Source organism: Paenibacillus sp. LHD-117 (assembly GCF_030929555.1).
GTDB lineage: Bacteria > Bacillota > Bacilli > Paenibacillales > Paenibacillaceae > Pristimantibacillus.
In genome coordinates this window covers 57,672-115,342 of sequence record NZ_JAVFVT010000002.1, presented here as the reverse complement: position 1 = coordinate 115,342, position 57,671 = coordinate 57,672, and the positions used below count along the sequence as shown (strand labels likewise).

General features: G+C 54.3%; 52 protein-coding genes (2 of these 52 cut by a window edge). 47 read left to right on the top strand and 5 right to left on the bottom strand.

From position 1 onward, the window contains the following. The 14 genes from RB620_RS01570 to glnA form a co-directional block, all read left to right on the top strand. A protein-coding gene (locus RB620_RS01570) for a putative amidoligase domain-containing protein (RefSeq protein WP_308091750.1) crosses the window boundary here: on the top strand, positions 1-245 show its end. 1,087 nt of this gene lie to the left of the window's left edge; the window shows 245 of its 1,332 coding nt (coding positions 1,088-1,332); the start codon falls outside the window, past its left edge; it ends in the stop codon at positions 243-245. Positions 246-791: 546 nt separating this feature from the next. Continuing rightward, positions 792-3,494 carry a DNA mismatch repair protein MutS gene (gene mutS, locus RB620_RS01565; RefSeq protein WP_308091749.1) on the top strand — a complete coding sequence of 901 codons (2,703 nt, stop codon included), beginning with the start codon at positions 792-794 and terminating at the stop codon, positions 3,492-3,494. A gap of 43 nt (positions 3,495-3,537) precedes the next feature. Beyond that, positions 3,538-5,748: a DNA mismatch repair endonuclease MutL gene (mutL, locus tag RB620_RS01560; RefSeq protein ID WP_308091748.1), complete on the top strand. Its 2,211-nt coding sequence runs from the start codon at positions 3,538-3,540 to the stop codon at positions 5,746-5,748. Further along, the gene (locus tag RB620_RS01555) at positions 5,745-6,524 is read left to right on the top strand and encodes a class I SAM-dependent methyltransferase (protein WP_308091747.1); all 780 of its coding nucleotides are present in this window, start codon (positions 5,745-5,747) and stop codon (positions 6,522-6,524) included. The genes mutL and RB620_RS01555 overlap by 4 nt, the downstream gene beginning before the upstream one ends. Beyond that, on the top strand, positions 6,517-7,551 hold the full coding sequence (gene miaA, locus RB620_RS01550) for a tRNA (adenosine(37)-N6)-dimethylallyltransferase MiaA (RefSeq protein WP_308091746.1): 1,035 nt from the start codon (positions 6,517-6,519) through the stop codon (positions 7,549-7,551). Before RB620_RS01555 ends, miaA begins: the two co-directional genes overlap by 8 nt. Further along, complete coding sequence (gene hfq, locus RB620_RS01545) at positions 7,548-7,793, top strand: RNA chaperone Hfq (protein WP_087569310.1); 246 nt, start codon at positions 7,548-7,550, stop codon at positions 7,791-7,793. The genes miaA and hfq overlap by 4 nt, the downstream gene beginning before the upstream one ends. Positions 7,794-7,942: 149 nt before the next feature. Next, positions 7,943-10,393: a transglycosylase domain-containing protein gene (locus tag RB620_RS01540; protein WP_308091745.1), complete on the top strand. Its 2,451-nt coding sequence runs from the start codon at positions 7,943-7,945 to the stop codon at positions 10,391-10,393. Positions 10,394-10,429: 36 nt separating this feature from the next. Further along, the gene (locus RB620_RS01535) at positions 10,430-11,071 is read left to right on the top strand and encodes a peptidylprolyl isomerase (protein WP_308091744.1); all 642 of its coding nucleotides are present in this window, start codon (positions 10,430-10,432) and stop codon (positions 11,069-11,071) included. Between the two features lie 199 nt (positions 11,072-11,270). Further along, positions 11,271-11,828: a ribonuclease FAU-1 family protein gene (locus RB620_RS01530; protein WP_308091743.1), complete on the top strand. Its 558-nt coding sequence runs from the start codon at positions 11,271-11,273 to the stop codon at positions 11,826-11,828. Beyond that, the gene (locus RB620_RS01525; protein ID WP_308091742.1) at positions 11,825-12,505 is read left to right on the top strand and encodes a YdcF family protein; all 681 of its coding nucleotides are present in this window, start codon (positions 11,825-11,827) and stop codon (positions 12,503-12,505) included. Before RB620_RS01530 ends, RB620_RS01525 begins: the two co-directional genes overlap by 4 nt. A gap of 165 nt (positions 12,506-12,670) precedes the next feature. Further along, positions 12,671-13,642 (top strand): AAA family ATPase, encoded by a 972-nt coding sequence (locus RB620_RS01520; RefSeq protein ID WP_308091741.1) that lies wholly within the window; start codon positions 12,671-12,673, stop codon positions 13,640-13,642. A 49-nt stretch (positions 13,643-13,691) separates the two neighbouring features. Beyond that, complete coding sequence (locus RB620_RS01515) at positions 13,692-14,984, top strand: methionine gamma-lyase family protein (RefSeq protein ID WP_308091740.1); 1,293 nt, start codon at positions 13,692-13,694, stop codon at positions 14,982-14,984. A 61-nt stretch (positions 14,985-15,045) separates the two neighbouring features. After that, positions 15,046-15,456 carry a MerR family transcriptional regulator gene (locus tag RB620_RS01510; RefSeq protein ID WP_308091739.1) on the top strand — a complete coding sequence of 137 codons (411 nt, stop codon included), beginning with the start codon at positions 15,046-15,048 and terminating at the stop codon, positions 15,454-15,456. Between the two features lie 26 nt (positions 15,457-15,482). Continuing rightward, positions 15,483-16,811, top strand: a complete 1,329-nt coding sequence (gene glnA, locus RB620_RS01505; protein WP_308091738.1) for a type I glutamate--ammonia ligase — start codon at positions 15,483-15,485, stop codon at positions 16,809-16,811. A gap of 160 nt (positions 16,812-16,971) precedes the next feature. On the opposite strand, the gene lexA is transcribed toward glnA, so the two are convergent. Next, complete coding sequence (gene lexA, locus RB620_RS01500) at positions 16,972-17,595, bottom strand: transcriptional repressor LexA (protein WP_308091737.1); 624 nt, start codon at positions 17,593-17,595, stop codon at positions 16,972-16,974. Positions 17,596-17,852: 257 nt separating this feature from the next. On the opposite strand from lexA, the gene yneA reads away from it, so the two are divergent. The 4 genes from yneA (at position 17,853) to RB620_RS01480 (ending at position 19,887) form a co-directional block, all read left to right on the top strand. Next, entirely contained in the window at positions 17,853-18,125 is a 273-nt protein-coding gene (yneA, locus tag RB620_RS01495) for a cell division suppressor protein YneA (protein WP_308091736.1), read from the top strand. Positions 18,126-18,299: 174 nt separating this feature from the next. Further along, positions 18,300-18,506 carry a DUF896 domain-containing protein gene (locus RB620_RS01490; protein ID WP_308091735.1) on the top strand — a complete coding sequence of 69 codons (207 nt, stop codon included), beginning with the start codon at positions 18,300-18,302 and terminating at the stop codon, positions 18,504-18,506. Positions 18,507-18,568: 62 nt separating this feature from the next. Then, positions 18,569-19,075 (top strand): hypothetical protein, encoded by a 507-nt coding sequence (locus RB620_RS01485; RefSeq protein ID WP_308091734.1) that lies wholly within the window; start codon positions 18,569-18,571, stop codon positions 19,073-19,075. Between the two features lie 23 nt (positions 19,076-19,098). Further along, positions 19,099-19,887: an HAD-IA family hydrolase gene (locus RB620_RS01480; protein ID WP_308091928.1), complete on the top strand. Its 789-nt coding sequence runs from the start codon at positions 19,099-19,101 to the stop codon at positions 19,885-19,887. Between the two features lie 118 nt (positions 19,888-20,005). On the opposite strand, the gene RB620_RS01475 is transcribed toward RB620_RS01480, so the two are convergent. Next, a complete protein-coding gene (locus RB620_RS01475; protein ID WP_308091733.1) occupies positions 20,006-20,548 on the bottom strand; it encodes a 1,2-dihydroxy-3-keto-5-methylthiopentene dioxygenase in 543 nt (180 codons plus the stop codon). Between the two features lie 202 nt (positions 20,549-20,750). On the opposite strand from RB620_RS01475, the gene metH reads away from it, so the two are divergent. The 17 genes from metH to RB620_RS01390 all read left to right on the top strand — a co-directional run bounded on the left by metH (position 20,751) and on the right by RB620_RS01390 (position 41,160). Beyond that, complete coding sequence (metH, locus tag RB620_RS01470; protein WP_374121348.1) at positions 20,751-24,131, top strand: methionine synthase; 3,381 nt, start codon at positions 20,751-20,753, stop codon at positions 24,129-24,131. Between the two features lie 117 nt (positions 24,132-24,248). Then, on the top strand, positions 24,249-25,214 hold the full coding sequence (rnz, locus tag RB620_RS01465; RefSeq protein WP_308091731.1) for a ribonuclease Z: 966 nt from the start codon (positions 24,249-24,251) through the stop codon (positions 25,212-25,214). 260 nt (positions 25,215-25,474) lie between these two features. Continuing rightward, entirely contained in the window at positions 25,475-26,137 is a 663-nt protein-coding gene (locus RB620_RS01460) for a FadR/GntR family transcriptional regulator (RefSeq protein ID WP_308091730.1), read from the top strand. Further along, on the top strand, positions 26,121-27,317 hold the full coding sequence (locus RB620_RS01455; protein WP_308091729.1) for an MFS transporter: 1,197 nt from the start codon (positions 26,121-26,123) through the stop codon (positions 27,315-27,317). Before RB620_RS01460 ends, RB620_RS01455 begins: the two co-directional genes overlap by 17 nt. A 98-nt stretch (positions 27,318-27,415) precedes the next feature. Then, entirely contained in the window at positions 27,416-29,665 is a 2,250-nt protein-coding gene (locus RB620_RS01450) for a DEAD/DEAH box helicase (RefSeq protein ID WP_308091728.1), read from the top strand. Positions 29,666-29,756: 91 nt separating this feature from the next. After that, complete coding sequence (locus RB620_RS01445) at positions 29,757-31,112, top strand: ribonuclease H-like domain-containing protein (RefSeq protein ID WP_308091727.1); 1,356 nt, start codon at positions 29,757-29,759, stop codon at positions 31,110-31,112. After that, entirely contained in the window at positions 31,109-31,936 is an 828-nt protein-coding gene (locus RB620_RS01440; RefSeq protein ID WP_308091726.1) for a TIGR01457 family HAD-type hydrolase, read from the top strand. Before RB620_RS01445 ends, RB620_RS01440 begins: the two co-directional genes overlap by 4 nt. Before the next feature lie 63 nt (positions 31,937-31,999). Next, a complete protein-coding gene (locus tag RB620_RS01435) occupies positions 32,000-32,806 on the top strand; it encodes an Fpg/Nei family DNA glycosylase (protein WP_308091725.1) in 807 nt (268 codons plus the stop codon). A 55-nt stretch (positions 32,807-32,861) separates the two neighbouring features. After that, on the top strand, positions 32,862-33,194 hold the full coding sequence (locus RB620_RS01430) for a cyclic-phosphate processing receiver domain-containing protein (protein ID WP_308091724.1): 333 nt from the start codon (positions 32,862-32,864) through the stop codon (positions 33,192-33,194). A gap of 53 nt (positions 33,195-33,247) precedes the next feature. Beyond that, positions 33,248-34,264 (top strand): SAM-dependent methyltransferase, encoded by a 1,017-nt coding sequence (locus RB620_RS01425; protein ID WP_308091723.1) that lies wholly within the window; start codon positions 33,248-33,250, stop codon positions 34,262-34,264. A gap of 128 nt (positions 34,265-34,392) precedes the next feature. After that, the gene (locus RB620_RS01420; protein ID WP_308091722.1) at positions 34,393-35,979 is read left to right on the top strand and encodes a protein kinase domain-containing protein; all 1,587 of its coding nucleotides are present in this window, start codon (positions 34,393-34,395) and stop codon (positions 35,977-35,979) included. Between the two features lie 85 nt (positions 35,980-36,064). Then, positions 36,065-36,763 (top strand): response regulator transcription factor, encoded by a 699-nt coding sequence (locus tag RB620_RS01415; RefSeq protein ID WP_308091721.1) that lies wholly within the window; start codon positions 36,065-36,067, stop codon positions 36,761-36,763. After that, a complete protein-coding gene (locus tag RB620_RS01410; protein ID WP_308091720.1) occupies positions 36,760-38,115 on the top strand; it encodes a HAMP domain-containing sensor histidine kinase in 1,356 nt (451 codons plus the stop codon). Before RB620_RS01415 ends, RB620_RS01410 begins: the two co-directional genes overlap by 4 nt. A gap of 19 nt (positions 38,116-38,134) precedes the next feature. Further along, entirely contained in the window at positions 38,135-39,001 is an 867-nt protein-coding gene (locus RB620_RS01405) for a carbon-nitrogen hydrolase family protein (protein WP_308091719.1), read from the top strand. Next, positions 38,998-39,660, top strand: coding sequence for a GNAT family N-acetyltransferase (locus RB620_RS01400; RefSeq protein WP_308091718.1), 663 nt, complete (start codon positions 38,998-39,000; stop codon positions 39,658-39,660). The genes RB620_RS01405 and RB620_RS01400 overlap by 4 nt, the downstream gene beginning before the upstream one ends. 55 nt (positions 39,661-39,715) lie before the next feature. Then, a complete protein-coding gene (locus RB620_RS01395; protein ID WP_308091927.1) occupies positions 39,716-40,387 on the top strand; it encodes a GNAT family N-acetyltransferase in 672 nt (223 codons plus the stop codon). After that, positions 40,384-41,160, top strand: a complete 777-nt coding sequence (locus tag RB620_RS01390) for an MBL fold metallo-hydrolase (RefSeq protein WP_308091926.1) — start codon at positions 40,384-40,386, stop codon at positions 41,158-41,160. Before RB620_RS01395 ends, RB620_RS01390 begins: the two co-directional genes overlap by 4 nt. A 61-nt stretch (positions 41,161-41,221) precedes the next feature. Here the strand turns inward: RB620_RS01390 and RB620_RS01385 are convergent, their stop codons facing one another. Further along, on the bottom strand, positions 41,222-42,892 hold the full coding sequence (locus RB620_RS01385; protein ID WP_308091717.1) for a PucR family transcriptional regulator: 1,671 nt from the start codon (positions 42,890-42,892) through the stop codon (positions 41,222-41,224). A gap of 188 nt (positions 42,893-43,080) precedes the next feature. On the opposite strand from RB620_RS01385, the gene RB620_RS01380 reads away from it, so the two are divergent. Both RB620_RS01380 and RB620_RS01375 read left to right on the top strand, forming a co-directional pair. After that, positions 43,081-44,301 carry an amidohydrolase family protein gene (locus tag RB620_RS01380; protein WP_308091716.1) on the top strand — a complete coding sequence of 407 codons (1,221 nt, stop codon included), beginning with the start codon at positions 43,081-43,083 and terminating at the stop codon, positions 44,299-44,301. Positions 44,302-44,740: 439 nt separating this feature from the next. After that, on the top strand, positions 44,741-46,747 hold the full coding sequence (locus RB620_RS01375) for an endonuclease MutS2 (RefSeq protein WP_308091715.1): 2,007 nt from the start codon (positions 44,741-44,743) through the stop codon (positions 46,745-46,747). On the opposite strand, the gene RB620_RS01370 is transcribed toward RB620_RS01375, so the two are convergent. Continuing rightward, a complete protein-coding gene (locus RB620_RS01370; RefSeq protein WP_308091714.1) occupies positions 46,744-47,382 on the bottom strand; it encodes a thiamine diphosphokinase in 639 nt (212 codons plus the stop codon). The two genes, RB620_RS01375 and RB620_RS01370, sit on opposite strands and share 4 nt — an antisense overlap. 217 nt (positions 47,383-47,599) lie before the next feature. Between RB620_RS01370 and RB620_RS01365 the strand changes: the two genes are divergently transcribed. Together RB620_RS01365 and RB620_RS01360 are read left to right on the top strand one after the other, a co-directional pair. Then, entirely contained in the window at positions 47,600-48,268 is a 669-nt protein-coding gene (locus RB620_RS01365) for a trimeric intracellular cation channel family protein (protein WP_308091713.1), read from the top strand. A gap of 2 nt (positions 48,269-48,270) precedes the next feature. Then, a complete protein-coding gene (locus tag RB620_RS01360; protein WP_308091712.1) occupies positions 48,271-48,750 on the top strand; it encodes a low molecular weight protein-tyrosine-phosphatase in 480 nt (159 codons plus the stop codon). Between the two features lie 333 nt (positions 48,751-49,083). On the opposite strand, the gene RB620_RS01355 is transcribed toward RB620_RS01360, so the two are convergent. Beyond that, positions 49,084-49,821, bottom strand: coding sequence for an alpha/beta hydrolase (locus tag RB620_RS01355; protein ID WP_308091711.1), 738 nt, complete (start codon positions 49,819-49,821; stop codon positions 49,084-49,086). Between the two features lie 282 nt (positions 49,822-50,103). Between RB620_RS01355 and pdhA the strand changes: the two genes are divergently transcribed. The 8 genes from pdhA to RB620_RS01315 all read left to right on the top strand — a co-directional run. Continuing rightward, complete coding sequence (gene pdhA, locus RB620_RS01350) at positions 50,104-51,171, top strand: pyruvate dehydrogenase (acetyl-transferring) E1 component subunit alpha (RefSeq protein WP_308091710.1); 1,068 nt, start codon at positions 50,104-50,106, stop codon at positions 51,169-51,171. Positions 51,172-51,191: 20 nt separating this feature from the next. Next, entirely contained in the window at positions 51,192-52,169 is a 978-nt protein-coding gene (locus RB620_RS01345; protein ID WP_308091709.1) for an alpha-ketoacid dehydrogenase subunit beta, read from the top strand. Positions 52,170-52,223: 54 nt separating this feature from the next. Further along, on the top strand, positions 52,224-53,516 hold the full coding sequence (locus RB620_RS01340; protein WP_308091708.1) for a dihydrolipoamide acetyltransferase family protein: 1,293 nt from the start codon (positions 52,224-52,226) through the stop codon (positions 53,514-53,516). Positions 53,517-53,519: 3 nt separating this feature from the next. After that, entirely contained in the window at positions 53,520-54,935 is a 1,416-nt protein-coding gene (gene lpdA, locus RB620_RS01335; RefSeq protein ID WP_308091707.1) for a dihydrolipoyl dehydrogenase, read from the top strand. A 181-nt stretch (positions 54,936-55,116) separates the two neighbouring features. After that, on the top strand, positions 55,117-55,563 hold the full coding sequence (locus RB620_RS01330) for an acyl-CoA thioesterase (RefSeq protein WP_308091925.1): 447 nt from the start codon (positions 55,117-55,119) through the stop codon (positions 55,561-55,563). A gap of 38 nt (positions 55,564-55,601) precedes the next feature. Continuing rightward, the gene (locus tag RB620_RS01325; protein ID WP_374121344.1) at positions 55,602-56,555 is read left to right on the top strand and encodes a thymidylate synthase; all 954 of its coding nucleotides are present in this window, start codon (positions 55,602-55,604) and stop codon (positions 56,553-56,555) included. A 30-nt stretch (positions 56,556-56,585) separates the two neighbouring features. Then, positions 56,586-57,077 (top strand): dihydrofolate reductase, encoded by a 492-nt coding sequence (locus tag RB620_RS01320; protein WP_308091705.1) that lies wholly within the window; start codon positions 56,586-56,588, stop codon positions 57,075-57,077. 239 nt (positions 57,078-57,316) lie between these two features. Beyond that, positions 57,317-57,671, top strand: partial view of a glutamate synthase subunit beta gene (locus RB620_RS01315; protein WP_308091704.1) — the 5' portion only. It continues 1,133 nt past the right edge of the window; only the first 355 of its 1,488 coding nucleotides appear in the window; the start codon lies at positions 57,317-57,319; its stop codon lies beyond the right edge, outside the window.

Here is a 57,671-nt window from a genome sequence, read left to right as displayed (position 1 = left end):
CGCGCGAGGCGATGGCGATGCCTCGCGTTCCCGCTTCGCACGAGCGCTACGCGGAGGCGTATTACGCCGGCGACCGGACGGAGCTTGCCGGCTGTCTCGACGACGTCGCGTCGGCGATCGCCGCGACGGACAGCTACCGCGGCCTCGCCCCGTACATCGAGCCGCTCTTCGACGCCGCGCGCCGCGGCAAAACATGGGACGAGAGCGTCGACATTCGCGCAAAGTGGCGGATCCCCTTACGATAGGCGCACACGACTAATCGATTGGCTCTTACCTATTAGATCCGCCTCGCGTACCTAAATCCGCCAAATAGGCGCCTTGAGGTTTATTAGATCCGCCTCGCGTACCTAAATCCGCCAAATAGGCGTCTTGAGGTCAATTAGATCCGCCTCGCGTACCTACTTTCTCCAACCGGAGGGTCACGAGGTTTTTTGTTTTGTCCCGGGCATTTTAAATGAGCTAACTCCAGATAGCTGGCCGATTGCGATCTTTTTTTGCCGCCGGATGCTATCAAACTGCCATCTACATCTCCAACTTGATTTCGATAGCTCCATCCAGGCTCATCCGTCATCCTCAATCCCGCAAACTCTATCCTTCGCCACAGACTTTCACCGCCAACCCATCCTCACACCCCTTCGTCACTGGCTCTCGCCACCAACCCATCCTTCCGCCAAGGTTATAGCGCACATCTGTTCCGCTTGGTATAATAGAGGTCTGGTGTTTTGCATAACGACGAGAATGGGCCGTACGAGCCGGCGCATTCATCCCTTACATAGCAGGAGGCGAAGGCGGTGTCTGGTTACACGCCGATGATTCAGCAATACTTGGCGGTGAAAGAAGAGGCGAAGGACGCTTTTCTTTTTTTCCGTTTGGGCGATTTCTACGAAATGTTTTTCGACGACGCGATCAACGCATCGCGAGAGCTGGAGATTACGTTAACAGGACGGGAAGGCGGCGGCGCGTCCAAAATTCCGATGTGCGGCGTTCCCTACCATTCTGCGGACAACTATATCAACCGGTTGATCGAAAAAGGCTACAAAGTCGCGATCTGCGAGCAGGTGGAGGATCCGGCGGCGGCGAAAGGCGTCGTCCGGCGCGAGATCGTCCGGATCGTGACGCCGGGAACGGTCATGGAATCGAAGCAGCTGGAAGGCTCCTCGAACAATTTCATTGCCGCCATCGTAAGCGCCGGCGGCGTTCTTGGACTCGCGGCATGCGACTTGTCCACGGGCGAGCTGTATGTGACGTCCTTCCCGGAAAACCTCGAGGTGCTAGTCGACGAGCTTAACGTCTACGTTCCGGCCGAAGTGGTCGGCGACGGCAGGCTGCTGTCGAAGCTCGGCGAATCCGCCGCCTGGACGCGTAACGTTCCGCTAACGGAGCGCAGTCCAATGTCTCGCGAAGGCCTTACGGAGCAATTCGGGGAAGAGGAGCTAAGCCGCGTGACCGCGTCCGCCGCGAGGATCGCGGCGCTCGGCGTGTTGACCGGCTATCTCGGCGAGACGCAAAAACGTTCCTTGTCGCACGTCAGACATATCCGCTCCTATGAGCCGAACCAATATATGATTCTCGACCACTACACCCGTCGCAACCTGGAGCTGACGGAGACGGTGCGCGACAGGAGCAAACGAGGCTCCTTGCTGTGGCTGCTGGACCGTACGGGCACTTCGATGGGCGCGCGCCTGCTGCGCCGATGGATCGACAAGCCGCTGCTGAGCAGCTCGGCGATCGGCAAGCGGCTGGACGCGGTCGAGACCTTGTACCGCGACTTGATTCTTCGCGAAGACATTCGTGCCGAGCTGCAGCCGATTTACGATTTGGAACGACTCGTAGGACGGGTAGCTTACGGCAACGCGAACGGCCGCGACCTGATCGCGCTGAAGTCGTCGCTGCGCCGCATCCCGAGCCTTACGAACCTGTGCCTCGCATCCGGATCGCCGGTGCTGGAGGAGCTGGTGGCCGGCTCTGACGATTGCTCGGATTTGGCCGACATGATCGACACCGTGCTCGTGGACGAGCCTCCCGTTTCGATACGGGAAGGCGGCCTGATCCGCGGCGGTTACGACGATTATTTGGACAGCTTGCGGGAAGCGAGCACGAACGGGAAACGCTGGCTGGCGGAGCTGGAGCGGCAGGAGCGAGAAGCGACCGGCATCAAATCGCTGAAGATCGGATTCAACAAAGTGTTCGGCTACTACCTCGAGGTGTCCAAAGCGAATTTGGTTTCACTGCCCGAGGGAAGGTACGAGCGCAAGCAGACGCTCGCCAACGCCGAGCGGTTCGTCACGCCCGAGCTCAAGGAGAAGGAACGTCTCATTCTGGAAGCCGAGGACAAAATGGTCGATCTCGAATATGCCCGCTTCATCGAGCTGCGCGACCATCTGGCGCTTCATCTGCATCGCTTGCAGCGCGCGGCCGAAATCATCGCCGAGCTTGACGTTTACCAGTCCATGGCCACGGTCAGCGCCGAACGCAGATACACGCGTCCGAACGTATCCGAATCGTACGACCTGCGCATCGAAGAAGGACGGCATCCCGTCGTGGAAGCGATGATGGACGGAACGCCGTTTATTAGCAACGATACCAGGCTGCAGCTTGACGACCAGTGGATTCTGTTGATCACGGGACCGAACATGGCAGGCAAAAGCACGTATATGCGCCAAGCGGCGCTCATCTGCATCATGGCGCAGATTGGCTGCTTCGTGCCCGCGAAGTCGGCGGAGATTCCGCTGATCGACCGCATCTTCACGCGGATCGGCGCGGCGGATGACCTGATCGGCGGACAAAGCACGTTCATGGTCGAGATGAAAGACATTCAGATCATGACGGAGAAGGCGACCGCGAGCAGCTTGGTCATCATCGACGAACTTGGCCGCGGCACTTCCACCGCCGAGGGAATGGCGATCGCGCAGGCGGTTATCGAATACGTTCACCATCATATCGGATGCAAGGCGCTCGTATCGACGCATTTCCACGAGCTTGCCCATTTGGAAGAATCGCTGCCTGCGCTCGGGAACGCGAGAATGGCCGTCGAAGAAAGCGGCGACGACGTTACCTTCCTCCGCAAGCTCGTCGCCGGCGCGGCCAGCACCAGCTACGGGATTTATTGCGCCCAGCTCGCCGGATTGCCCGAAACGATTATCGGACGCGCTTATGAGCTGCTAGACGACACGGCGGAAGGAGAATTCCGCCGCGCGGCAACGGCTAACGCCAGATCAACAGCGGCAGGAGTCGAATACTCGGCAGCGGCTGCCGCAAGGGAATTGCATGTTGCGGAAGAGACGAAGGTTCTAAAGGTACGGGAGAACGGATCGATCGTTCAGCTGTCCATGTTCGAGGAGCCGGCGGCCGCATCGGAGACCTCGACGAAACGAAAAGCTTCTCCGAAAGCCGAGCAGCTGGCCGAAGAATTGCGCAAGCTGGATCTGTTTAATTTGACGCCGATGCAGGCGATGCAGTGGCTGAACGACATGAAAGGCAAGCTCAGGGAGTAAGGGCGGCGACGCCGATCGGAACCATGAAAGGAGGCGCCATGGAATGGCTAGAATCAAAGTGCTGGACGAGCAGCTAGCGAACCAAATTGCGGCGGGCGAAGTCGTGGAACGTCCGTCTTCCGTCGTCAAGGAATTGGTCGAGAACGCGGTAGACGCCGGAAGCACGGTAATCGACGTGACGATCGAGGAGGGTGGCCTGTCGCTCATCCGGGTCGTGGACAATGGAGGGGGCATCGACGCGGACGATCTGCCGACCGCGTTCCAGCGGCACGCGACTAGCAAAATCGCCACGAGCAGCGATTTGTTCCGCATCGCCAGCCTCGGATTCCGGGGCGAAGCGTTGCCCAGCATCGCGGCCGTGTCGCGAATGACCTGCATGTCCGCGAACAGCGGCAGCGGGCTGGCTAGGCGCCTCGTTATCGAAGGCGGGACAACAACCGCCGTCGAACCCGCGAACGCGCCGCAAGGCACGGACATGTCGGTGCGGGATTTGTTTTACAACACGCCCGCGCGGCTCAAATACATGAAGTCGATTCAGACGGAGCTCGGCCATATATCCGATTACATGAATCGGGTAGCGCTAGCGCATCCGGGAATCGCAATCACGCTGAAGCACAATGGAAGTGTGCTGCTGCGCACGCTCGGCACCGGCGACAGGCTGCAGGTCATTGCCGCCGTCTACGGAACGAGCGCGGCCAAGGCAATGCTGCCGGTCTCGGCGTCGGATACCGATTACGAGCTGACGGCATACGTCTCGAAGCCGGAGTTGACGCGAGCGAATCGGAACGGCATCACCGTCGTCGTGAACGGTCGCTACATCCGCAGCCACGCGGTCAATCAATCGCTTCTGCAAGCGTATCACACGCTGCTGCCGATCAACCGGTTCCCGCTTGCCGTCGTGGAGCTTGGCATGCATCCCGGATTGCTCGACGTAAACGTGCATCCGTCGAAGATGGAGGTGCGTTTCAGCAAGGAGGCTGAACTGCGGTCGCTTATCGAGCGCGCGGTTAAAGCTGCGTTAAGCGCTCAACGCCATATCCCGGGTCCCGCATCCGGCGGGAAGCAGGAGCGCTCCAAACCGCTTTATGTACAGGATGCGATTTCCTTCCATATCGCGGAACGACTTGAGGAGTCCGCAGGTGAGCAGGGAGCCGGTCCGGCTCTATCCGACGCAGATGGCGCCGAGCAAACCCTCGAGTCTCGGCCAGCGCCTACCACGTACTCCAATCTGCGGCAACCGCCGCATTCTGGCGCTAACGACCAGCAGCAACCGCAGTATTCCGACCATCACGATCAGCGGCAACAGCTGGATTCTGATCGCTCTCAACGTCCGCAGTTCCCGGTTGCACCGGCTCGCTCAGCGAGTCCGCAGGCTGGTCCGCGTACCGCTGGGGTATCGCAGCAAAACACGTGGAGCGATAGGGAATCGGCATACGTGCCAAGAGACGCTGCCGAGAGGCTATATGCCAGACCGGCCAGCGGAACCGATCATTCGGCAACGCTTCGCGAGACCGCTGCCGCAAGCCAATCTTCGTTCGCGGAAACCCGACAGACGAATGATTCAGAATCCGAATCGGCTTATCCGGAAGCGGCAACACCTGCTAGCAGGCTGGACGACGTCAAGCAGGAGCTTGCGAATCCGCCAAGAAGAGCCGCAGGGACCCCGGCCTTTCCCGAACTGCATTGGATCGGGCAGCATCACGGGACGTATATCGTAGCGCAGGCAGACGACGGTCTTTATTTGATCGACCAGCATGCCGCCCACGAGAGAATCAACTATGAATATTACCTTCATAAATTTGGGAATCCTGTAGCTGCAAGCCAAGGGCTTATCGTGCCGCTCACGCTGGAATTTACAGCCGGCGAAGCCGCACAACTGAAGGAATGTATCGGACTGTTCGCGGAGGCAGGCGTCGAGATCGAGCCGTTCGGTTCGCAGACGTTCCTTGTTCGCGCCTATCCGGAGTGGTTCCCTCAAGGCGACGAACAATCGCTCCTGGAGGAGATGGCCGAGCTGCTCATCCAGGAACGCAAATCCATCAGCATCATGAAGCTGCGCGAGAAAGCCGCGATCATGTGCTCTTGCAAAGCTTCGATTAAGGCGAACGACAGGTTGTCCCGCGAAGAGGGCGATGCGCTTCTCGCGCGACTGTCGCGCTGCGATCAGCCGTATACTTGCCCGCACGGACGACCCATCATCGTGCATCTCTCAACCTATCAGCTGGAAAAAATGTTCAAGAGGGTGATGTCATGATCGTCACGACGGCGCCCGTCCCGACGATGCGGACGATCGAGCAGTCGAAGCGCCTGGCGGTCGAGCTGTCCGCCCAGCATGTTCCGCGGCGCGGAGCTTCCGTGCGCAAGCTGCTGGAACGCAGCGGAGACGGACGAGCTATCGTCGTTACGGATCGGGAAATCCGGTTCTACGACGGGGATGAAGCACCGCCGCTGTACTTCCATCCAAGCATGGCTTTCATACGCGTGAAGCGGCTTCGCAAAGGCGAGACGGATCTGCTTATCGAGCTGTCGGGATGCCTCCCTGGAGACCGCGTCATCGATTGCACAGCCGGCATGGCGGCTGATGCGCTCGTCTTTTCGTATGCTGTGGGAGAGTCCGGCAGCGTCGTCGCCTTGGAGAGCGAACCGATTCTTTGCGCGGTCGTGCGCGAAGGATTGGCGGCCTACGAGTCCGGGCTGGACGACGTCGACGCCGCGATGAAACGCATTCGGCTTTTATGCCGCGAGCATAGTCGATTTTTGGCCGATCAGCCTGACAACAGCGCCGATATCGTGTATTTCGACCCGATGTTCAGGCAGCCGATCCTGGAATCGTCGGCGATCGGGGCTTTCCGCTCCATCGCGAATATGGATGCGTTGACCGAAGAAGTCGTGAACCAGGCGAAACGCGTCGCTAGAAAAACGGTGATCATGAAAGAACATCAAGGAAGCAAGGAATTCGAACGTCTTGGATTCGAACGGAGACATGTCAATACATCGAAAATTGCATATGGAGTGATTCACGTTGACTGAGCAACACGGCGCCGCGCCGCGCCGCGAGAACGATCAGGTCCGGCCCAAGCAGCCTTTGCTCGTGCTTATCGGGCCTACGGCGGTCGGAAAGACGGCCCTTAGCCTGACTTTGGCCAAACAATGGAACGCGGAAATTATTTCGGGCGATTCCATGCAAGTATATAGAGGAATGGACATCGGAACCGCGAAGCTGCCGCTAGCCGATCGGGAAGGCATCCCGCATCATTTGATCGATATTTGCGATCCGGAGGAACCTTATTCGGCGGCGGACTTTCAGGCTGGAGCGCGCGAAGCGATTAATGCGATCTCCGCGAGAGGCAAGCTGCCGTTCATCGTGGGAGGAACCGGGCTTTATATCGAGTCGCTTTGTTACGATTACCAATTCGCCGACAACGGTTCGGATGAGCTCTTCCGCGCGGAGCAAGAAGCCTTCGCCACGGCGCATGGCGCAGAAGCGCTGCATGCGAAACTGTCGGAAGTCGACCCGGAAGCGGCGCGGCGGCTGCATCCGAACGATCTTCGCCGAGTCATCCGGGCACTCGAGGTGTTCCATCTGACGGGGCAGACGTTCTCGGATCAGCAAGCCGGTCAGAAAAAGGAATCGCCTTTCGAATTGTGTATTATCGGACTCTCGATGGACCGCGCGGTGTTGTATCGCCGGATCGAGCAGCGGATCGACGAAATGCTGGAGCAAGGACTGGAGGACGAGGTGAAACGGCTGCTGGCTCGCGAATTGTCGCCGCACGCGGTGCCGATGCAGGCGCTCGGATATAAGGAAATCGCCGATTATTTGAACGGTAATTGCTCGTACGAAGCCGCGGTGGAGCGGCTCAAGCGGGATACGAGACGATTCGCCAAGCGTCAATTATCGTGGTTCCGGCATATGAAGGATATTCACTGGTTTGACGCAGGGGAAAATTTTCACAACAATTTACGTTCGATTCATGCTATAATAGCAGGAAAGTTTCAAGATCATCTTGAATATCATTCTAATCAATCTTTTTTAGACGGGGGTAACGTCCAATGAACAAATCGATCAATATTCAAGATACGTTCCTGAATCAATTGCGCAAAGACAATATTCCGGTTACCGTGTTCCTAATGAACGGCTTTCAAATCCGCGGCGTTATCAAAGCCTTTGACAACTTTACGATCATTATCGACAGCGAAGGAAGGCAGCAGATGGTGTACAAGCATGCCATCTCGACGTTCGTCCCGCAGCGTAACGTATCGCTTATGCAGCAGGACAACTCCCAGTCTGAGGTCTAGTTCGCAGGGATGTATGAAACTTTCTTATAGAACGGTTCGTTTAACTAGATAGCGGCAAGCAAGGGCAACCCGCTCAAGTCCGGGTTGCTCTTGTCGTTTCATGTCCATCCTATAGATAGGGAATCAAGGAAGTGCAGGAGGGAATCACCATGGCTGAACAATCGAAAATCAGAAAAAGCGGATCCAAGGGGAAGAAACGGAAGCGATTATCCGGCCGAGCCTGGTTCTACGGCATTTTCTTCACGGTCGTCATTGGTATCGTATGCGGGATTATCGGCTATTTACTCATCATATTAAACGGCGAACGGCTGCTCGAGGAACACGGAAGCAAGCTTGAATTCGGCGAGGCATCGATCATCTACGACGCGAAGGGCGAAGAGATTTCTCGCCTGTACGACGTCATGGATCATCGCGAAGTCGCCGAGTTTGCTGAAATTCCGGAGTTCATGAGGGACGCGATCGTCGCGACGGAGGACCAGCGCTTCTACGAGCATGCCGGTCTCGACTTCTGGGCGATCGGCCGCGCGGTCGTAAAGGACGTTATCGCGCGAAGCGCCGTCGAAGGCGGCAGCACGATTACGCAGCAGCTCGCGAAAAACGTGTTCCTGTCCGCAGACAAGACGTTTTTCCGCAAGGCGACGGAAGCGTCCATCGCGGTAGCGCTCGAGCAGCAGATGACCAAAGACGAGATTTTGGCGATGTACTTAAACCGGATTTATTTCGGCAAAGGCGTCCATGGCGTGAAGGCGGCCGCCGATTATTACTTCGGTGTCGAGCTGAAGGATCTGGAGCTGTGGCAGGCGGCGACGCTTGCGGCTATGCCTAAGGCGCCCAACCGCTACAATCCAATCAACAATCCCGAGGATTCGATGGATCGCCGCGCGGTCGTGCTGCAGCTGATGTACGACCAGAAGTATATTACGCAAGAGCAGATGGAAGAAGCGAAGGCAGTAGTCTACGAGGCGCCGGCGCATCAAGAGCAATTCAAATCCGGTTCGTATCCGGCATTCGTCGACTTCGTCATCGAAGAAGCGATGGAAGTGACGAAACTGTCCGAGGAAGAGCTGCGTGTAAGCGGTTTGCACATCTACACGACGCTGAACCAGCAGGCCCAGCAATCGATGGACACGCAATTTGATAACGCGGACAACTTCGAGAAGAGCAAGGACGAGCAGATCGTGCAAGGCTCGATGATCATCATCGACCATAGGAGCGGCGAAATTCAAGCGTTGGCGGGCGGCAGGGATTACGTCAAAAAAGGCTGGAATCGGGTGACGAAGCTTCGCCAACCGGGATCCGCGATCAAGCCGATCGTATCCTACGGTCCGGCGTTGGAAAGCGGCGACTATTTCCCTTGGACGGAGCTAGCCAACGATAAAAAATGTTTCTCCAATTATTGTCCTACCGACCGATGGGGAGCGACTCCGGTTTCCATGAAGCAAGCGATAAAAGATTCGAGAAACCTTGCGGCCGTATGGATGCTGAACCAAGTCGGCATCAAACAAGGCGCCGCTTTCGCGGAGAAGCTTGGCATTCAGCTGGAAGACGACGACATGAATCTCGCGCTCGCTCTTGGCGGATTGACGAAAGGCGCTTCGCCGCTTCAGATGGCGACAGCCTACAGCGTGATGGCGAACGGAGGCAAATCCGTCGATCCGCACACGATTACGAGAATCGAAGGGAATCAGGGGTTCAACTACACGTACGAAGCGCCGGCTTCGAAACAATTGATGTCTCCGGAGACGGCGTGGTACTTGACCGACATGATGCTTTCGGTCGTCGAGAAGGGCGGAACCGGCAGCAAGGCCGCGATCGACCGTCCGGTGGCGGGCAAAACGGGCACGACTCAGCACGGCATTAAAGGTTATTCCGGCGACGGAATCAAGGATGCCTGGTTTGTCGGCTATACGGCTGAGTGGACAGCGGCGGTCTGGATGGGATACGATAAGACGGACATGGATCACTTCTTGAAGAAGGGCGGCACGCAATCGGCCGCGTTGTTCGCCAAAATCATGAAGCCAGCGATGCAAGGCGTGGGCAAGGATAGCTTCAAACGTCCGGGGGGCGCGAAGGAAAACAAGCCGCCGGCGAAGGTGAACAATTTTACGGCCGTGTATAATCCGGAAGAGGTTAGAGTAGACCTGAGCTGGGATGCCAGCCCGGAACCGGATGTGACTTACGAGATTTTCCGCAAGGAACTGAACGAATCCGAATATACCCGGTTTGACTCGCGTACGACGACCGGCGTAACCGACATGAGCATTTTCCCGGGAATGACGTACGATTATTACGTCGTCGCCTATGATGCCAAAAACGAATTGGCGAGCGAACCGTCCGAGACGGTCCGAATCGAAGTGCCGGAGGTGGAATTGCCTGACATTCCGATGGAACCGGATCCGACCGATCCGGTTGATCCCGGCGACGGCACGACGGAGCCAGGCGATGGCAACGACGGCGGCAATGACGGCAATAACGGAACGGACGAACCGACTGCTCCTGTAGAAACGGAGCCCGGGGACGGAGGCGAACCTACGCCGACGCCTACGGGTACCAATCAAGGCGGAGAGGCTGCAATCGAACCGACGACAGAGGGGACGTAAGCGCCTCTCCGCCATGGAATAGGTGGTTATTTGCACATGCGATTCAGAGGGTTGAGAAAGACGGTCTTCGCACTGATAGGCATCCTGCTCATCGTTACCGGCTGCGGATCGGGAAGCCCGTCGGGGCTTTCCGCCCAAGGGCAGGATGGCAAACCGAAGGTTCTTAGCTGGAGCAAGATGCCCGAAATGTCGATTGACCTGGATAAGAGCTACAAGGCAATCGTCGAGACGAGCAAAGGCAGCTTCGAGATCCGGCTGCTGACGAAAAAAGCGCCGGTGACCGTCAACAACTTCGTGTTTCTCGCGAACGAGGGTTTCTACGAAGGACTGAAGTTCCATTCCATCATCGAATCGTTTATGATCCAGACCGGCGATCCGAAGGGGAACGGCACCGGCAATGCCGGCTACCGGATTCCGGACGAGCTGGATACGGAATCGACGTACAAGGAAGGGGTAGTCGCGATGTTCAATACGGGAACGCCGGACTCCGGCAGCAGCCAGTTTTTTATTTGCACAGGGCCCGACGCTTCTAACCTGAACCGACAGCCGAATTATACGATCTTCGGCACGATCGAGCGCGGAATGGAGATCGTCAACGCGATAGCGGACGTGCCCGTGAAGAAAGGTGTGCCCGTCGAGGACGTGACCATTACCAAAGTGACGATCGAAGCAAGCTGATGGACAAGCGGTTTCGGCAGGGGAAATCCCTCCGGAGCCGCTTTTCTGCTTCCAAAGCTTGGTTTATTTTGCCCATGCGCTGGAGATGGACGTTAAGTTATGGTAATCTTTTTCTATAGGAGTGTTCCTGGCGAACATGTAGGCCGTCCCATTAGAGCGGCGGACGTAATTCCTAAATGAACGGAAAGGTACGTTCCGTATGAAGAGAAAATTTTCCGATCGCGCGAATTGGCGCCGAATACTGCGAAGAAGCTACTCATGCCTGGCGCTTGACGGAGACGAGTTTAGAGGACTAGTGACCTTCTACCGGATCCACGAGCTTCGGGAGCCTCTCTGGAAGGAATATAACGGACGAAGGCTTTGCCTGGCAGACCGGGGTTATTTGTGGATGCAGCACTTTCCGAAGGGCGAACATTTTGTCGTGACGACCATGTTCGACGACAAAGGGCGCGTCGTGCAATGGTATATCGACGTATGCAAGACGCAGGGACTGACCGATCAGCAGGTGCCGTGGTTCGATGATTTGTATCTCGATGTCGTTGTGCTCCCGAGCGGCGAAGTGTATCTGATGGACGAAGACGAGCTCGAGGACGCGCTTAGGCAAGGCGCCGTCTCGGGCAAGGACGCGGCGCTTGCGCGCAAGACGGCCGGCCGCCTGCTATCCAGCATCCGAAACGGCAGGTTCCGCTATTTCACCCTTAGTCTCAAACATCGCAAGAGCCTAATGGAGCGGACGGGGGAGTTAAGCGAATCATGAAGGCCGTCAAGCAGCAGAGGAGCAGACCGCGTCGAAGGAGAGGTTCCTTGCGGCCGTGGCTGCTCCTGTTTCGTTTCGTCGTGATCGCGTTTGTCGCAGGCGTGATTTGGTGCGGTTATGCCGCATGGTACATCAATAATCATGAAACAACGGTTGAAGATGGGCTCCACGCGGATGCGGGCATCGTGCTTGGAGCCGCGTTATGGAATGATCGGCCAAGTCCGGCGCTTAAGGAAAGGCTGGATTACGCGCTTAGCTTGTACGAGGATGGCATCGTCGATCGCTTGATTCTGTCGGGCGGTCACGGCGGGTTATCGTCGACGATCTCCGAAGCGGAGGGGATGCGCGATTATTTGACGGCCAAAGGGATGCCGGAAGACAAGCTGTTGCTAGAAACCGATTCGACGAGCACCTACCAGAATCTCGTTTTCAGCAAGCGTCTCGGCGAGTCGGAAGGCGCGACGGACTTTCTGGTCATCACGCATGATTACCATGCGCCTCGCGCCGCTGAAATCGCCGCGTTCGCGGGGTTCGAGCCCGCAAACGTCGCTGGCGTCAAATCCCGCGTGTTAAACGAGTTCTACAACGATTCGCGGGAAGTGCTCGCATACACCAAATGGAAGCTCGATTATGCCTTGATCCGGATCGGAATCAGATCTCCCGAGTCGATGCTGTGAATCTGCTAATATGCCGCCGCAAGAGAGAATAAGCTTATAATGCGTGTTCGAAAAATCCGGTTTTCAGCACCGAGAATATTGGATGAAGATAGCGGATTTTTTGAACTACCTCTTGTAGTGCGGGATTCCGCCATAGCATCCGTACAAAGGAAGGTGATGCGACAGATGAACGGACACGTCATATCGGGACCAGGCAACGGCTCCACCAGACCTTCCCGTCAAATCAACGTGGTGCTCAGAAGCCATGAATCGGCAAGCGCGGCTTCGGCGCAGGCGCTGGAAGCCGAACCGTTGACAAGCGTCAAGCCGCTGCCCGCGGTGGATCATTTCGCCGAGATTCAAAAGGAACTTGATCCCATGATCGGCATGGAGAACGTCAAGCAGCTGGTGTATGAAATTTACGCATTGTTATATATTAGCCGCATGCGCACGGAGGCTGGATTATTCGGTGGATCCCAAGTATACCATATGATTTTCAAAGGCAATCCGGGTACGGGCAAGACGACGATTGCTAGAATCATCGCCAAGCTGTTTCAGAAGATGGGCGTCTTGACGAAGGGACATCTCATCGAAGTCGAGCGGGCAGACCTTGTCGGCGAATACATCGGACACACGGCGCAGAAGACGCGGGATTTGGTGCGCAAAGCATTAGGCGGCGTGTTGTTTATCGACGAAGCGTATAGTCTGGCCCGCGGCGGCGAAAAGGATTTCGGCAAGGAAGCGATCGATACGCTCGTCAAGGCGATGGAGGATCACCGGAACGGGTTTATTCTTATCTTGGCCGGTTATCCGCTCGAGATTGAACAATTCCTGATGACGAATCCGGGTTTGCCCTCCCGCTTTCCGATCCAAATCGAGTTTCCGGATTATTCGGTCGACCAGCTGCTGCAGATCGGCGAGCTCATGGTCAAGGAACGCGATTATGTCATGATGCCGCAAACCTTGTTCAAGCTGCGCCAGCACTTGATGCAGGAGAAGCAGAACGAGATGTTCTCTTTCAGCAACGCCCGGTTTGTGCGCAATACGATCGAGAAGGCGATCCGTCATCAGGCGGTTCGGCTAATCGGGCAATATTCCAGTTCGATCCCGGCCAAAGGCGAATTAATGTCGATACGGCCGGAGGATTTGAAATTATAGATCATTCAGCGATTTAGGTTCGCAAGGCGAAAGGGAGAAAGCATAGGCCATGAACGAGCAACTAGAGAAAGAGCAGCGTTTCGAACGGTTAACCGCTTTGGCGGAATTGGCGGAGCAGGAAGCGGCGGAGGCGTTCAAACGGACGGAACGGATAGCGGAACGCAATCAGTGGAAAGTTATTGAAGCGTTCAAACGGCATCAGGTCAGCGATTTTCACTTCACCGGCTCCACCGGATACGGCTATAACGACCGGGGACGCGAAGTGTTGGATCTTGTTTATGCCGATGCGATGGGAGCAGAGGCGGCGCTTGTCCGCCCTCACTTCGCATCCGGCACGCATACGATCAGCTGCGCGTTGTTCGGCGTACTTCGTCCGGGGGACGAGCTGCTTTACGTGACCGGCAAACCGTACGATACGCTCCATAAGGTCATCGGGAAGAAGGGAGACGGAACGGGCTCACTAGCGGACTTCGGCATTACCTATTCGGAAGCGGGGCTTCTGCCGGACGGTGGCCTTGACTGGCATACGATCGAAGCATCCATCTCGGAGCGGACGAAGGTCATCGGCGTCCAGCGGTCCAGAGGGTATGCTTGGCGCGCCTCCTTCACGGTTGAGGAAATCGGCGAGATCGTCCGCAGGGTGAAGGCGATCCGCGAGGATTTGATCGTTTTCGTCGACAACTGTTACGGCGAATTTACGGAGTTGATGGAGCCGACGGAGGTTGGCGCCGATCTGATCGCGGGTTCGCTCATCAAAAATCCTGGCGGCGGCATTGCGGAAACCGGAGGGTACATTGCCGGTCGGCGCGAGTTAGTAGAGGCAGCCTCATATCGGCTGACCGCTCCGGGCATCGGCGGCGATGTCGGCGCGATGTTAGGAACGCTACGCTCTATGTACCAGGGTTTGTTCCTGGCTCCTCATATGGTTGGACAAGCGATCAAAGGGAGCATTCTAGCAGCGGCGATGTTCGAGCGTCTCGGCTTCGAGACGAAGCCGAGCTGGAGCGAACCCCGCACAGACCTGATCCAGGCGGTCCGGTTCGGACAAGCCGCCCCGTTGATCGCTTTCGTGCAGGGCATCCAGCAAGCGGCCGCCGTAGACGCCCATGTCGTGCCCGAGCCTTGGGACATGCCGGGGTACGACAATCCGGTCATCATGGCCGCGGGGACTTTCATACAGGGAGGCAGCCTGGAGCTGTCCGCCGACGCGCCGATCAGGGAACCCTACATTGCTTACATGCAAGGAGGGCTTACGTACGCTCATGCGAAATACGGCGTATTGGTCGCGCTCGAGAAGCTGGTCAGCAGCGGATTAATTGTGATTAAACCTTACATAACTTGACACATTTGTGGCGCGACGATACAATGAAGCTATAAATGAGCGACTGGAAGGTTGATGCGACATGGCAGACGAAATACGCAGAAATATGGCCTTGTTCCCGATCGGCATCGTAATGAAGCTGACCGATTTGACGGCCAGGCAGATCCGTTATTACGAACAGCATGAATTGATCGTTCCCGCCAGAACCGCTGGCAATCAACGGTTGTTCTCGTTTAACGACGTCGAACGTCTGCTAGAGATCAAATCGTTGATAGAGAAAGGCGTTAACATCGCCGGAATCAAACAAGTCATGAATCCGGTTTCCAAGGAATCGGATGACGCAACGATCGTTAGCGAGCAATCCGAAGTGAAGCGCAGAGAGTTGTCGGATCAGCAGCTTCACCGTTTGCTGAAGCAGCAGCTGCTGGAGAAGAGACCGGGCAGAACCTCCATGATCGAGGGACAATTAACCCGTTTCTTAAATAAACGGTAAATATGAGGACAAAAGGAGATGATTCTGTGAGTTACACTAGAGAAGACATCAAACGTATTGCCCAGGAGCAGAATGTACGGTTCATTCGTTTGCAATTTACCGATTTGTTAGGCACGATCAAGAACGTCGAAATCCCGGTTAGCCAGCTGGACAAAGCGCTCGATAACAAAATGATGTTCGACGGATCTTCCATCGAAGGTTACGTTCGGATCGAAGAATCCGACATGTACTTATATCCTGATCTCGATACTTGGGTAGTATTCCCATGGGTCCAGCAAGATCGCGTCGCGCGTCTGATCTGCGACATCTACATGCCGGACGGCACGCCGTTCGCTGGCGACCCGCGCGGCATTCTGAAGCGCGCGCTGAAGGAAGCCGAAGAGCTCGGCTACACCGCGATGAACGTAGGTCCGGAGCCGGAATTTTTCCTTTTCAAAACGGACGAGCGGGGCGAGCCTACGACGGAATTGAACGACCAAGGCGGTTACTTCGACCTTGCGCCGATGGATCTTGGCGAGAACTGCCGCCGCGAGATCGTGCTTACGCTGGAAGAGATGGGCTTCGAGATCGAAGCGTCTCACCATGAGGTAGCGCCCGGCCAACACGAGATCGACTTCAAATACGCGGACGCGATTAAAGCGGCCGACCAAATCCAAACGTTCAAGCTCGTCGTTAAGACGATCGCGCGCGTTCATGGCCTGCATGCCTCGTTTATGCCAAAGCCGCTGTTCGGCGTAAACGGATCCGGCATGCACTGCCACCAATCGTTGTTCAAAGGCAGCACGAATTCGTTTTACGACGAGAAGGACAAGCTCGGCCTAAGCGATACGGCCCGCTACTATATGGCGGGCATTCTGAAGCATGCCCGCGCGATGGCAGCCATTACGAACCCGACGGTCAACTCGTACAAACGTCTGGTTCCCGGTTATGAAGCGCCATGCTACGTAGCATGGTCGGCCAGCAACCGCTCGCCGATGATCCGCATCCCGGCTTCCCGCGGCTTGTCGACGCGCGTGGAAGTGCGTAACCCGGATCCTGCAGCGAATCCTTATCTCGCGCTCGCCGTTATGCTTAAAGCAGGTCTGGACGGCATTCAAAATCAATTGCCGCTTCCGGCTCCTACTGACCGCAATATTTACATCATGACGGAGGAAGAGCGGATCGATTCGGGTATTCCGAGCCTTCCGGTCAATCTGAAGGAAGCGTTGGAAGAGATGCTCAGAAGCGACGTTATTTGCGAAGCGCTAGGCGATCATGCGCTCGCTCACTTCTACGAGCTCAAAGAAATCGAATGGGATATGTATCGGACCCAAGTGCACCAATGGGAACGCGATCAATATCTGAGCCTCTACTAAAAGGATGATAAAGAAGGGCAGTCCCGTCGGTTCGAAACGACCGCGGGCTGCCCTTTGTTTTGTAATTTTGCTGTTCAAGATATCAAATTAACAAAAGGCGGCACGGGAACATGTTCCCGTGCCGCCTTTTGATAGGTTTACATATGAGATGCCGTTTCGCTTAATGAATGTCCCTAAACAATCCGATTACTTTGCCCAGAATGGTGACATTGTGCAAACGGATCGGTTCCATCGTTTCGTTCTCCGGCTGAAGGCGGATATGATCCTTTTCCTTATAGAACGTCTTCACGGTCGCCTCGTCGTCTTCGGTCATGGCCACGACGATATCGCCGTTGTTCGCCGTCTGCTGCTGGCGCACGATGACATAATCGCCGTTATGTATGCCGGCTTCGATCATGCTCTCGCCGATGACGTTAAGTATAAAAACGTTGTTGCTGTCGCCGACGTAATGCGCCGGGAGCGGGAAATAATCCTCGATGTTCTCCGTCGCCGTGATCGGCATGCCTGCGGTTACCTTGCCGACGATCGGAACTTGCGCTACGGGCATGTGGATGACGTTGTCGTTCTCGTCCTGGTTCAAAATCTCGATCGCGCGGGGTTTCGTCGGGTCGCGGCGAATGAAGCCTTTTTTCTCCAAACGATCCAAGTGGCCGTGCACCGTCGAGCTGGATAACAATCCGACCGCTTCGGCAATCTCGCGGACGGAAGGGGGATAACCTTTCTCTCGAACTTCTTGCTTTATAAAGTCAAGGATCGAATTTTGCCGTTTGGAAATCTTCGACACGTCCATCATCTCCATTCATCTTATTGTGTCAAATTATAGCACAGAACCGCCGTTCGTACAAACATAAGTTCTGGGGCGCAAATGTTCGCATTTTTTGGTTGACGGAAACGTTTGTTCGTGTTAAATTTAAAACAGAACAAATGTTTGGGGTGCTGAATATGATGATGATGAATTCAAGTACAAGCTCATACCGTTCCTTACATACAGCTACGAATCGCGATGAGAAGCCAACTTTTCTAAAGTGGGTTAGACGACATATGGCAAAGGTTATTGTAAGCCTGATGTTATTTTTACTCGTATTTACAAGCTTCCTTATCATAAGTACGAATGCTTCGAGTACGGGGATTGAAGGCCCTAGCGCTTCGGAGCAGGTTATAACGGTCGGCAGCGGAGATACGTTGTGGACGATCGCAAGCCGCCATCAAGACGGCAGCGATATTGGGTACCTCGTATATGCGATCAAGAATCGCAACGGGCTGGAATCGGCTACGATTTTTCCCGGGCAGAAGCTGATTATTCCGGTTATTTAAGATCACAAGTTGAAACAGGTCATCCAGGCAGGATTGGATGGCCTTTTTTTGTCTGTTTCTTGACAGTGTCGCATGGATGTCGAGAGCAATAGGCGCTTTACCTTGACAATGCAATGTTCAAAATGTAAAAGTAGGGAGTAGTATGTTCGCATCAAGAGAAAGGGGAAAAGAAAGATGGATATCGACAAGCTTATCGCGCGGATCAACGAGCTGTCCCGCAAAAACAAAACCGTCGGGTTAACCGACGAAGAAACAAAGGAACGGGATGGGCTCAGACAACAATATTTGAACAATTTCAAAGCCAACTTCAAGCAGCAGCTTGACTCGATCAAGTACGTGGAGGACGAAGAGAACGGCGGCAACGGCGGAATCAAACATTAATGAATGAATTAGGCTGCATTTTGTTGAGCTGCAGCCTAACGATTACATAAGGAGGAATAACCTTGTCACGATCTTGGGAACGCAAAGTACGCAAAAACATGACAACGATAAACAAACAACGAAAAAAACAAGGTTCCGGTCAATTGGTGATGAACGCGGAGAAGGCGGATCGGTTTACCGGGCGGAACTTCGTGTTGCCCGTTCTTCTGATTTTGTTCGTCATTATGTATTTGTTTGTCATGTCAGCTGATCCGAAATTTAAGCTCGATACGATTAATTGGGTGACGATCGGGGCTTATGTCTTGTTGGCCGCCTTGTTTTTCTTCCGAAGACCGTATTTGAAGATCGGCAAGGATTACGTTCAGTCCCGCAGGTTAACGGGGGACAAAAGATTGAACGCGGCGGATATCCAAGGCATTCGCGTACAGAACGGTTATGTGACGATTTTGCCGAAGAAGGGTGCCGGCTGGACCTTTTCAAGGCTGCTGAACCGGTTCAACACCGCTGACATGACCGACAAGATGAAATCGTTCGCGCAGATTCACGGCATTCAATTCGAAGAAAAATAGAATAGGGAGAGATTGGGAGCATGGTGGCGAAACAAGCGGTATTGTTTGATTTGGATGATACGTTATTATGGGATGACCGAAGCGTGAAGGAAGCGTTCCAAGCAACCTGCGAAGCGGGTTCGAAGGCGGCGGGCGTGGATCCGGCCGAACTGGAGGAAGCGGTGCGCAAGGAAGCGAGGGCGTTGTATGAATCGTACGAAACGTTCCCGTTCACGAAAATGATCGGCATTAACCCGTTCGAAGGGTTGTGGGCGAACTTCGCGGCCGGAGAGCAGGAGGAGTTCCGCAAGCTTCAGAAGCTGGCCCCCGGTTATCGGAAAGCGGCCTGGACGCAAGGGTTGAAATCGTTGGGCGTGGACGACGAGGAGCTGGGCGCCAAGCTGGCCGAACAATTCCCGGCGGAGCGCCGCTCGCGCCCGATCGTCTATGATGAGACGTTCCGCGTGCTTGATGCGCTGAAGGGCAAGTATAAGCTGCTGCTGCTGACGAACGGGTCGCCGGATCTGCAGAAGGAGAAGCTTGACGGCGTGCCGGAGCTGATCCCTTATTTCGATCATATCATTATTTCGGGCGAATTCGGACAAGGCAAACCCGCCGCGCCGATCTTCAAACATGCGCTCGAGCAGCTTGGCATCGAACCAGAGCACGGCATCATGGTCGGCGACAAGCTGACGACGGATATCCTTGGCGCGAACACGATCGGCATGACCTCGGTATGGATCAACCGCCATGGCGCCAAGCGCACGGACGAGATCGTCCCGACGCACGAAATTGCCGATTTGGAAGATCTGTTGCGTCTGCTCGAGCAGTAAATCCGATGGATCTACAGTTCCGAATAAGCGTATCGGACCTTTATGTGCGATAATGAAAAAAGCCTCTCTGGTCGCTCTTGGAGCGCCGGAGGGGCTTGAATGCTGCTTATAGGCTTTATTACTTGGATTGGAACTGCGCATCCGCGTAAGGGTGGGCGATCCAGCCTTCCGTCTCGATGAACAGGCGAACCGCGACGATTTGGCGGTTTTCCATCAGTGTGAAGAAGTGCGGTTTATGTTCCGGAACGGAGATGACGTCGCCTGCTTCGAGCTCAACGTCGAAGTAACCGACATCGTCCGTGCCTTTAATAATGAAGATGCCGCGTCCGGCCGTAATGGCGCGAACCTCGTCCTCTGTATGGGTATGAACGTTCTCGAATTTTTTGAGCAGCTCGTCGAGGTTCGGAGTCGCGTCCGAAAGGGCGACGATATCCCAAGTCCGGTATCCGCGGCGCTCCGCGAGATCGCGAATTTCTGCGTCGTAGGTCGCGAGGATCTGGCCCTTCTCTTCATCGGTCAACACGAATTTATTTTGCAATTCCGCGGCTAGCTTGCCGGCATTCCAATGCTCGTAAAGGACTTCCTGGCTTTCCAGGAACGCGCGGACGTTCTCTTCTCCCGAAATGCGTTGCTCCGTGTTGCGTATTCTTATTTCAGCCATGAGCATTCCCTCTTTTCCAATAGAAATTAAATGATATAATAATTATAAAACAAATGCGGGCGAATGTCGATGGAGGATCCTTTTCAGTCAAGGGGTATTCTGTTAAACTATTTGTTAACGATTTTGGGAAGGGTGTAGCAATTTGTCGAGACAGACCTTACAACAAGCGCTGCAGGAACGGATTCTCATTTTGGACGGCGCAATGGGCACCATGATCCAGCAAGCCAATCTGACGGAGGACGACTTCGGAGGCGCCGAGCTTGACGGCTGCAACGAAATGCTCGTTCTAACGCGTCCTGACGTTATCCAATTGATTCATGAGCAGTACCTGGAAGCCGGAGCGGACATCCTAGAGACGAATACGTTTGGAGCAACGAGCGTCGTCCTTGAGGATTACGACATCCCGGAGAAAGCTAGGGAAATTAACTTAGCCGCGGCGAAGCTCGCAAGAGACGCAGCGGATAAATACAGTACGCCGGACAAGCCGCGTTACGTGGCGGGAGCCCTCGGTCCGACGACCAAAACATTATCCGTTACGGGCGGCGTTACCTTTGACGAGCTGGTCGAGAGCTACTACGAACAAACGCTTGCGCTTATCGAAGGCGGAGTTGACGCCATTCTGCTTGAGACGTCGCAAGACACGCTCAACGTCAAGGCGGGCAGCATCGGCGTGCGCAATGCGTTCGAAAAGTTAGGCACCGTGCTCCCGATTATGATTTCGGGCACGATTGAGCCGATGGGAACGACGCTTGCGGGTCAAACCATCGAATCGTTTTATATATCGCTCGAACATTTGAACCCGATCTCGATCGGACTGAACTGCGCGACAGGCCCCGAATTCATGCGCGACCATATCCGCACGCTTAGCGAAATCGCGGATACAGCGGTCAGCTGTTATCCGAACGCGGGATTGCCGGACGAGAACGGCCATTACCACGAATCGCCCGAGTCGCTTGCGAAGAAGTTGGCCGCTTTCGCCGAGCAGGGCTGGCTGAACATCGCCGGCGGCTGCTGCGGCACGACGCCCGCTCATATTCGGGCTTTGGCCGAGACGATGGCGGGTTACTCGCCTCGTCCCGCGAACGGAACGCATCCGGATGCGGTATCCGGCATCGATACCGTCTTCATCGAATCGGACAACCGCCCTTATATGATCGGCGAGCGAACGAACATTTCCGGCTCGCGCAAGTTCAAGCGGCTCATTAAGGAAGAGAAGTTCGATGAAGCGTCCGAGATCGCCCGCGCCCAGGTCAAGGGGGGCGCCCATGTCATCGACATCAACCTGCAGGATACCGACATCGATGAGGAGTATGCCGTTCATCAGTTCCTGCCTCAAGTCGTCAAGAAAATCAAAGCGCCGCTCATGCTGGACTCGACGTACGATCATATCATCGAGCTCGGGCTCAAATATTCGCAAGGCAAAGCGATCATCAACTCCATCAACCTCGAGGACGGGGAGTCGAAATTCGAGAAAATCGTTCCGCTCATTCACCGATACGGCGCGGCTGTCGTCATGATCCTCATCGACGAGCGCGGGCAAGCCGTGTCCCGCGAAGCGAAGATGGAGGTCGCGGACCGCTCCTATAATCTGCTGGTGGAGAAATACGGCGTGAAGCCTGAAGATATTATTTTCGACCCGAACATGTTCCCGATCGGCTCCGGCGACCCGCAATATATCGGTTCAGCCGTAGAGACGCTCGAAGGCATCCGGATGATCAAGGAGAAGTATCCGAAGGCGAAGACGATTCTCGGATTAAGCAACATCTCGTTCGGTCTGCCGGATGCGGGCCGCGAGGTGCTGAACTCCGTTTACCTCTACCACGCGACCAAGGCGGGGCTCGATTACGCGATCGTGAACACCGAGAAGCTGGAACGTTACGCGTCCATACCGGAAGAGGAACGCAAGCTAGCGGAGGACCTGATCTACCAGACAAACGACGATACGCTTGCGGCGTTCGTTGCGGCGTTCCGCAATAAGAAGGTCGAGAAAAAGGAAAAAATATCGACTTTGTCGCTGGAGGAGCGGCTTGCTTCTTATATCGTGGAAGGCACGAAAGAAGGGCTTATTCCGGATCTGGACGAGGCGCTGGCGAAATACGCACCACTCGACATCATTAACGGACCGCTCATGCGCGGCATGGAAGAAGTAGGCCGTTTGTTCAACAACAACGAGCTGATCGTCGCCGAGGTGCTGCAGAGCGCGGAGGTCATGAAAGCTTCCGTGACGCACTTGGAGCAATTTATGGAGAAGAACGAAAGCTCCGTCAAAGGAAAAATCATACTCGCGACGGTAAAAGGCGATGTCCATGACATCGGCAAAAACCTGGTCGAAATCATTTTGTCAAACAACGGATACAAAATCATCAACTTGGGCATAAAAGTACCGCCTGAGCAACTCATCGAAGCTTACCGCAACGAAAAGGTCGATGCGATCGGATTGTCCGGCCTGCTCGTCAAATCGGCGCAGCAAATGGTCATTACCGCACAGGATATGCGCAACGCCGGCATCGACGCCCCGATTCTGGTCGGAGGCGCGGCGCTGACTCGGAAGTTCACCAAGACGAGAATCGGTCCCGAATACGACGGACTTGTGCTTTATGCCAAGGACGCTATGGATGGTCTCGATATCGCGAACAAGCTGATGGATCCGGAGCATCGCAAGCGGCTCGAGGAAGAACTCGCGGCGTACAAGGCTTCCGGAGCGGCCATCGAGGAAACGGAAAAGCCGATGCCTCAGTTGACGCGCGCAGTCCGGTCCAAAATATCGCCGGATGCGCCGGTGTTCGCTCCGCCAGATACGGATCGCCATGTCCTTCGCGACGTTCCGATTCCGCAAATCGTACCTTACGTGAACATGCAAATGCTGCTCGGTCACCATTTGGGACTTAAGGGAACCGTGGAGAAGCTGCTTGCCGAAGGCAACGATAAAGCCGTTCAGCTCAAAGCGACGGTTGACGAGATCATGCGCGAAGGCGGCAAGGAAGGGTATTTGCGCGCGAACGGGATGTACCGTTTCTTCCCGGCGCAATCTTCCGGCAATGACGTCATTATTTACGATCCCGCGGATCACGCGAAGGAAATCAAACGGTTTACGTTCCCGCGCCAGCAGGTGGAGCCTTTCCTCTGCCTGGCCGACTTCCTCAAATCGACGGACAGCGGCGTGATGGATTACGTCGGGTTCCTGGTCGTGACGGCAGGCGAAGGTATCCGCGAGCTTGCAGGCAAGTGGAAGGACAGCGGCGACTATTTGCGCTCCCACGCGCTTCAATCGGTTGCCCTCGAAGTGGCGGAAGGATTGGCGGAGCGCGTCCATCATATGATGCGCGACATTTGCGGATATCCGGATCCGGCGGATATGACGATGAAGCAGCGCCACGGCGCCCGCTACCAAGGAATTCGCGTGTCGTTCGGTTATCCGGCGTGCCCGAATCTCGAGGATCAAGGACCGTTGTTCGAATTGCTGAAGCCGGAGGATATCGGCGTTGAGCTGACCGAAGGGTTCATGATGGAGCCGGAAGCATCCGTCTCAGCCATGGTATTCGCGCATCCGGAAGCGCAATATTTTAACGTGGAGAAAGTATAGTTTCATGGAAAGATAGCGAGAGCCTTCCGCGAACCGGTGAATGATGCCCGGGGCGCGGAGGGCTCCTTTGTCACCATTGTGAAATCGAGACACGGTAAACAGCGAGGGGTATTGCTTATGAAATTATGGTTTATGGGAACCGGGGCAGGCAGGCCAAACAAACACCGGAACGTAACGAGCGCGGCGCTGCAGCTCCCGGAACCGCATTGCGCCTGGTGGCTGTTCGACGCGGGCGAAGCGACGCAGCATCAATTGATGAAGCTGCCTCTCAAGCTGAGCAAGCTCGAGAAAATTTTCATCACGCATCTTCATGGCGATCATCTGTACGGGCTTCCGGGATTGCTCAGCACCCGCTCGTTCGACGGAGGCGTCAGCAAGGTGGAGATGTATGGACCGTCCGGGCTCAAACATTACATCGAGACGGTATTCGGCCTTACGGGAACAACGCTCGACTACGAGCTCGAAATCCACGAGCTGGACGAGCAGACGGACGGCAACCCGATCTTCAAGGACGATTGCTTTAAGGTCGAGGCGAAACCGCTTGTACACCGCGTGCCTTGTTTCGGTTACCGGATTACGGAAAGAGACGCGCCGGGCCGTCTGCTGACGGACAAGCTGCGAGAGCTGGGCGTCGAAGCCGGGCCTTTGTACGGAAAGCTTAAACGAGGAGAAGCCGTCACGTTAGCCGACGGACGTGTCGTCTCGCCAAGCTCCGTGACCGACGGCATCATACCTGGGCGGATCGTAACCGTGCTTGGCGATACGTGTCCTTGCGACAACGTCCGGGAGCTGGCTCGAGGCGCGGATTTGCTCGTGCATGAAGCGACGTTCGCGGCGGGGCTCGAGGCGAAGGCTCATGAATTCGGGCATAGCACGACGACCGAAGCGGCCGAAGCCGCGCGTGATGCGGGCGCGAAGCAGCTCGTCATGACCCATTTTAGCGGGAGATACGGCAACGAGGAGCTTGCGAAGCTGGAGCTCGAGGCGCGTGAGATCTTTCCGAACAGCATGGCAGCGCTGGATTTGGGTTGTTTCGAGATCGAACGGAAGGGCAGCGAGACGGAAGGCAGCTGCGCGGAATAAGCGTTCAGGAACGAACGTATATTCTCAGATCGGATGGGAGAATGGCTGGCTACGATTTTCTAAAAATAGAGGTAGATACAAACACACGAAAAGCAGCTTAATAAAGCTGCTTTTTCGCGTCCTCTGTAATTTTGGCTAACCCTTCGCTGGTCATGGCTCGGCAACTGGGCTATTCTTATAGACATCAGACGTCTGATGTCTTATATTATTATTAAAGACGTCTGACGTCTGACGACATTTAATCTGAAAAGGAGCTTACCATGCTGCAAGATCATAAAAAGCCAAAACGTCTAGCTGATAAAGTAATAATTGATTTGAAACAGAAAATTGTAGACAAAATTTATAATTATGGTTACAAACTACCTTCAGAATTTGACCTAATGAAGGTATATGAAGTAGGACGTTCTACAATCCGCGAAGCTATCAAGATTCTTATACACGCAGGGTACTTAGAAATCAAACACGGTCAAGGAACATTTGTAATATATAACGAAGCAGAGGAAAAACAAAACCTCATCCTACATGGGGGGCATATCGTTGAAACAAGACTTATTCTTGAACAGGCCATAATAAAGCTAGCAGTAAAGCGGAGAACTGAGGATGATTTAATTTTGCTTAGGGAAACTTTAGATCGTCGAAATGCGGCCCTTCTTGATGGGAATTATTACGTATACATTCAAGAGGACATAGCATTCCATACGGCGATTGCAAAAGCTGCAAATAACGAATCCTTGTATCAAATTTACCAGGAATTCAGCAAACTTCTTTCCATCCACTTGAACCGGTTTTTGTTGAATGTTCCTGATTATAAAGATAATACTGCCATCCATGAACAGATTTTTACATCCATATACGAGCAGAATGAAAAAAATGCGTTGGAATGTGTAGCAGCCAATATCGAAGCTAATGAACAAAATGAATAAGGTAAGTTTAACCATTCTAACAGTAGCAGCTATTCTGCTGGTTTCCATGAACATGAGACCTGCTATTACATCCATTGCTCCGCTTCTGGAAACGATACAGGCAAAATTAAGTCTTAATAGCACGGTGGTAAGTTTGCTAACAGCAATACCTGTTATTTGCATGGGGTTGTTTGCTCCGCTGGCGCCGATATTAAGCAGACGAATTGGTTTCGAACGAGCTGTAAGTTATTGTTTAATTCTCATAGCTATTGCGACTGGTTTGCGGTATTTCGCTTCCAATGCTTTGGTAATGTTAGCTTCCACGGCAATTATTGGGGTAGGTTTAGCAGTTGCAGGTCCTTCTATTTCTGGATTTATTAAAAAGTATTTTCCTCAACAGGTTGCTTTAATGATTGGTGTTTATTCAATTGGTATTGGCCTGGGAGCATCACTTGGCGCGGGAATCACTGTTCCATTACAACATATTTTTAATGTCAAATGGACGTTTGCTTTAGCAGGCTGGGGATTGCTAGCATTACTTTCGCTTTTCATCTGGTTATATGCAACTAAGGAAGCAAGGGCTAATATTTCTGGTCAATCAAATAAGAAAAAATTCCCTTGGCGTAATAAACGCGCTATTCTCATCATGGTCTTTTTTGGATTGCAAGGAAGTTTAAACTATTCAGTAACAGCATGGATAGTCCCCGTCTCACAAAAGAATGAACTTTCATTAACAGCTGCTGGGACGGTTATTACATTGTTTTCTTTAGTTCAAACGGCAACAGGATTTATAATACCCGCACTCGTAAGTAAATTTCCGAATCGTCTGGTGTGGATGTTATCTTCATCGTTTGTTACACTAATCGGTCTTACTTTACTAAGTTTTGTTAGGTATGAGTTCATTCCTTGGACAAGTGCAGTCTTACTTGGTGTGGGTTCAGGCGCATTATTTTTCTTAGCATTGCTTCTGCCTTTAGACTACACCAATAATGCAGAGGACGCTGGGGCTTGGACTTCTATGGTGCAATGTGGAGGATATATGATTGCAGGGTTAGGACCTGCTTTAACAGGCTGGATTGTTGATATAACGAATAGCTATAAATACGCATTTGTAGTAATGTCAATATTGTGCGTATTCATGATATTGTTATGCTTTTCCTTGTATAGAAGCGGTGACGCTCGAGAGGAGATTACTGCGTAATGATGACGTTCTAAGTCTTGGCATTCGCCAGGGCTTTTATATTTTTCAAGGGACATTTATACTAAGGACAAGTGTTCTAGTGTTAAGGGGTGAATTCATTGTTTCGGAAAAAGACGCTTCCCCAGCTTATAGAGGAATTGCGGGGAAATGAAAATATTATCAACTGGCATGAGATACAGCCGCAGGAAGCAAAAACAAGGCCTATCCCTGAAAGCGTAGACCCGCGTATTAAAGCTGCCCTGGAAAAACGCGGCATTGCAGAACTTTACACGCACCAGCACACAGCCTATGAAACGATTCGTAAAGGGGAAAACATCGTCGCTGTCACGCCAACAGCTTCGGGTAAGACATTATGCTATAACCTACCTGTGTTGCAGGCCATAGCGGAAGACGACGGCAGCCGCGCGCTTTATTTGTTCCCGACGAAAGCCCTGGCACAAGACCAAAAAAGCGAACTAAACGAAATCATAGACGAAATGGGCATTGATATAAAAAGCTTCACATATGACGGGGATACCGCCCCGGCCATTCGGCAGATCGTTAGAACAGTCGGGCATATCGTTATTACTAATCCCGATATGCTACATTCGGCAATACTTCCGCATCATACGAAATGGGTAAGCCTGTTTAGCAATCTGAAATATATCATTATAGATGAATTGCATACATACAGGGGCGTATTCGGCAGCCATGTAGCCAACGTAATAAGAAGGCTTAAGCGTATTTGCAAATTTTACGGAAGCAATCCCTTATTTATATGTACGTCTGCAACCATCGCCAACCCGAAGGAATTGGCCGAACAGTTAACCGGCCAGCCTATGCGCCTAATCGCCGACAACGGCGCGCCCAGGGGAAGGAAGCACTTCGTTTTCTATAACCCGCCTATCGTGAACAAGCCGCTGAACTTGCGTAAAAGCTCTACGGTAGAAGTAAACCAGCTGGCGAAACAATTTCTTTCCAATAAAATACAGACTATCGTTTTTGCCCGCAGCCGGGTAAGGGTTGAAATTATCTTAAGCCATCTACAGGAACTGGTTAAAAACGAAATCGCGGCTAAGTCAATTCGCGGCTACCGGGGAGGCTACCTTCCGAGCCAGCGCCGGGAAATCGAAAAGGGGCTGCGGAACGGCGACATTCTAGGGGTAGTCAGTACGAACGCCTTAGAATTGGGGGTAGACATCGGGCAGCTGCAAGTTTGCGTCATGACGGGATACCCCGGCAGCGTCGCCAGCACATGGCAGCAAGCAGGCCGGGCAGGCCGACGACATGGCGAAGCCCTAGTCTTAATGGTTGCCAGCAATACGCCTATTGACCAGTATATCGTCCAGAATCCCGAATACTTCTTCGACCGTTCCCCGGAGTCGGCAAGGATTAACCCGGAAAACTTGCTTATCCTGGTTGACCATATACGCTGCGCTTCGTATGAACTGCCTTTTAAGCAGGGGGAACAATACGGCCCCGGAGAGATAGAAGAAGTCTTAGAGTACCTTGTAGAAGAAAGGGTATTACATCGGGCAGCGGATACATTCTATTGGGCGAACCAGTCTTTCCCGGCCAGCGAAGTAAGTCTGCGGTCTGCGGCACAGGAAAACGTCGTTATCATAGATCAATCGGATATAGCGAACGTAAAGATTATCGGGGAAATGGACCGCTTTAGTGCAATGACCTTGCTTCACGACGAAGCAATCTACTTGCATGAAGGCGTACAGTTTCAAGTCGAAAAGCTGGACTGGGAACACAAAAAGGCCTATGTCCGCGAAGTCGATGTAGAATATTACACCGACGCGAACCTGGCCGTTAAGCTTAAGGTTCTGGACATTGACAGGACCGAGAGCAGGCGTGTTTCTTCTATTAACTTTGGAGATTTACAGGTAAATGCCATGCCGACAATTTTTAAGAAAATCCGTTTATCGAGTTTCGAAAATATCGGATATGGGCAAATCAATTTACCCGAAGAAGAACTGCACACCAGCGGGACATGGATAGAGTTAAAGGAAGTCGATTCGGGTATTGACACAAAAACGCTGGAACAGCTGCTAATGGGTATAGCCAATGTGCTAGGGCATATCGTACCTATACATGTAATGTGTGACCGTAACGATATTCACGTTGTTTCTCAGATTCGGGCCGAGCATACGCAATTACCTACCTTATTTATCTATGACCACTACCCCGGCGGCATTGGGTTAGCGGAAGACGTATACAAACGCTTCGATGAAGTTAAAGCCGCTGCGAAGCACTTAATAAAAAGATGCCCATGCTCCGATGGCTGCCCTTCCTGCATTGGAACAGAAATCGAAGGGCTGAATGCCAAGCAGAAGGCAGTAGAAATGCTGGGGTACATATAATGAAAAAACATGCTTCTGTACCCCCATTAATTAAAATCCGGCTGCGCACGCACGAAAACATAGGTAAGGAAGCGGGTGCGAGCGAATGAGCATGAGGGACAGAATGAACCGGCTGCGCGGAACGGGAGGCGCCGTCTCTGGCGGAACGGGGAGCGACGGCGATCCGAATGCCGTTGCGACTGGAACGATAGCGGAAGAGCAGCCAGCAGAATCGTCCGAGCGAACTGACATTGGTAAAAGCGAGCCGCCCGAGAGCCTCCATCCGGCATGGTCTTCGTTCGGCGTCACCCTTCGACGGACGGCCAAAGGGGATTATTTGCTCCGAAGGTCGGAATATACGCTAACCCATCGCCATGGAACTCATGCGTTAGGAGAGTTAGCAGAGGCGGCTCCCGGCCTGACGGGATTCCATGCCGACCTCCCGACCGTCGATCCGGAACAAGTGCTCTACTTGGACCTGGAGACGACCGGACTCGGCGTGGGGGCTGGGAATATTCCGTTCATGATCGGACTCGCTTTTCTCCAAGGGGATCGATTCGTGGTAGAGCAGTCGCTCATACGGCATCCCGCCGAGGAGTATGCCATGCTGCATGATTTGGAAGAAAGACTGCGCAATTATCGGTATTTGGCCACATATAATGGAAAGACCTTCGACTGGCCGCTCGTGCAGAATCGGATGATCATGAACGCGATCGGACGAACGATCAGGCAGCCGAGGCATTTGGACTTCCTCCATCCGTCCCGCTCGGTGTGGCGCAATACGCTGGCGTCCTGCAAGCTAAGTTATATCGAAGAAGAGCGGCTCGGCATCACCCGAACGGAAGATGTCCCCGGATCGCTCGCTCCGCAGCTTTATTTTCAATTCCTTGCGGATGGCAATCCAGCCCCGCTGGAAGGCGTATTCACGCACAACGAGCTTGATCTTCTGTCCCTCGCATGCCTGTCGATCCGCTTCGGCCATCTATTGAAGGAAGATATCTTTCGCCGCATTCCGTATCCGGAGGAAACCGAAGAGCTCATAAGAACCGGGCTTTGGCTGGAGAAGATGGGGAAGAGCGGTCTGACCGAAGAGTTGTACGGCATCGCGGCGGAGCATCACGAACCTTCGCCGTCTTCTCTCATGATGTTGGCCGCAAGAGACAAGAAGGCTGGTAATTGGGAACGCGCTGTGGTATTGTGGCAGAAGGTTATTTCTCGAACGAACGATTCCATACTACCTGCAGGACAGGAAGCCTGCATTGAACTATCGATGTATTATGAACACAGGACAAAAGAGTTGGAATTGTCGCTTCAACATGCAAGGACCGCTTTTGCGAGACATGAGCGCATGTACGGCGGACATCGCCGCGACGCGAAACGTTCGGCCGAGATGCAGAATATCCGCAAGCGGATTCAAAGAATCGAGAACAAAATGATCAAACTAGAATCGGGAGCATTGCCATCATGAACATACAATCTATACCGGCCATAAAAGGCTTATTAATCGATTTGGACGGCACGATGTACCAAGGTACACGTCCCGTGGAAGGAGCCGACCAGCTTATCCGTTTCTTAAAAAGCTCGAACATCGCGTATCGCTTCGTCACGAACAATTCCTCCGCGACGCCGGAGGATGTGGCTGCCCGCCTTAACGGCATGGGCATTCCGGCGGAACCGCAGGATGTGTGCACCTCCGGGCAAGCGGCGGCGGTCTATATCGCTGAACGGCAGCCGGGCGCTTCCGTCTTCGTCATCGGAATGAAGGGCTTGCGCCAAGCACTGCTTGATTCCGGGCTTCAATTGACGGACGAACGTCCGGATTACGTCGTGCAAGGCATCGACCGACAGTTCACGTATGACTTGCTGGCTCGCGCCGTACGCCATATCCGGGAAGGCGCTCCCTATATCTTGACGAACCCGGATTTGCTCGTCCCTTCGACGGACGGACTAGTCCCGGGCGCCGGCTCGATCAGCGCCATGTTAAGGGCTGCAAGCGGTACGGAGCCGATCGTGATCGGCAAACCTTCATCAATTCTGATGGACTACGCGCTGAAGCAGATCGGGTTATCGGCGCAGGATACATGGGTCGTCGGCGATAATCTCGCGACGGACATCGCCGCGGGCAAAGCTTCCGGTTGCGGGACGATGCTTGTGCTTACAGGCCTCACGACGCGCGACAATTACGACGGTTACGCAAGGGCGGCCGGCTGCGAGCCCGATCGAATTTATGAGACGCTCGACGCGCTGACCGAAGAGATCGCAGCCATGCTGGAACTCAATAAGACCGTGTAAAGAAATTGTTTTTCGAACAACCTTTTAATAACGTTGACATTCGCTGGGAGGTTTAAAGGCTAGATGCAGGAGCTTCCGGAACTGGAAATATACAGAGCCTTATTGGCGGAGCGATTCGCCGGCGCTACAATTACGGCAATTCAGGTTCATCCCGAATTCGATCGGGCAACCGGCGATAAGCTGGAACAGGAAATCGTTAATAAAACCGTTTGGTTCGTGGAGCGTCGGGCGGAGCTCGTCGTCTTCCATCTGGATAACGGCAAGCGGCTGACGGTCAGCTTGACGAACGATGCCTCCCTTTACGTCGGCGGCGCGAACGAGGAACTGGATGAACAGGCGACCGTCATCTTGCGATTCGACGACCGTTGCCTCTATTTATTCTGCGTTGAGGCGAAGGACGTAGCTCTTTTATCCGTGAAGGAGCTTGAGGCGTCCATGAAAGGGAAAGGCCCGGATCCGCTCGACAAACGTCTGTCGTTCGTTCGATTCGTCGACCGCTTCGCGAAAAAAAGAAGTTCCCTGAAAACCGCGTTAGTCGATCCGAACATCCTCTCGGGCATAGGTCCGGTCTACTCCGACGAAATTATGTTCGAAGCTAAGCTGCGGCCGGAGAAGAAGCTGACCGAACTGGAGCCTGAAGCGTGGGAGAGGCTGTATGCCGCGACTGGACATATACTCCGAGACGCCATCTCGCACGGGGGCGTTCGCGTTAGCCCCTTGTTCGCGAGCGACAGCTTCACGGGCGGATATCGCGAGCGGCTGCATGTGCATGGTTTGGACGGAGAGCCATGCAAGCGCTGCGGGGGAACGATCAAAAAAGTGTCCATTGCCGGACGCAAAAGCTACTGCTGCCCGGACTGTCAGAAGTGACCGCGATTGTTTGGCAAGCCGCCGAATAACATCAATTTCTGCGAGGGGGAGCTTTATGATACATGTGTACTTGGATGACTACCGCAAGTGCCCGGACGGTTTCGTGCTTGCGCGAAACGCGGAGGAGTGCAAGCTGCTAATCGATACGGAGACGATCGATATTCTATCGCTTGATTATGATCTAGGGTGGGGGCAGCCGACTGGGGATGAAGTCGTCCGCCATATTGTCAGCTCGGGGAAGTACCCGAACCGGATCTATTTGCATACGTCCAGCGCATCCGGCAGAATCCAAATGTACCATCTGTTATCGGCTTCGTTGCCCCAACATTCTCAGCTATTCGGCGGCCCGATGCCGCAGAATCTGCTGGATGAAATTGCAAACGGTTAACTGACGAACGACTTATCCAACACATAGATTATGACGAAAGAGGCCTGTCAAACGTGAGCTTATGGATCGGTACCGCCAATCAACAATATGCTTCGTATGCAATGGAGGAATTACGGCGCATGTTTCCCGGCGTCAGCTTCGCGCAGCTTGCGCCGGGAGAAGTATTCCGTATGGAATGTTCGCTCGCGAAGGAGCAAGTGCAGGAAGCGATCATTAGTCAGCCGCCCATTTTCTTGCGCCATCTGCAACCCATCGATCGGGAAGTCGTGATCGAAGGCGATGCTGGCGACTTGGAGCAGCTCTCCGATATGATTCGCAACGCAAGGCTGACGTTCATGAACCGGCGTACGGCCGTCCACATTCGCAGAAACGCCAGTTCGGCTTTCCATTATACGGCTTCCGACACGAAAGCCGTCTTGGACGCCGTGCTTGAAGAAATCGACGCGGAGCCGGTCGTCCAGGAGCCAGAAGTGATCATATCGATCTACGCGGCTAACGACCGTCTATATGCGGGGTTCGGCACGCCGGAGGAGATGCTGTCGGACTGGCCAGGCGGAGCCGTTCGGTTCCAGCGGGAAGAAGGTCAAATTTCGAGGGCGAAGTTCAAGCTGCTCGAAGCCGAGCGGACGTTCGGAATCCGCTATTCGGACTTCAAGAACGCCCTCGATATCGGTGCTGCTCCCGGCGGCTGGTCGTCGCTTCTGCTGGAGCGAGGTTTGCGCGTGACGGCCGTTGACCCGGCGGACATGCACCCTTCCCTGGGCGGGCACCCTGCGCTTACCCATCTGAAACAAAATGCGTCCGATGTATCGCTCACGCCCGAATCCTTTGATCTTCTGGTATGCGATATGAGCTGGAGTCCGATGCTGATGTGCCGTCTCGTGCTTGATCTCAAGGCCGCCCTGAAGCCTGAAGCGACGGCTGTCATTACCATCAAGCTTATGCACAAGAAGCCGCTGCAGACGATTCGGGAAGTGAAGGAACGGCTTGAGACCGGCTTCCGAGTACTTGGCGCGAAGCAGCTGTTCCATAATCGCGAAGAAATGACGTTGTATTTGAAGAAGAAGTAGGTATATGCGTATCTATATGATATAATGAAACCAATTCGATAGGCATTCGGGAAAGCATCCCGGCAGCGTCTGCTTCTTGCAGTCGCGGCCGGGATGTTTTTGTATTTTCAGAGGAGGAACAAGGTGGAATGAAAGAAACGGACGTCCTTGCGCCAGCGAACGGCATGCCGCCGATCGGCGAAGTTTTCGGAGGAAGGTATTTAGTCAATAGGATAGTCGGACAGGGCGGGATGGGCGTCGTCTATGCCGTTGAGGATACGAAGCTAGCCGGGCGGCTGCGCGCCATGAAGGTGACGCGTACGCCATCTGGCGCCGGGGCCTATTCATCGGAAGCGTCGACGCTTATGTTGCTGGATCATCCCAATCTACCGCAAATTACGGATTATTACCCTCCGGAGCAGCAAAACGGGCTGGAGGCGCTAGTCATGGAATATATCGAGGGTTACACCCTCTCGGATTGGTTGCTTGGAGGAAGCGGGAGCATGCCGTTCCACGAGCTGTTGCGGATCGGAAGGCAGCTATGTTCGGCTCTCCGTTATTTGCATGAGCAGCCTGCGCCGATCATTCATCGGGATTTGAAGCCATCCAATATCATGATCGACCGCTCGGGTGCCGTCAAGTTGATCGACTTTGGTATTTCGAGGCACTACAAGGAAGGACAACGAGGCGATACGGTACAGCTCGGTACGGTCGGCTTCGCTGCCCCGGAGCGGCATTTCGGCGGACAGAGCGACGCGAGGACGGATATTTACGGTCTTGGGGCCGTTCTCTATTGCCTAGCGGCGGGCGACGTTTCGATATTGTCGCGTTTAGGAACCGCGAGGGGCAAATTGAATGCAAACGAGCTCGATTCGTCGATTCCTCGTCCGTTTCTGGGTCTGCTGGAATGCATGCTGGAGTCGGATCCCGAGCGACGATTCCAGACGATGAAGGAAGTGGAGCTTGCGTTAAAACCATTCATGGAGCGTCTGCCGGGACCGGACCGAACCGAGGAGAACAAGAAATGGGAAACACGGATGATGACGGAGAGAAAGCAAGTGACGGTCATTGGTTTGTCAAGCGGAGCGGGGGCAACCTTCCTTGCGATTACGCTGGCCGTGCTGCTCGCCCGGCGAGGGCTCGCCGTGACCGCGGCGGAATACGGCGCGCTAGCGTCGGAATGGACGGAGCTGCTCCCCCCATCGTTCATGCAAACAAAGAAAAGCCGATCGCAGCCCGTTCGATGGATACCGGTGGACACGAGCTTCGCATCGGACCGTGAGACAAGGCTGCGCACATTCGAACGCGCGCTGCGCGGCTGCGTGAACGAATATCAGATCGTGGATATGTCGGGTGGCTGGGATCGTCCGGAAGCCGCTCATTTCATCAAGCAATCGGCCCATGTTATTGTCGTAGCCGATCCGAACGTCTATAAATGGCAGATCGAGCGGATTGAGAGGCTGGCGGAGCTGCAAGGCGATCGACAATTGCCGAATCAGCAGTGGCACTGGGTGGCAAACAAAAACGCGAGGTTCGGCGAAAACAAGCAGTGGCTGTCGATGTTTCCCGGCAAGGCCTGCGCGATTGTGCCGCTTCTGCCGCAGGAGAAGATCTGGAACGTCATCTGGAGCGGCAAGTGGCCGACCGATTACGCGCTGCTGGATCAAAAACTAGCAAGGGCTTTGCAGCCGGTATGTGAACTGATCGATAGCCGCCCCAGATCCGGCGGGCGATAGCGGATGATAAGCCGGCTTGCAATCCTCGGGCGCCTTCTTTATGATGAAAGTATTATTTTCGCAAGAAGGAAGGTGCGCCAAAGTCATGAATGAACGTGTTCTCGTCGTGGAGGACGAGGCGGGAATATCCCGCATATTACAGCTAGAATTAGAGCATGAAGGTTACTCCGTCGGAGTTGCGGCGGATGGCAGGACCGGTTATGAGATGGCCTCTTCGGGCGACTGGCAGCTGATCCTGCTGGACGTCATGCTGCCGGAGATGAGCGGCATCGAGGTGCTTCGTTTGATCCGTCAAGCGGGGAATCCCGTTCCTATTATATTGTTGACCGCCAGAGATACCGTGCCGGATAAAGTGAGCGGCTTCGAGCACGGGGCCAACGATTATATTACGAAACCGTTCGCGATGGAAGAACTGCTTGCGAGAGTGCGCAACATTCTGAGAATCTTCCAGCAGTATCCGAAGGAATCGGAAGGCTCCGACATTATTAAGCTTGGCGATCTGACGATCGAGCTTCGTTCGCGCAAGGTATATCGCAAGGATATTCTGATCGAGCTGACCCCGCGCGAGTTCGAGCTGCTTGTCTATCTGGTCGAGAACCGTAACGATGAGAAGTCGCGCGAAGATATTTTGTCCGAGGTGTGGGGGTATGACTTTATCGGGGAGACGAACCTGGTAGACGTCTATATCCGTTACTTGCGGCAGAAGCTGGATAAAGGGTATCGCCATAAGCTGATCCATACCGTTCGCGGAGTCGGTTACATGATTAAGGAGCCGGATGCATGACGCTGCGTAAACGATTTACGCTCTTTACGATTTTTTGGTTAATCCTTATTTTAATCTTTTTTAATATCTTCGTATATTTCTACGTCATTAAAATCACGACGGAGAGCGAAGAGGAAGTCATCACGACCAAGCTTAATCTCATGCTCGAGAATCCCCGGATCCAGAGCGGTCGCGGGCTCTCGTCGCCGGATTTATTAAAGGAATACCATAACGCGAACGAGATGATTCGAATCATCGGACCTAACAATCGCGTGTTGAACATTACGGGCACGAATGCGATTCTGCTCGAGCTTCCCGCGCAATTCGAAGCCTACCACCATACGGGCATGGTGACGAAAAGCGGGGAACGCATCATTTATATGCGCGTGCCGCTTTACTCCGACGGGCAAGTCATCGCGATGCTAGAGATCAACCGGATTTTAGACGAGTTGGACAACTATTTGCAGGTACTGGTCGCAGCGCTGAGCGTGACGAGCGGCGGGGCGATCCTGTTCGCGATATTCGGAACATACTGGTTCACGTCGAGGCTCACGGCACCTATTCAGCAGATGGTTAACACGATGCGCGAGATCGACCGAAGCGGGAAGCTGCGCCAGATCGAAGTCAGCGGCCGCGAGGAATCCGCGGAGCTGCAGCAGCTTGTCCGGGCGTTCAATCAGATGATCGAGCGGCTGGACCGGACGTTCGAGCGGCAGAAACAATTCGTCGCCGACGCATCGCATGAGCTGAAGACGCCGCTCACGGTCATCAGCAGCTACGCGGGCCTCCTCAAGCGGTGGGGCCGCGATGACGAAAGCGTTCGGGACGAAGCGATCGAAGCGATCGCGAAGGAAGCGACTAGGCTGCAGAACTTGACCAAGTCGATGTTGATGCTGGCGGAAGCGGAGCAAGAGGACTGGCTCAAGCTCGAAATGTTCGACGTCGTCCATGTGGTCGAAGAGCTCGCGACGATGCTGCAGACGACGTTCCAACGGCAAATCCGGATCAAGTCGCATGCGCGCGTCATCCGGATGTCCGGCGACAAGGACAAGATCCGCCAATTGCTCGTGATTTTGCTGGACAACGCGATCAAGTATTCGAAGGAACCGATCGACATCTCCGTCTCCCAGGCCAAAAACATCGTCAAAATCGAGGTGAAGGATAAAGGTATGGGCATCCCGGAGAAAGAAATTCCGCATCTGTTCGAGCGGTTCTACCGCGTCGACGGCGCGAGAAGCCGTGCGACCGGCGGCGTCGGATTGGGTTTGTCCATTGCCAAACGTATCGTCGATTTGCACGAAGGGAAGATCGACGTCTTCAGCTTGCCGAATCTCGGTACGACGATTACGCTTCAATTCAAGCAGCGCAAATAAGGATAACGGAGGTGCGTCCATGAAGTTTCGCACGGCTGCCGTGCAATACCGGCTTACGGATATTTCCGGGTTCGAAGAGTTCAAGGATCAAGTCGTACACTACGTTCGCAACGCGTCGGAGTACGGCGTTCAATTTCTTTTGTTCCCCGAGTTCATGACGACGCAGTTAATGTCGATAGGGGATGAACAAGGCCATGCGCTCCCGATCGACAAGCTGCCCGATTTCACGGACGCGTACGTTGAGCTATTCGTTTCCCTTGCCAAGGAATACGATATGTACATCGTGGGAGGAACGCATGTCGTCGAGGTCGAAGGCGGGAAACGCCGCAACCGGGCGTTCTTGTTCCATCCGGACGGACGCGTCGACGTGCAGGACAAAATCCATCTGACCCCAACGGAGGTGTCGGAGTGGAATATGTCGCCAGGTGACGGCGTCTCCGTCTTCGAAACGGCGTTCGGCACGATCGCGATGCTCACATGTTACGACATCGAATTTCCGGAAATCGTCCGAATGGCCCGCGCGAAAGGCGCCGATGTTATCTTCTGTCCATCCTGCACGGATGATCGGCATGGCTTCTACCGCGTCAGGTATTGCTGCCATGCCCGAACGATCGAGAATCAAATCTACGTCGTGGCGACAGGGACGGTCGGCTCGCTGCGCAAAGTGGATTTTATGCGGGCCAATTACGGACAAGCGGCGATACTCGCGCCGAACGATATTCCTTTCCCGCCCGCGGGCATTATAGCGGAAGGCGTCGTGAACGACGATATGCTCGTGGTCGGCGACCTTGATCTGACCTTGCTCGAGCAAGTGAGGAAGGACGGCTCGGTCATGACGTGGAGAGACCGCAGGACGGATCTCTACACGGACTGGAGGCCGGAATGAGGAAGGAGCTTTTCGTGCGTTCGGGTGGACGGCCCGTCAAGGCCGTCATTCGGAATTACGGAACGAATGACTTCGATGCATTGATCGACGTTCAGAAAGCCTGCTTCCCGCTGCCGTTCCCGGAAGAGCTGCTGTGGAACCGGGAACAGCTTTCCGCGCATGTGACGACATTCCCGCAAGGCGCCGTCTGCGCCGAAATCGGGGGCAGGATCGTCGGTTCCATGACCGGTCTAATCGTGGACACGGCGCATTACAAAGACGATCATAGCTGGGCGAGTATTACGGACAATGGCTATATTCGCAATCATAATCCGAACGGGAACACGTTGTATGTCGTCGATATTGCCGTCATGCCGGATTATCGTCAATCGGGCATAGGGAAGTGGATGATGCAGACTTTGTACGAAACGGTCGTCCAGCTTGGTTTGGATCGGCTGCTCGGCGGCGGCAGGATGCCGGGGTACGCGGAGCGGGCGAACGAAGCGACACCGGAAACGTACGTCGCCAAGGTGCTTACGGGGGAATGGAACGACCCTGTTATCTCGTTCCTCTTGCGATGCGGGCGAATGCCCGTCGGCATCGCGGCTAATTATTTGGAAGACGAACAATCCCTTAACCATGCCGTTCTGATGGAATGGCGCAATCCGTTCAAAAGTTAGCCCATTGCGACGCAAAGTAATCATCTATTCTACATAAGCAGGAGGAATCGTCATGTTGACTTATCATCGCATCGAATCCATTCAAGATCCTTACTTCCGTCCGCTGCACGAGCTGCTCGGAACAATTTTCCCGCCGGAGGAAGTGTTGGCCTACGATTTGTGGGAAGGGCCGCTGCAGGATCCGGGCATTCATGTGTACGTAGCGTTGTCCGGTGGCGAGGTCGTCGGGGCAACCGAATACCGGTATTATCCGGACATGAAGGTCGCCATGACCGACTTTACTATCATCGGCAAACCCGCCATGGGCATTGGAAGATTCCTGCTCACCAGGCGCGAGAAGGATCTTCGGCGCTTGGCCGAGGCGTCCGGAACGGAGCCGCTGGGCATGTTCGCGGAAGTTTACGATCCATACCGGGCTGCCTCGCATGAATTCGGCGGCGTATCACCGATGAACCCATACGTACGGCGCGAAGTGTTGTCGCATGTCGGTTATAAGCGGCTTGAGCTTGATTATGTGCATCCTTCATGGGATCATGCGGGCGAAGCGGTTGCCGAGCTGGATCTTTGTTTCCTGCCAAAGGACGAGGAGCTGGACCGGCTTCCGGCTGCCTTGGTCGTGCGATTCCTTGAAACTTATTATTCCGCCTTGCCGAATAAACCGGAAGCATGGCTTACGATGATCGGCAAGCTGCGTGCCGAAGAGGACGTACGCCTATTGCCGTTATGACCGCGCTCGTCTTCCGAGGAACGGGCGATTCCCAAGGCGTTCCTAGAGTGTACTGCGATTGCGCAGTCTGCCGGGAAGCCAGAAGAGGTGGCGTGAACAGACGTCTCCGATCCTCTCTGCAAATGATCGATCCCGACGCGGGCACGACTTGGATCGACTGCGGACCGGATTGGGGCAGGCAGATGGAGGCGGCATCGCTTCGGGACGTGGACAGGATGCTCATTACGCATGCCCACTTCGATCATATCGGAGGCCTTCCCGAATGGTACGATGCTTGCCGCTGGACGGGGAAGACCGGAGTCGCGTATACGCCTGCCGAAGTGATTGAGGAGATCGCGGGGCGTTTTCCTTGGCTCGGAAGCCGGATCGAGTTCAGAACGTTCGACGAGCCGATATCCATTGGGCAATGGACGGTGAAGAGCTGGCGAGTCAATCACGGCAAAAACGGATATGCCTACGCATTCGCGTTCCGCCACGAGCAGACGGGGTTTCGATGGGTATATTGCTCGGACGCGATCGGATTGACCGAGGAACAGCAAGAGCCGATGATTGGCGTCGATCTCCTGATTCTGGGCGCCAGCTTCTTCCACGAGCCTTATCCGATAGAGACCCGTTCGGTTTATGACGTTACGGAAGCGATAGAGCTCGTCCGTAAGCTGAAGCCAGTGCGGACCGTTCTCACCCATATGTCTCATGACATCGATATGGGCCGAAGCGGCGAACTGCCGGAAGGAATGGCATTCGCTTACGCAGGAATGCGAATCGAATGTTAACGAATCGCAGCCGGACGGAAACGTCCGGCTGCGATCTTTTATTGCGGCTAGCCGCTTTGCGTTAGTCCGCGGATGCCTGCAGCAGCGGCTCGATCGCGAAAGCAAGCCGGAAGCGCAAGCTTTCCACCGGATCCTTCAGATGAAAACCCGCGAGCTTCCCGCATTTTTCGAGCCGGTAGACGACGGTATTACGATGGACGAACAGCAGCCTCGACGTTTCGACCAGCTGGCATTGCGTTTCATAATAGACGCATAACGTCCGGAGCAGCTCCGCCTTCTCCGCTTCGTCCACTTCATTAAAACAAGCGAAGGTTTCTTGATAGAAGTGAAGGAGATCCTCTCTCGGAATCATCCGGAACAGAAAGACGACATCACGGGTCCGATACGCTTGCACGAACCGGCTCCGTTTCATTTGATAGCCGATCTGCAGCGCCTTCGATGCTTCCTGGAACGATAAACCGATATCGAGCAGCTTGACGAAAGGATTGCCGATGCCGACCGATACGCTTAACTTGTCATGCTCGTATAGTTGTTCGGTCAGCGCGCTTATTTCCTTCACGAATGATGTGCTGTCCAGCTTTTGATCCGGAAGGCTGATCAGCACACAGAACAAATCCGTTTTGGTAAACATGACGAACGAATAAGGGAGCTTCGAGAATTGGCGTTTGATCAGCTCGTATTGACGATCGCGCTCCGATAACAGTCGCTCCTCCTCGTATTCCCCCATGCCGGATAGGCGCGATAAGGCGCCTCCGCCCCCATTCTCCGGCCGCACCGCAAGCAGTACCCATCCTCCGTTGTTTGATAATCCGTATCGTTTGCCCCGATGCTGGGCTTCTTGTTCCGTTGCGATAAAACCGTCGATCAGATCGGAGAAAAACTCGGTCTTATACCTTCGCGAACGCTCCTTCACCGCTTGTCGTTTCGTCAGTTCCATCCCGATCACGTTGCTCGCTTGCTCCATCGTTAGACCGAACTCGCTCGACGAGGTTTGATAATCCTTCCGATAGGCGATCAGATATCCTTCGTGCCGGTAAGTGATGACGGGGTAAAGCTCCAAGACGCTCCTATCGCGTTCGGAGGTAGCCATCAAACAAAGCTGCATCGGTTTCTCGACGACCGGCATGGACGAGAGCATGCGAATCGTATCGGCTGTTAGAGCCGAATTGCCTGGACTGCGGAACGCGGCTGAACGCTCCGCCACTTGAAGCTTATAATCGAGAAATACGATCGGCGCATCAAGCAGCTTCGTAAGTGCGGTGACAATGCCTTTGAGATCGCTTCCGTGCATAATCATCGCCGAGAACCGCTTGTGAATGGCTAGCGCATATTGCAGCTCTTCGTTCCGGTTGTCCAGAATGAGGCTGGTCGATCGCTGCAGCATCTCCCCAAGCGAACAATCCACTTCCGAAATTTCGTAAAGAGGGAAAGCCAGCCGGTCCGATTCGTCGATTGCCTCTTGGGGAATACTCAGATCGAAGCGCCTTGACTTGATCGCGATGCCGCAGCAACCTATCCGATTCATGGATCGGATTAGTTCGATGAGCGACATTGACCCCTCCTTGATAAAATAGCCATTCGTTAACAGCAGCTCCCCCGGCCGCAAAAAATGGACAATATCGGGCGCGTCCATAATATTGACTGTCTGAATCGTCCGCGCAAGCCCGTCTCGTCCGCCGATCAGCTTCGCATGCCGGTAAAGCTCGTGGTTAAATAACTCCTCAATCAACATGGCCTTACCTCCAATGGAATCCACTCCTATGCTTATGTCCTATAAATTAACAAAAAAAGAGCTAGGAGTAAATGATCATTTAGACGAAGCGTACATTTTATCTATCATAATTCGGATGATCCGTCCAATGACTTACTATGCTCCTCGGATTATTCTTGTTAATACGACAGAAGAATAGAGGTGACGGCTTGAACAAAAATATATTGATCTTGCGAAACGTACGTATGAACGGCGAACTTCACGACTTGACGATCGACGAAGACGCGGGCATCATGACGGCAATCGGGCAAACAAACGAAAAGGCGCTTCCGACCGCCCGAATCCGTACGGAAGACGCATGCGGGCTGCATTACATGCCGGCGATGACGGATAAACATATACACTTGGACAAACATTTTCTCGGAGAGCCATGGAAGCCGCTGCAGCCTTTCGTTACGCTGCCCGGGCAGCTCGCGTTCGAGAAGGCGATGCTGACTTCGCTTCCCACGAACGCGCTGGAACGCGCGCGCCGGATGCTCCTTCTTCTGTTAAGTCAGGGAACGACCAGCATCCGCACGCATGTGGATATCGATCCGGTCATCGGTCTTGCCCACCTGGAAGGGCTTCTGCAAGCCAAGTCCGAATTTGCGGGACGAATGGACATCGAAATCGTCGCGTTCCCGCAGCAGGGGCTTCTGCGGTCGGGTTCGATCCCGATCTTGAAGGAGGCGATGCGAGCCGGCGCCGATTATGTAGGGGGAGTCGATCCTGCCGGTTTGGATCAGCGAGTGGACGCTTCGCTTGAAGCGATGTTCGAGGTTGCGACGGAATTCGGAGCGGGCGTCGACATGCATCTGCATGACCCTGGCCATTTGGGACTTTATACGATCGGGCGGTTCGCCGACTTGGCGGAGGAAGCTGGACTGGCGGGCAGAGCGGCCGTTAGCCATGCTTATTGCTTAGGCCAAATCAACGAAGCGAAGCAGGACAGAATCGCGGATAAGTTGCGGGCGAGTGGCGTGGCGATCATCACGAGCGTGCCGATCGACCGGCCGATGCCGCCCGTCGGCAGACTGCTTGATGCCAGCGTCGACGTCTTTGTCGGCTGTGACAATATTCTGGACGCGTGGAGCCCGTTCGGCAACGGAGACCTTCTGGCTCGCGGCTCCAGACTCGCCGAAAAGGAAGGTTGGATCGTCGATGAAGACTTGCTTCGCGTTGCCCCTTTGATCGGCGCCGCGGCGTTAACTCCGAAGCCAGGTGACGCGGCGAGCTTCCTTTTGGTCCCTGCGATGAACCCGATGCATGCGATCGCGTCGGCGCCGCCAAGGGAAGCCGTCTACACCCGAGGCAGACTTGTGGGCGGCCGCTGGCATGAGGACCGCACCAGAGCCCGCTCGGCAAGCGGTACGGAACACTCGTTATCTTGACGGATAAGGAAGCGTTTAGTAAGATAAGATTAGTTTTTGGTATTCGGAAGGGGAAATTTTAATGTTTGCCGGTGTTCTTAACTCTTAAACAGGATCATATTCGGATTGCGGTATACGGCCATGCGGCGCGTTCTTTTGAAGAACGGCTTGTTGTGGTTCTATTTCGTCGTCTGATTCCTAGAGTTGAGAACATGTGGATTTCCGTCTGTTTACCTAAGGGAGAACAGTCTGATCACCGTGCTCTTTGCAGCACGGTTTTTTTATGCCCGATTTTTGTAATGGATTTCCCGTTTCCTCGTCGACGAGACAGAAGGGATATCCACTAGCGGCGCATGAAAAAATGACGTCAGACTTGCCGCCCCATAAGGACAGGAACGGAACGCGCCCGCGTTCTGTTCCTGTCTTTTTTATTTTTTATGACCAAAGGAGCTGTTGAAACGTGAACGAACAAACCTTTAGAAAACTGGAATTTCATAAAGTAAAAGAGCAGGTAGCCACCATGACGGTGTCGCCGGCCGGACTCAAGCTTGCGGAAGCCATGGCGCCTAGCCAAGAATATGCCCGCGTTGCGGCTTGGCTGCAGGAAACGGAGGAAGCGTCCGAGTTGCTCGCCGCCGGAGCGAGCATCCCCTTGTCCGCAATGGAAGGCATCGACGTGTTCCTCTCGCTGCTCGGCAAAGGGAGAATCTATATGGAGCAGGAGCTGGAACAGCTCGGCGTGTGGCTGACGTCTGTTGCACAGATGAAGAAGTACATGAACGCGAAGCGGCAGCATGCGCCGACGATCGCGGGATACGCGGACTCCATGTACGACTGCCCGGAGCTGCGCGAAGAGCTTCACCGATCGATCCGGTACGGTAGCCTGACGGACGAAGCAAGCCCGGATCTAGCTTACATTCGCAGGCAGACCTATGCCGTGGAGGACAATATCCAGAAACGGATGGCTGGTGCGATGGGCAAATACAAGAGCAGCCTGCAGGAATCCGTCATCAGCAGGCGCAGCGGCAGGTTCGTACTGTCGGTCAAGCGGGAGCTTCGCAAAAATGTGCCGGGCACGGTGCTGGACGAATCCGCCAGCGGTCAGACGTTATTCATCGAACCGCTTGAGGTGGCGGAGCTGCAGCTGGAGCTGCATCAGTGGAAAGCTGCGGAGGAGCGGGAGCGGACCGTCGTGCTGTCGAGGCTGTCGGATCAAGCGGAAGCCTACTCCTCCGAGCTGAAGACGAACGTGCAGGCGATGGCCATCTTCGACTTTATCGTCGCCAGGGCCAAGTATGCCAGAAGCTGCGGAGGCCGGCGGATCGGTTTATCCGACAAGCCGATCGTCTCGCTTCGCGGCGCCAGGCATCCGTTGCTCGGGCGCGAATGTGTACCGCTGGTTGTCGAGCTCGGCATCGCTTGGAACCAACTGATGATCACGGGTCCAAATACAGGAGGGAAAACGGTCACGCTCAAAACGATCGGCCTATTGACGATCATGAACCAATGCGGGCTTCTCGTCCCGGCCGAGCCGGATAGCGAGCTGGGGTTATTCGCGCATATCGAAGCGGATGTCGGCGACGGCCAAAGTCTGGAACAATCGCTAAGTACCTTCTCGTCCCATATTTCGGTGCTCAAAGACATGCTGAAATACGCCAGCGGCAAATCGTTGCTGCTCTTGGATGAGCTAGCCGCCGGCACCGATCCGTCCGAAGGCATCGCGCTGTCGATCGCAGTGCTCGAGCAGTTGAAGCGCCAAGGCGCAAAGGTAGCGGGCACGACCCATTTTAACGAGATCAAAACGTTCGCGTCGCGCACGGAAGGATGCCAGAACGGCAGAATGGCGTTCGATCCGGAGACGCTGCGGCCTTTGTACCGGCTAGAGATCGGGGAAGCGGGGGACAGCCATGCGTTCGCCATCGCCCGCCGATTCGGGCTGCCGGAAGGCGTCATGATGAGGGCGGAAGAGCTGCTGCAGCGCAAAGGGGAGAGAAATGCTGCCTACGTGGAAGTGCCTGATCCAAGTGAGGCTCGGACGGATCTAGAGGTCCTGCGCGGTGAAATCAATAACAAAAAAACTGAAGCGAACCGCGAGAACAAGCACGGAGGAGCTGTCCTTCCGGCTTCGGATCATGGCGGCGAACTTGCCGGTCCCGTATCCCCAGCCAAAAAACGCGGATACGTAAAAGGCGACGCGGTATGGATTTATCCGTTGAAGCGGGCAGGTGTCGTCTTCCGCGAAGCCGATGAGCGGGGAAATCTGATCGTACAGGTGAAGGGGGAGAAGCTCGTTTTTAACCATAAGCGGCTAAAACCCTATATCGCAAAGGAGAAACTATATCCGGGGGAAACGTACGATCTCGATATCGTGTTCGAATCCAAGGAGAACCGCAAGGCGCGCCATCTCATGAACCGCAAACATGCGGAAGGCGTCGAGATCGTCATTAAGCCGGAGGATCAATTTTAATCCCGGCTTTGAATGACGAGCAATCGGCCTTCCTTCACGCGTATCGTTCCCGTGTTCCCTAATAATACGTTGCTGATGCCAAGCGATTGGCCGATTTGAAGCGTTGCATCATGTAGCGGATACTGGAAGCCGTCAAGCGTAATGCCGGTTACCGCACTCGTAAGCGGCAGCAGCGAAACTTGCGGGTGGTCATGGCGTTCGATCATGCTGTCCTTGGAAATGGCCGTAATTCGGTTCGTCTCGTCGACGATGGTCGCTTGGATTCCGTTAGCGTCCGCCAGCGCAAGCAGGTGCACGTTGGCCAGCGAATGGTCGAATCGCGTACCGAGCGCGCCAAGCAGCAGGATGCTCGCGGGCTTCAGGTCGAGCGCGAGGCGGAAAGCCATTTCGGTGTCTGTAAAATTTTTGTCGATGGGATCGCATTCGATCGTACGCCCGCTGCTCTCCCGTATGCGTCCGAGTTGTTCCGGGGTTACGGAATCGAAATCCCCGATCGCGATATCTGGACGGATGCCATGCTCGACCAGAAATCGAGCGCCGCTGTCCGCGCCGATAAATAGATCGCCTACTTTTAAATAGGGCAACGCCCATTCGCCGAGCTGTCCGCCCGAGCATATGACGATGCGATTATTCATGTGCCTGATCATCCTTTCGCCGGCCAAGCTCGAGATCAAGGCCGTTCATCATTATCGGATGTTAATCAGTATAGCGTCTCCGGACAGGATAGGGCAATGCGAAATAGGGCGAAATTTGTCATTGCGGAATAGGGTGCGACGGCGCTAAAATGGGAAAGGACATAGGGCACTTGGGTTGCCTACAACGAACGGGAAGCGGGGATTAGGTGCGGTGAGCATGGATATTTTTAGCATCTTCAGCTTGATAGGAACGATTGCCTTCGCGGTCAGCGGCGCGGTTGTCGCGATGGAAGAGGAATATGACATCTTAGGCGTTTACGTGCTCGGTCTCGTTACGGCTTTCGGCGGCGGGGTCGTTCGGAATTTGCTGATCGGCATGCCGGTCACGACATTATGGAGCCAAGGTTATTTGTTTAAGGTCGCAATCATCTCCATGACCATCGCGTTCATCCTGCCGGTCCGCTGGATTCTGCGCTGGAGAAGAAGCGAAGCGTTCTTCGATGCGATCGGTCTATCGGCATTCGCCATTCAAGGCGCGCTGTACGCGACCCAGATGGGTCATCCGCTAAGCGCCGTGCTGGTAGCGGCCATGCTGACGGGAATCGGGGGCGGCATTATCCGCGACGTCCTTGCGGGACGGAAACCTCTCGTGCTCAAAGACGAAATTTACGCGGTGTGGGCGATGCTTGGCGGCTTGTGCATCGGACTAGGCTGGTTCCAATCGACTTTGGAACTGTTAATTTTGTTCGTAATCATCATCGCGTTCCGCATGATGTCCGTCTATTACAAATGGAGCTTGCCGCGCCGTTCGCTCAAGGGAGCATTCGCCGCGTCCGCTACGGCGGCCGAACGGAACAAGAAACTAATGAAGAAAGAGTTGGAATAACGATGAGCGCAAAAGCTAGCGTATTATTCGTATGTCTGGGCAACATCTGCCGTTCGCCGATGGCCGAAGCCGTCATGCGGCATTTGGTTCGGCAGGAGGGGTTGTCGGACCGTATCGAGATCGATTCCGCCGGAACGGGAGACTGGCATCTCGGCCATCCGCCGCATGAAGGCACGCGCGGCGTGCTGGATCGCCATGGCATCCGGTATGATGGGATGAAGGCCCGCCTCGTGAACGGCGCGGACTTCGATCGGTTCACTTATATCGTCTGCATGGATTCCAAAAATCTGAAGGACGCTTCCGAAGTGTTCGGCGAGGGCTCGAACGAACGCTCCAAATTGTTCACTTTCATGGAGCTGCTGCCGGAGCGCGGCATCGCGGACGTGCCCGACCCTTACTACAGCGGCAACTTCGACCATGTCTATGAGCTCGTGGAAGCGGGATGCAAGGTTCTGCTCCAGAAGGTTAAAGAGGAACTATAGTCAGCAGGTTACCAGCGTATTGATAATCGGGATATTGTGAGGGTTCATAATTAATTGAGATACGCGTAAGATAATCGAGAATATATGTTCCGCTTACAACACCCACGCTGCTCCGCAGCGTGGGTGTTCGGCATCCGTTTACGGATGGCGGTAAGCGGTGGAGGAAGGGGGAGGGGCGCAGGAGTTTACGTCCGCCTTTAAACGTTGTATTCCCACCTTGCGTGTAATGAGAGGAATACAAGGTTTAACAGCGGCCGCAGCCCCTCCCCCATCCGCAACCGCGAACCCCGCCATCCAAAAAATCGGCTCCGAAGCCATCGCTCCGGAGCAGCTTCACTCGACCTCAATAAAATAACTCAGCGCCGCCGGAATCTCCTGCTGCCAGAACCCCCACTGATGTTTGCCGTCCTTCTCCTCGTAGAAAATGTGCGCGCCTTTATGCTCGAGCAGCGCCTTGGCGTTCCGGTTGAGCGCGACAAAATCGAATACGCCCCGGTCGGTTTCGTAATCGGTCTCCTGCAAGCCGACAATCATGTAAATCGAGAGCCAATCCAGATCGTGATGATGGCCCATCAGCGCTTGAGAGCTCGCGTAGAAGGCTCCGGAGAGCGACATGACCCGCGTGAAAAGCTGCGGATATTCGAGCGCAAGATGGAGGGAGATCGTGCCACCTAACGAATCGCCGGCAAGAAGGCGATCCTCCGGCTCCGTCCGGACGGGGTATCGTCCTTCGACATGAGGGAGAAGCTCTTCCGCGAAGAAACGAAGGTAGGCCGCATGGCGCGCGCCGTCAGGGGCATATTCTTCCGTGCGGTGTTTTTTGTCGACGTCCACCCCTACGATTATGAAGGGCTCGAGTCCCTCGTCCAAAATTAAGCGTGTCGCCGTCGTGGCTACGCGTCCGAAATTGAAAAAATCCTCGCCGTCTTGACAATATACGACAGGGTAACTAAGCAGTTCGTTGTAGCCCGGAGGGAGGAAAATGCGCAGATGGCGCTCGCCTTCGGGCAGGTAGCTGCTCTGAACCGATTCTTTCAAAATCGTTCTTTTCAAATAACGATCGTCCGTCATGCTTGAAAACTCCTCTATAAATGGAATGGAATACAGCCATTGTGGGCAAACAATAGTAAGGTAACGTAGGACTAGCGTCCATAGTCAAGCAGTTGTATTATGCTGTTATAGTCGATAATAGATTCTGTAGCATATACAATTTCTTAACAGAAAAGCCCGAATGAGCGAAAAAACAACGGTTTTTTTGTTTTTTGCTTTGACCATTTTCGTTAAACAGGTTTATAATAATTCTATAACAGAGGTACCCGATTTTCAAATATTTGATTGAGGTGAGCGTTCAAAATGAGCAAACTGCCATACGAAGTTCAGACGGAACCGGTTACGCCAATGTCCGTATTGTCGCTCGATGGAGAAGTCGTAAACCCGGATTTAATGCCGGATCTGACGGATGAGCAACTTAAAGAAGTCATGTACCGCATGGTATTCACTCGCACTTGGGACGAACGTGCCGTCAACCTCGGCCGCCAAGGCCGCTTGGGCTTCTACGCGCCGGTATCCGGCCAGGAAGCATCGATGATTGGAAGCGAATATGCGCTTAACAAAGACGATTTTATCTGCCCGGGCTACCGCGACATGCCGCAGCTCGTGTGGCATGGCTTGCCGATGTACCAGGCGTTCCTATATTCCCGCGGCCATCAAGCCGGAGGCCAAATTCCAGAGGACGTTCACGTTCTCATGCCGCAAATTATTATCGGCGCGCAAATTTTGCATGCGACGGGCGTTGCGATGGCCTTTAAGAAAAAAGGCGAAAAACGCGTCGCGATCACGTACACGGGCGACGGCGGGTCTTCGGAAGGCGACTTCTACGAAGGCTTGAACTTCGCAGGCGCTTACAAGCTGCCGGTCATCTACACCGTCCAAAATAACGGTTACGCGATCACGACTCCATACGCGAAACAAACGGGCGCATTGTCCGTTGCGCACAAAGCGGTTGCCGCCGGCATCAAAGGCGTGCAAGTGGACGGCATGGACGTGCTTGCGGTCATAAAAGCGGTGAAAGACGCTGCGGAACGCGGCCGCAACGGCGAAGGCGCTACGCTGATCGAATTGCTGACGTACCGTTTCCGTCCGCATTCCATGGCCGACGACACGACCAAATACCGCACGAAGGACGAAGAAGCGGAATGGGCGCTAAAAGATCCTTTGATCCGTTTCGGCAAGTTCCTCGAGAAGAAAGGCCTTTGGTCCGAGGAAGACACGAACCGCGTCAAGGAAGAAGCGAAAGCGACCGTAAACGAAAACATTAAAAAAGCCGAAGCCGTAGAAAAAATGACGGTTGCGGGCTTGATCGATACGATGTTCGAAACGACGCCTAAATACCTGGAAGAACAAAAAGCGGATTTCCAATAATAGGGGAGGAGTAAACCAACATGGCACAAATGAATATGCTTGAAGCGATTCGCGATGCGATGCGCGTAGAATTGAAACGTGATTCCAACGTGCTCATCTTCGGCGAGGACGCTGGTAAGGTCGGCGGTGTATTCCGCGTAACGGAAGGATTGCAGGAAGAATTCGGTGAAGACCGCGTTTTCGATACTCCGCTTGCGGAATCCGCGATTGCGGGCATGGCGGTAGGCATGGGGATTCAAGGATTCCGCCCGATCGCGGAAATCCAGTTTGTCGGTTTCATCTACGAAGCGCTTGACCAAATGTTCGTACAAGCCGCGCGCATGCGTTACCGTTCCGGCGGACGCTACAACTCGCCGATCGTATTCCGCACGCCGTTCGGCGGCGGCGTAAAAGCAGCCGAGCTGCACACGGATTCCTTGGAAGGCCTTGCGGTACAGACGCCCGGTATCAAGGTCGTCATTCCTTCCAACCCTTATGACGCCAAAGGTCTCATGATCTCGGCGATTCGCGACAACGATCCGGTCTTCTTCATGGAGCATCTTAACCTGTACCGCGCGTTCAAAGCGGATGTTCCGGAAGGCGAATACACGATCGAGATCGGCAAAGCGAATGTCGTGCGCGAAGGCAGCGACGTCACGATCATCGCTTACGGCATGATGGTCCACACGGCGGTGAAAGCGGCAGACGAGCTCGAGAAACAAGGCATCAAAGCCGAAATCATCGACCTTCGTTCCCTTGTTCCGCTCGATATCGACACGATCGTGGCTTCCATCCAGAAGACGAACCGCGCGATCGTCGTGCAAGAAGCGCAGAAGACGTCCGGCGTAGCGGCGGAAGTCATCGCCCAAATCAACGAAAAAGCGATTCTGCACCTGGAAGCTCCGGTGCTTCGCGTATCCGGTCCGGATACGGTGTATCCGTTCGCCCAGATCGAGGACGCATGGCTGCCGACTCCGGCTCGCATCGTTGCCGCGGCTCAGAAAGTATTGAACTTCTAGATTTTCATTCCTTTCGGAATGATTGCGATACGTACTTAAAGGAGGTTGCCATCGGTGGCTAAATTCGAATATCGATTCCCGGAGCTGGGCGAAGGCTTGCATGAAGGCGAAATCGTCAAAGTGCTTATTAAGCCGGGCGCTACGGTTACCGACGATGATATTATTATGGAAGTTCAGAACGACAAAGCGATCGTTGAAGTGCCTTGCCCGGTAAACGGCAAAGTGCTTGAAGTATTGGTGAAGGACGGCCAAGTCTGCCACGTCGGCGATCTTGTTGCGGTCATCGACGCGGAAGGTGACATTCCGGAGAGCGCTCAGCCGGCCGCAACGGAAGAGAAGAAGGAAGAGGCGGCGCCTGCTCCTTCAGCTGCGGCAGCACCAGCTGCTCCAGCCGAAACGAAGGCGGCAAACGCGCAAGTGCTCGCGACTCCGAGCGTTCGCAAATTCGCCCGCGAGAAGGGCGTTGATCTGACGCAAGTGAGCGGCACCGGTAAGAACGGCCGTATTACGCGCGATGACGTCAACGGCTTCGGCGGCGCTCCTGCAGCTGCCGTTACGACTGAAGCGCCAGCAGCCGCGGCGCAAGAAGCTCCAGCGGCTAGCGAAGCGAAACCGGCAGCGGCCGCCGCATCCGGCACGGTTTACCGTCCGGAAGAGCGCTTACCGTTCAAAGGCATCCGCAAAGCGATCGCGAACGCGATGGTGAAATCGGTGTACACGGCTCCTCACGTGACGATCATGGACGAAGTGGACGTTACCGAGCTTGTAGCCCTGCGCGCGAAATACAAGCCTTACGCGGAGAAAAAAGGCTCCAAGCTGACTTACTTGCCGTTCATCGTGAAGGCGCTCGTAGCGGCTTGCCGCCAGTTCCCGATCATGAACTCGACGCTGGACGAAGCGAACCAAGAGATCGTCTACCGCAAGTACTACAATATCGGTATCGCGACGGATACGGACAACGGCTTGATCGTTCCGGTTATCGAAGACGCAGACCGCAAAAACCTGTTTATGGTTGCCGATTCCATTCGCGACCTTGCAGCTCGCGGACGCGACGGCAAGCTGACTGCGGCCGAACTGAAAGGCAGCACGATCTCGATTTCGAATATCGGTTCCGCCGGCGGCATGTTCTTCACGCCGGTCATTAACTTCCCTGAAGTCGCGATTCTCGGCACGGGACGCATTTCGGAGAAGCCAGTCGTTCGTAACGGCGAAATCGTAGCCGCTCCGGTCATGGCACTGTCGCTCAGCTTCGACCACCGTCTCATCGACGGCGCAACGGCCCAAAACTTTATGAACTATATCAAGCAGCTTCTGGCGCAGCCTGAACTGTTTATTATGGAGGTTTAACACATGGTAGTTGGAGATGCTTCCTTAGATATCGATACATTGGTCATCGGTGCAGGTCCCGGCGGATACGTTGCCGCGATCCGCGCGGCCCAGCTCGGCCAGAACGTTCTGGTCGTCGAGAAGGAGCATGTAGGCGGCGTTTGCTTGAACGTCGGCTGCATCCCTTCCAAAGCCCTGATTTCCGCGGCTCACCAATACGAGTCCGTTAGCCACGCTTCCGCATTCGGCATCGAAGTCGGCGAAGCGAAGGTTGATTTCAATAAAGTGCAAGAGTTCAAAAACGGCATCGTGAAGAAGCTGACGGGCGGCGTCGCTTCCCTGCTGAAAGCGAACAAGATCCAATACTTCCACGGCGAAGTGATGTTCATCAACGAGAACGAAGCGCGCGTCTTCAACGATCAAGAAGCGCCTCGTTACCGTTTCAAGAACTGCATCATCGCGACGGGCTCCCGTCCGATCGAGCTGAAAGCTTTCCCTTACGGCGGACGTATCGTCTCCTCGACCGGCGCTCTGAGCTTGCCGGAAATTCCGAAGAGCCTCGTCGTGATCGGCGGCGGCTACATCGGCATCGAGCTTGGCCAAATGTACTCGAAGTTCGGCACGAAAGTAACGGTAATCGAAGGTTCGGATTCCATCCTGCCTGGCTTCGATAAAGATATGTCTTCGATCGTCGCGAAGAAGCTGAAAAGCACGAACGTGGATATCGTAACGGGCGCGCAAGCAAAAAGCGCCGAGCAAACGGACAAAGACGTTACGGTCACGTACACGGTTGGCGACAAAGAAGAAAAAGTAACGGCTGACTACCTGCTCGTGACGGTTGGCCGTCGTCCGAACACGGATGGCGAGCTCGGCCTTGACCTGATCGGCGTCAAAACGACAGATCGCGGTCTTGTCGAAGTCGACGAGCAATGCCGTACGAGCATTCCGCACATCTTCGCGATTGGCGACATCATCGCTGGGCCTGCGCTCGCGCACAAAGCGATGTACGAAGGCCGCGTCGCGGCTGAAGCGATCTCGGGACAACCGAGCGTTATCGACTACAAATGCGTGCCGGCCGTTTGCTTCTCCGATCCGGAATGCGCAAGCGTGGGTCTGAGCGAGAAAGAAGCGAAGGACAAAGGCCACAACGTGAAAGTGGGCAAATTCCCGTTCGCGATCAACGGCCGCGCGATGTCGCTTAACGCGAACGAAGGTTTCGTGAAGCTAGTGTCGGATGCGGACTCCGGTCTTGTCCTTGGCGCGCAAATCATCGGTCTCGAAGCTTCCAACATGATCGCTGAGCTTGCTCTGGCTATCGAGATGGGCGCTACGCTCGAAGATATCGCGCTTACGATTCATGCTCACCCAACGCTGGGCGAGATCGTTCTGGACGCAGCAGAAGTTGCGCTTGGACATCCGATCCACACGTTCGTGAAGTAATCCTTCCCATAAACGAACGGTTGTCATTAACCAAAGAGGTCACGCTGCATGCGATGCGGCGCGGCCTCTTTGCGCATAAGATGCAAGAGAAAAATAAATCAAAGGAAGGTGTAGCCAAGTGGAACCGATCGAATCGAACGAAGAGACCGCATCCAAGCCTGCAAGTCAATCCAGAACGTTAATGACCCAGTTGATTTTCCCGCTCGATACGAACCAGCACGACACGATGTTCGGCGGCAAGCTGATGGAATATATGGATAAAGTAGCAGCCATCTCGGCGATGCGGCATGCGCGGAAACGGGTCGTCACCGCTTCGACGGATAGTCTGGATTTCTTAGCTCCGATCCATGTCGGGGAAGTGATCGAGGTGGAAGCGTTCGTCACGTGGACAAGACGCAGCTCCATGGAAATTTACGTGTCCGTCAATTCCGAAAACTTGTACACCGGCACGCGCAGAACGACGGTTACCGCGTTTTTTACGTTCGTCGCGTTAGATGATACCGGCAAGCCGACGTCCGTTCCGAAGGTTGTTCCCGAAACGCCGTTGGAGCGGCAATTGCATGAAAGCGCACCGGAGAGGCATCAGCTGCGCAAGCTTCGGAAAGGCGACAGAACGGGCAAATCGTGATATACTATTTGGATACATAATCAAGGGGCGATATGAAGATGAGCAGCGAAAATAGTTACTTGCAATTGCTGCGGGATGTGCTGGGGAAGGGCGTTCGGAAGGAAGACCGGACCGGCACGGGCACAATTTCGACATTCGGCTATCAAATGAGATTCCCGCTTGAGGAAGGGTTCCCGCTTCTGACGACGAAACGCGTGCCGTTCAAGCTTGTGGCAAGCGAATTGCTCTGGTTTATCAAAGGCGACACCAACATCCGTTATTTGTTGCAGCATGGCAATAATATATGGAACGAATGGGCGTTCAAGCGCTGGATCGAGAGCGATGAATACATGGGGCCGGACATGTGTGATTTTGGACTGCGCTCGCAGAAGGATGCGTCTTTTGCCGCAGCATACGAGAAACAAATGACCTTGTTCAAAGAGCGAGTGCTGCAGGATGACGCGTTTGCGGCCCGATTCGGAGAGCTTGGCGACGTCTACGGAAAGCAATGGCGGGCTTGGAAGACGACGCAGGGAGAAACGATCGATCAGCTCAAGGACGTGATCCATGCGATCAAAACAAATCCGGACTCCCGCCGCCTTATCGTGTCCGCTTGGAATCCGGAAGACGTTCCGACGATGGCGCTGCCGCCGTGCCATACCATGTTCCAGTTTTATGTGGCGAATGGGAAACTCTCTTGCCAGTTGTACCAGCGGAGCGGCGATATTTTCCTGGGTATCCCGTTCAATATCGCGAGCTATGCGCTTCTGACTCATCTCGTGGCGCATGAGTGTGGTCTTGGGGTTGGAGACTTCGTGCATACGATTGGCGACGCGCATATTTATTCCAACCACATCGATCAGATCGAAATCCAATTGAGCAGAGAGCCTAAAGGCTTGCCTCAGCTGAAGTTGAACCCGGACAAGCGGTCCGTGTTCGAATTCGAGCTGTCGGATTTGACGCTGGAGGGTTACGCGCCTCATCCTACGATCAAAGCGCCTGTTGCGGTCTAAAATATAAGGATAATAGAGCGAGGTGAGACCATGACGATTACGTTAATCGCGGCGATGGACCGGAACAGGACGATCGGCAAAGGGAACGCGATGCCGTGGCGATTGCCGGCGGAGATGGCCTTTTTTAAAGCGAACACGCTGGGGAAAACGGTGTTGATGGGACGGAAGACGTTTCAATCGCTCGGTGGCAAGCCGCTCCCGAATCGTCGCAACGTCGTATTGACCCGTCAAACCGGCCTCCAGCTCGAAGGCTGCGAGATCGTTCATTCGGTGGAAGAAGCGCTGCGCCGCTATGGGGATGGCGAAGAATTAATGATCATCGGGGGCACAGAGATTTATGCCCAGTTTCTACCGCATGCGGACAAAATATTTTTGACCGAAGTAGAGACGGAGATCGAAGGCGGAGACGCGAAGTTTCCGGAGTTCGATTCCAAATACTGGAAACGTATCGTTGGCGAACGCAAAGAACCGGACGAACGCAATGAATACGCCTTCACTTTTGTCGCGCACGAGCGTCTATAAGCTTTACCGCTTTTTAACGGTGAAGGATTGACGATTTGACGAACAATTCGTCAATTAGTGCAAATGATTGTGCGGAAAATCCATTAACCATATCAACAAAGGAATGCTAGCATGTTATAATATAGTTACCGGAATTTACAATGGGTTGAAACAGTTGAATAATGAATGGATTCCCGATATAGTTTGAGAGAGAGCAGTACGAGCAGCATACGGGAATACGGGATGGAGGAATAGCGATCATGTCTACACCAACGGGTTTTATGGAATATCAGCGCGAATTGCCGGCCGATCGCGACCCGCTTGAGCGCATTAAGGATTGGAACGAATTCCACAAGCATCTGACAGACGAACAGCTCCGTACGCAAGGCGCGCGCTGCATGGATTGCGGCACGCCGTATTGCCATACCGGCATGGAACTGGCGGGTTCCGTCTCGGGCTGCCCGGTCAACAACTTGATACCGGAATGGAATAACTTGATCTATAGAGGTTTGTGGCGCGAGGCGCTCGATCGTTTGCATAAGACGAACAATTTCCCGGAGTTTACGGGCCGCGTTTGTCCGGCTCCTTGTGAAGGCTCCTGTACGGTCGGCCTTA

Excerpts from the sequence above, each read along its gene's own strand:
- rnz (WP_308091731.1), top strand. The coding sequence starts at position 24,249 with ATGAAATTATGGTTTATGGGAACCGGGGCAGGCAGGCCAAACAAACAC.
- RB620_RS01355 (WP_308091711.1), bottom strand. The coding sequence starts at position 49,821 with ATGACGGACGATCGTTATTTGAAAAGAACGATTTTGAAAGAATCGGTT.
- yneA (WP_308091736.1), top strand. The coding sequence starts at position 17,853 with ATGGCAAAGGTTATTGTAAGCCTGATGTTATTTTTACTCGTATTTACA.
- RB620_RS01460 (WP_308091730.1), top strand. The coding sequence starts at position 25,475 with ATGCTGCAAGATCATAAAAAGCCAAAACGTCTAGCTGATAAAGTAATA.
- mutL (WP_308091748.1), top strand. The coding sequence starts at position 3,538 with ATGGCTAGAATCAAAGTGCTGGACGAGCAGCTAGCGAACCAAATTGCG.
- RB620_RS01410 (WP_308091720.1), top strand. The coding sequence starts at position 36,760 with ATGACGCTGCGTAAACGATTTACGCTCTTTACGATTTTTTGGTTAATC.
- RB620_RS01420 (WP_308091722.1), top strand. The coding sequence starts at position 34,393 with ATGAAAGAAACGGACGTCCTTGCGCCAGCGAACGGCATGCCGCCGATC.
- RB620_RS01400 (WP_308091718.1), top strand. The coding sequence starts at position 38,998 with ATGAGGAAGGAGCTTTTCGTGCGTTCGGGTGGACGGCCCGTCAAGGCC.
- RB620_RS01510 (WP_308091739.1), top strand. The coding sequence starts at position 15,046 with ATGGCAGACGAAATACGCAGAAATATGGCCTTGTTCCCGATCGGCATC.
- RB620_RS01555 (WP_308091747.1), top strand. The coding sequence starts at position 5,745 with ATGATCGTCACGACGGCGCCCGTCCCGACGATGCGGACGATCGAGCAG.
- RB620_RS01405 (WP_308091719.1), top strand. The coding sequence starts at position 38,135 with ATGAAGTTTCGCACGGCTGCCGTGCAATACCGGCTTACGGATATTTCC.
- RB620_RS01475 (WP_308091733.1), bottom strand. The coding sequence starts at position 20,548 with ATGGCTGAAATAAGAATACGCAACACGGAGCAACGCATTTCGGGAGAA.
- RB620_RS01415 (WP_308091721.1), top strand. The coding sequence starts at position 36,065 with ATGAATGAACGTGTTCTCGTCGTGGAGGACGAGGCGGGAATATCCCGC.
- RB620_RS01540 (WP_308091745.1), top strand. The coding sequence starts at position 7,943 with ATGGCTGAACAATCGAAAATCAGAAAAAGCGGATCCAAGGGGAAGAAA.
- RB620_RS01330 (WP_308091925.1), top strand. The coding sequence starts at position 55,117 with ATGACCCAGTTGATTTTCCCGCTCGATACGAACCAGCACGACACGATG.
- RB620_RS01515 (WP_308091740.1), top strand. The coding sequence starts at position 13,692 with ATGAACGAGCAACTAGAGAAAGAGCAGCGTTTCGAACGGTTAACCGCT.
- RB620_RS01370 (WP_308091714.1), bottom strand. The coding sequence starts at position 47,382 with ATGAATAATCGCATCGTCATATGCTCGGGCGGACAGCTCGGCGAATGG.
- lpdA (WP_308091707.1), top strand. The coding sequence starts at position 53,520 with ATGGTAGTTGGAGATGCTTCCTTAGATATCGATACATTGGTCATCGGT.
- RB620_RS01345 (WP_308091709.1), top strand. The coding sequence starts at position 51,192 with ATGGCACAAATGAATATGCTTGAAGCGATTCGCGATGCGATGCGCGTA.
- hfq (WP_087569310.1), top strand. The coding sequence starts at position 7,548 with ATGAACAAATCGATCAATATTCAAGATACGTTCCTGAATCAATTGCGC.
- RB620_RS01490 (WP_308091735.1), top strand. The coding sequence starts at position 18,300 with ATGGATATCGACAAGCTTATCGCGCGGATCAACGAGCTGTCCCGCAAA.
- RB620_RS01445 (WP_308091727.1), top strand. The coding sequence starts at position 29,757 with ATGAGGGACAGAATGAACCGGCTGCGCGGAACGGGAGGCGCCGTCTCT.
- RB620_RS01520 (WP_308091741.1), top strand. The coding sequence starts at position 12,671 with ATGAACGGACACGTCATATCGGGACCAGGCAACGGCTCCACCAGACCT.
- RB620_RS01385 (WP_308091717.1), bottom strand. The coding sequence starts at position 42,892 with ATGTTGATTGAGGAGTTATTTAACCACGAGCTTTACCGGCATGCGAAG.
- RB620_RS01525 (WP_308091742.1), top strand. The coding sequence starts at position 11,825 with ATGAAGGCCGTCAAGCAGCAGAGGAGCAGACCGCGTCGAAGGAGAGGT.
- RB620_RS01455 (WP_308091729.1), top strand. The coding sequence starts at position 26,121 with ATGAACAAAATGAATAAGGTAAGTTTAACCATTCTAACAGTAGCAGCT.
- RB620_RS01360 (WP_308091712.1), top strand. The coding sequence starts at position 48,271 with ATGAGCGCAAAAGCTAGCGTATTATTCGTATGTCTGGGCAACATCTGC.
- RB620_RS01430 (WP_308091724.1), top strand. The coding sequence starts at position 32,862 with ATGATACATGTGTACTTGGATGACTACCGCAAGTGCCCGGACGGTTTC.
- RB620_RS01435 (WP_308091725.1), top strand. The coding sequence starts at position 32,000 with ATGCAGGAGCTTCCGGAACTGGAAATATACAGAGCCTTATTGGCGGAG.
- RB620_RS01440 (WP_308091726.1), top strand. The coding sequence starts at position 31,109 with ATGAACATACAATCTATACCGGCCATAAAAGGCTTATTAATCGATTTG.
- RB620_RS01365 (WP_308091713.1), top strand. The coding sequence starts at position 47,600 with ATGGATATTTTTAGCATCTTCAGCTTGATAGGAACGATTGCCTTCGCG.
- metH (WP_374121348.1), top strand. The coding sequence starts at position 20,751 with ATGGGCACCATGATCCAGCAAGCCAATCTGACGGAGGACGACTTCGGA.
- RB620_RS01325 (WP_374121344.1), top strand. The coding sequence starts at position 55,602 with ATGAGCAGCGAAAATAGTTACTTGCAATTGCTGCGGGATGTGCTGGGG.
- RB620_RS01530 (WP_308091743.1), top strand. The coding sequence starts at position 11,271 with ATGAAGAGAAAATTTTCCGATCGCGCGAATTGGCGCCGAATACTGCGA.
- pdhA (WP_308091710.1), top strand. The coding sequence starts at position 50,104 with ATGAGCAAACTGCCATACGAAGTTCAGACGGAACCGGTTACGCCAATG.
- RB620_RS01535 (WP_308091744.1), top strand. The coding sequence starts at position 10,430 with ATGCGATTCAGAGGGTTGAGAAAGACGGTCTTCGCACTGATAGGCATC.
- RB620_RS01390 (WP_308091926.1), top strand. The coding sequence starts at position 40,384 with ATGACCGCGCTCGTCTTCCGAGGAACGGGCGATTCCCAAGGCGTTCCT.
- RB620_RS01320 (WP_308091705.1), top strand. The coding sequence starts at position 56,586 with ATGACGATTACGTTAATCGCGGCGATGGACCGGAACAGGACGATCGGC.